This window comes from Streptomyces sp. NPDC050617, assembly GCF_040654795.1.
Taxonomy (GTDB): Bacteria; Actinomycetota; Actinomycetes; order Streptomycetales; family Streptomycetaceae; genus Streptomyces.
On sequence record NZ_JBFAIS010000046.1, the window covers coordinates 1 to 46,587 of the forward strand.

At 71.4% G+C, this 46,587-nt stretch carries 38 protein-coding genes; 17 read left to right on the top strand and 21 right to left on the bottom strand.

Going from position 1 to position 46,587, the window contains the following annotated elements; genetic code table 11:
• Positions 1–159 precede the first annotated feature (159 nt).
• A complete protein-coding gene (locus AB0I49_RS36215) occupies positions 160–924 on the bottom strand; it encodes a GNAT family N-acetyltransferase (RefSeq protein WP_363231511.1) in 765 nt (254 codons plus the stop codon).
• 282 nt (positions 925–1,206) lie between these two features.
• Here AB0I49_RS36215 and AB0I49_RS36220 point away from each other — a divergent pair, with 282 nt between their 5' ends.
• Positions 1,207–2,010, top strand: coding sequence for an alpha/beta fold hydrolase (locus AB0I49_RS36220; RefSeq protein WP_363231475.1), 804 nt, complete (start codon positions 1,207–1,209; stop codon positions 2,008–2,010).
• A gap of 138 nt (positions 2,011–2,148) precedes the next feature.
• A complete protein-coding gene (locus AB0I49_RS36225) occupies positions 2,149–2,865 on the top strand; it encodes a DinB family protein (RefSeq protein WP_363231476.1) in 717 nt (238 codons plus the stop codon).
• Positions 2,866–2,923: 58 nt separating this feature from the next.
• Here AB0I49_RS36225 and AB0I49_RS36230 read toward each other — a convergent pair whose 3' ends face one another.
• The 4 genes from AB0I49_RS36230 to AB0I49_RS36245 form a co-directional block, all read right to left on the bottom strand.
• Positions 2,924–3,064: a hypothetical protein gene (locus tag AB0I49_RS36230; protein WP_363231477.1), complete on the bottom strand. Its 141-nt coding sequence runs from the start codon at positions 3,062–3,064 to the stop codon at positions 2,924–2,926.
• 11 nt (positions 3,065–3,075) lie between these two features.
• Positions 3,076–3,219: a hypothetical protein gene (locus AB0I49_RS36235; RefSeq protein ID WP_363231478.1), complete on the bottom strand. Its 144-nt coding sequence runs from the start codon at positions 3,217–3,219 to the stop codon at positions 3,076–3,078.
• Between the two features lie 41 nt (positions 3,220–3,260).
• Positions 3,261–3,893 carry a GyrI-like domain-containing protein gene (locus AB0I49_RS36240; protein WP_363231479.1) on the bottom strand — a complete coding sequence of 211 codons (633 nt, stop codon included), beginning with the start codon at positions 3,891–3,893 and terminating at the stop codon, positions 3,261–3,263.
• Positions 3,894–6,271: 2,378 nt separating this feature from the next.
• A complete protein-coding gene (locus tag AB0I49_RS36245; protein WP_363231480.1) occupies positions 6,272–6,631 on the bottom strand; it encodes a hypothetical protein in 360 nt (119 codons plus the stop codon).
• A 305-nt stretch (positions 6,632–6,936) separates the two neighbouring features.
• Here AB0I49_RS36245 and AB0I49_RS36250 point away from each other — a divergent pair, with 305 nt between their 5' ends.
• The gene (locus AB0I49_RS36250) at positions 6,937–7,776 is read left to right on the top strand and encodes a DUF5753 domain-containing protein (RefSeq protein ID WP_363231481.1); all 840 of its coding nucleotides are present in this window, start codon (positions 6,937–6,939) and stop codon (positions 7,774–7,776) included.
• Complete coding sequence (locus tag AB0I49_RS36255; RefSeq protein WP_363231482.1) at positions 7,760–7,981, top strand: DUF397 domain-containing protein; 222 nt, start codon at positions 7,760–7,762, stop codon at positions 7,979–7,981. The genes AB0I49_RS36250 and AB0I49_RS36255 overlap by 17 nt, the downstream gene beginning before the upstream one ends.
• A gap of 70 nt (positions 7,982–8,051) precedes the next feature.
• Here AB0I49_RS36255 and glgB read toward each other — a convergent pair whose 3' ends face one another.
• The 5 genes from glgB to AB0I49_RS36280 all read right to left on the bottom strand — a co-directional run bounded on the left by glgB (position 8,052) and on the right by AB0I49_RS36280 (position 18,360).
• Positions 8,052–10,244 (bottom strand): 1,4-alpha-glucan branching enzyme, encoded by a 2,193-nt coding sequence (gene glgB / locus AB0I49_RS36260; RefSeq protein WP_363231512.1) that lies wholly within the window; start codon positions 10,242–10,244, stop codon positions 8,052–8,054.
• Between the two features lie 874 nt (positions 10,245–11,118).
• Positions 11,119–12,627, bottom strand: coding sequence for a maltokinase (locus AB0I49_RS36265; protein ID WP_363231483.1), 1,509 nt, complete (start codon positions 12,625–12,627; stop codon positions 11,119–11,121).
• Positions 12,628–12,983: 356 nt separating this feature from the next.
• Positions 12,984–14,696: a maltose alpha-D-glucosyltransferase gene (treS, locus tag AB0I49_RS36270; RefSeq protein ID WP_363231484.1), complete on the bottom strand. Its 1,713-nt coding sequence runs from the start codon at positions 14,694–14,696 to the stop codon at positions 12,984–12,986.
• The gene (locus AB0I49_RS36275; RefSeq protein WP_363231485.1) at positions 14,693–16,687 is read right to left on the bottom strand and encodes an alpha-1,4-glucan--maltose-1-phosphate maltosyltransferase; all 1,995 of its coding nucleotides are present in this window, start codon (positions 16,685–16,687) and stop codon (positions 14,693–14,695) included. The genes treS and AB0I49_RS36275 overlap by 4 nt, the downstream gene beginning before the upstream one ends.
• A gap of 326 nt (positions 16,688–17,013) precedes the next feature.
• Positions 17,014–18,360 (bottom strand): S8 family peptidase, encoded by a 1,347-nt coding sequence (locus AB0I49_RS36280; RefSeq protein WP_363231486.1) that lies wholly within the window; start codon positions 18,358–18,360, stop codon positions 17,014–17,016.
• Between the two features lie 286 nt (positions 18,361–18,646).
• Here AB0I49_RS36280 and glgP point away from each other — a divergent pair, with 286 nt between their 5' ends.
• Complete coding sequence (gene glgP / locus AB0I49_RS36285; RefSeq protein WP_363231487.1) at positions 18,647–21,292, top strand: alpha-glucan family phosphorylase; 2,646 nt, start codon at positions 18,647–18,649, stop codon at positions 21,290–21,292.
• Between the two features lie 115 nt (positions 21,293–21,407).
• On the opposite strand, the gene AB0I49_RS36290 is transcribed toward glgP, so the two are convergent.
• Genes AB0I49_RS36290 through AB0I49_RS36305 form a run of 4 tightly spaced genes read right to left on the bottom strand, consistent with a single transcriptional unit; the run spans position 21,408 to position 24,085 of the window.
• A complete protein-coding gene (locus AB0I49_RS36290) occupies positions 21,408–22,043 on the bottom strand; it encodes a hypothetical protein (RefSeq protein ID WP_363231488.1) in 636 nt (211 codons plus the stop codon).
• 32 nt (positions 22,044–22,075) lie between these two features.
• Positions 22,076–23,392, bottom strand: a complete 1,317-nt coding sequence (locus tag AB0I49_RS36295; protein WP_363231489.1) for a hypothetical protein — start codon at positions 23,390–23,392, stop codon at positions 22,076–22,078.
• Between the two features lie 19 nt (positions 23,393–23,411).
• A complete protein-coding gene (locus tag AB0I49_RS36300; RefSeq protein WP_363231490.1) occupies positions 23,412–23,705 on the bottom strand; it encodes a DUF6317 family protein in 294 nt (97 codons plus the stop codon).
• Positions 23,702–24,085, bottom strand: coding sequence for an SAV_915 family protein (locus tag AB0I49_RS36305; RefSeq protein ID WP_363231491.1), 384 nt, complete (start codon positions 24,083–24,085; stop codon positions 23,702–23,704). The genes AB0I49_RS36300 and AB0I49_RS36305 overlap by 4 nt, the downstream gene beginning before the upstream one ends.
• A gap of 412 nt (positions 24,086–24,497) precedes the next feature.
• Here AB0I49_RS36305 and AB0I49_RS36310 point away from each other — a divergent pair, with 412 nt between their 5' ends.
• From AB0I49_RS36310 to AB0I49_RS36340, 7 genes are all read left to right on the top strand, one after another.
• The gene (locus AB0I49_RS36310; protein ID WP_363231492.1) at positions 24,498–25,157 is read left to right on the top strand and encodes a hypothetical protein; all 660 of its coding nucleotides are present in this window, start codon (positions 24,498–24,500) and stop codon (positions 25,155–25,157) included.
• A 240-nt stretch (positions 25,158–25,397) separates the two neighbouring features.
• Positions 25,398–25,793, top strand: coding sequence for an SAV_915 family protein (locus AB0I49_RS36315; RefSeq protein ID WP_363231493.1), 396 nt, complete (start codon positions 25,398–25,400; stop codon positions 25,791–25,793).
• Positions 25,790–26,104: a DUF6317 family protein gene (locus AB0I49_RS36320; RefSeq protein ID WP_363231494.1), complete on the top strand. Its 315-nt coding sequence runs from the start codon at positions 25,790–25,792 to the stop codon at positions 26,102–26,104. The genes AB0I49_RS36315 and AB0I49_RS36320 overlap by 4 nt, the downstream gene beginning before the upstream one ends.
• Positions 26,105–26,180: 76 nt before the next feature.
• On the top strand, positions 26,181–27,470 hold the full coding sequence (locus AB0I49_RS36325; protein WP_363231495.1) for a hypothetical protein: 1,290 nt from the start codon (positions 26,181–26,183) through the stop codon (positions 27,468–27,470).
• Positions 27,448–27,990: a hypothetical protein gene (locus AB0I49_RS36330; protein ID WP_363231496.1), complete on the top strand. Its 543-nt coding sequence runs from the start codon at positions 27,448–27,450 to the stop codon at positions 27,988–27,990. The genes AB0I49_RS36325 and AB0I49_RS36330 overlap by 23 nt, the downstream gene beginning before the upstream one ends.
• The gene (locus tag AB0I49_RS36335; RefSeq protein WP_363231497.1) at positions 27,987–28,487 is read left to right on the top strand and encodes a hypothetical protein; all 501 of its coding nucleotides are present in this window, start codon (positions 27,987–27,989) and stop codon (positions 28,485–28,487) included. The genes AB0I49_RS36330 and AB0I49_RS36335 overlap by 4 nt, the downstream gene beginning before the upstream one ends.
• Before the next feature lie 101 nt (positions 28,488–28,588).
• The gene (locus AB0I49_RS36340) at positions 28,589–29,005 is read left to right on the top strand and encodes a hypothetical protein (protein WP_363231498.1); all 417 of its coding nucleotides are present in this window, start codon (positions 28,589–28,591) and stop codon (positions 29,003–29,005) included.
• Positions 29,006–29,014: 9 nt separating this feature from the next.
• Here AB0I49_RS36340 and AB0I49_RS36345 read toward each other — a convergent pair whose 3' ends face one another.
• The 6 genes from AB0I49_RS36345 to AB0I49_RS36370 all read right to left on the bottom strand — a co-directional run bounded on the left by AB0I49_RS36345 (position 29,015) and on the right by AB0I49_RS36370 (position 38,940).
• Positions 29,015–29,959, bottom strand: coding sequence for a serine protease (locus tag AB0I49_RS36345; RefSeq protein WP_363231499.1), 945 nt, complete (start codon positions 29,957–29,959; stop codon positions 29,015–29,017).
• 106 nt (positions 29,960–30,065) lie between these two features.
• Positions 30,066–31,868, bottom strand: a complete 1,803-nt coding sequence (locus AB0I49_RS36350; RefSeq protein ID WP_363231500.1) for a helix-turn-helix domain-containing protein — start codon at positions 31,866–31,868, stop codon at positions 30,066–30,068.
• 271 nt (positions 31,869–32,139) lie between these two features.
• Positions 32,140–32,790, bottom strand: coding sequence for a response regulator transcription factor (locus AB0I49_RS36355; protein WP_363231501.1), 651 nt, complete (start codon positions 32,788–32,790; stop codon positions 32,140–32,142).
• 72 nt (positions 32,791–32,862) lie between these two features.
• Entirely contained in the window at positions 32,863–34,500 is a 1,638-nt protein-coding gene (locus AB0I49_RS36360; RefSeq protein ID WP_363231502.1) for a M4 family metallopeptidase, read from the bottom strand.
• A 223-nt stretch (positions 34,501–34,723) separates the two neighbouring features.
• Entirely contained in the window at positions 34,724–36,349 is a 1,626-nt protein-coding gene (locus AB0I49_RS36365) for a M4 family metallopeptidase (protein ID WP_363231503.1), read from the bottom strand.
• 305 nt (positions 36,350–36,654) lie between these two features.
• Entirely contained in the window at positions 36,655–38,940 is a 2,286-nt protein-coding gene (locus AB0I49_RS36370; RefSeq protein ID WP_363231504.1) for a M4 family metallopeptidase, read from the bottom strand.
• Positions 38,941–39,412: 472 nt separating this feature from the next.
• Here AB0I49_RS36370 and AB0I49_RS36375 point away from each other — a divergent pair, with 472 nt between their 5' ends.
• From AB0I49_RS36375 to AB0I49_RS36390, 4 genes are all read left to right on the top strand, one after another.
• Positions 39,413–39,943, top strand: a complete 531-nt coding sequence (locus AB0I49_RS36375) for a DinB family protein (RefSeq protein WP_363231505.1) — start codon at positions 39,413–39,415, stop codon at positions 39,941–39,943.
• Positions 39,944–40,066: 123 nt separating this feature from the next.
• Positions 40,067–40,555 carry a hypothetical protein gene (locus AB0I49_RS36380; RefSeq protein WP_363231506.1) on the top strand — a complete coding sequence of 163 codons (489 nt, stop codon included), beginning with the start codon at positions 40,067–40,069 and terminating at the stop codon, positions 40,553–40,555.
• Between the two features lie 77 nt (positions 40,556–40,632).
• Positions 40,633–43,788, top strand: a complete 3,156-nt coding sequence (locus AB0I49_RS36385) for a tetratricopeptide repeat protein (protein WP_363231507.1) — start codon at positions 40,633–40,635, stop codon at positions 43,786–43,788.
• A gap of 248 nt (positions 43,789–44,036) precedes the next feature.
• Positions 44,037–44,678: a class I SAM-dependent methyltransferase gene (locus AB0I49_RS36390; protein ID WP_363231508.1), complete on the top strand. Its 642-nt coding sequence runs from the start codon at positions 44,037–44,039 to the stop codon at positions 44,676–44,678.
• A gap of 33 nt (positions 44,679–44,711) precedes the next feature.
• Here the strand turns inward: AB0I49_RS36390 and AB0I49_RS36395 are convergent, their stop codons facing one another.
• Positions 44,712–45,281, bottom strand: coding sequence for a TetR family transcriptional regulator (locus AB0I49_RS36395; RefSeq protein WP_363231509.1), 570 nt, complete (start codon positions 45,279–45,281; stop codon positions 44,712–44,714).
• A gap of 124 nt (positions 45,282–45,405) precedes the next feature.
• On the opposite strand from AB0I49_RS36395, the gene AB0I49_RS36400 reads away from it, so the two are divergent.
• Positions 45,406–46,326: an SDR family oxidoreductase gene (locus AB0I49_RS36400; RefSeq protein ID WP_363231510.1), complete on the top strand. Its 921-nt coding sequence runs from the start codon at positions 45,406–45,408 to the stop codon at positions 46,324–46,326.
• The last annotated feature ends 261 nt before the right edge of the window (positions 46,327–46,587 follow it).

Genomic DNA, 46,587 nt, shown 5'->3' on the forward strand with positions numbered 1-46,587 from the left:
CCTGGCAGCCGGCATCTGGCACAACTGGACCACCAACGCCAAGACCAAACGATCCCTGATCGCCTACGACCACTGAGAACATCGGACTCACTCATTTAGGGGCTGTGCGGGGCCGATGCGGGGCGATGCGGGGCGGCACGGGGCGGTCGCTGTGCCGGGTCAGGGAATGATGGCGTACTCGGTGAAGTGGCCGCAGGCGGTGAAACCGAGGCGGCGGTAGACGGGTTCCCCATCGGCGGACGCCTGAAGCACCGCCGTCTCGTAACCCGCGTCGCGCGCGGTGTGCAGGGTGGCCAGGGTGATGGCGCCGCCATAACCGCGGCGGCGGTCGGCGGCGAGCGTGGCGATGTTGTAGATCCCGGCGACGCCCGCGTGCAGGAAGACCTCGGCCGAGCAGACGGGACGGCCGTCGACGTAGCCGACCAGATAGCGGGCGGGGCTGTCGGCGCTGAGCGCCGGCCCGGCGGCGTCGGCGAAGAACCGGCGCACCGTGGCGGCGGGCGGGTTCCAGTTCGCGGCCAGCACCGCGGCGTAGTCGGCGAGCTGCTCCGCGGTGGTCACCGGGCGGATCTCCAGGCCGTCGACGTGCGCCGAGGGGAGCGGATCACGCAGGTCCTTCCACATGCCTGTCTCGGTCTCGGACGCCTCCAGGCCCGCGGCCTCCAAATGCTCGGCGAGATCGCCCGGTGTGGAGGCGGGGCCCACCCACCAGGAGAAGGGGCGGCCGGTGGCGGCCAGGGTCCGGGCCGTCTCGGCGGCGCGGGCCGTGGCGGTGTCCGGGGCGAAGCGGGCCGCCGCGACGATGTTGAACGTGTCGTCGGCGAGACCGCTGTCGGCGATCAGCAGGTCGCCGGTCTCGGTGACGGACGCGTCTTTCAGGTTGCGGTGCAGGTGGCAGGCGTGCTCGGCGAGATTCTGCTCCATCGCGAGCGGAAGGTCGGATGCATTGATCGACGGGAGGTCCATGGGTTGCATGGTGGTCCATCCCAGCACGCCGGCCGGGGTACTCGCAGGTGCTTTTCCCGTGGACGTGAACGGGCCGTCCGGGAGCCCGGGAGCCCAGGAGCCGTTCGCTGGAGACGGATGATCATGCTGTCGGCGCGGGCTCCCCCCGTTCCGGGGGCAGGCGGCGCGGCGGAGTCAGCCACTCCGCGGGGCCTCGCGGCCGACGTCCCACGGAGGTCACGGCGTGAGTGAATAGGGGTCATGCTCATCGACTTCACGCACGACCACGACGGTGAACGGCTCAGCGGTGTGCATGGGGGCGGCGGCGATTCCGCCGTCACCGCCGGCACCGCCGTGATGCTGCATGGCGCGGGGGCCGGCAGTACGGAGCGGCTGCTGCCGCTGGTGGAGGAGTTCGTGGCCCAAGGCTGCCGAGGGATCGCCTTCAATTTCTCCGGGCACGGCGAAAGCACGGGAAAACTCGGCGAGTTGAGCCTGCGGAGACGGTTCGAGCAGGCCGTCGCGGTGATCGACGCGTACGCGGAGGCGGACGGGCCGCTGGTCCTGGTGGGGTTCAGCATGAGCGGCCAGACGGTGGCCGACCTCGTCCGGCACTACGGGAACCGGGTGGTGGCGCTGGGGCTGTGCGCGCCCGCCGTGTACGCGTCCGAAGCGTGGGACGTGCCCTTCGGGAACGGGAACGGCCGGTTCAGCACGATCATCCGGCAGCCCGACAGCTGGCGGGAAGCGCCCGCGCTGCACGTACTGCGGTCGTACGAGGGCCGGGCCGTGCTCGCCGTGCCCGGCACCGACGCGGTGATCCCGCCTGCGGTGACCGAGTCCGTACAGGAAGCGCTGTCCGCCCGCGCCCAGTACACCCGCTTCGAGCTCCCGGACGCGTCGCACCAGCTGGGGAGGTGGCTCCGCACCCACGCCGACGACCGGCGGGACTTCGTGACGGCGGTACTGACCGGCCTCGACGCCGACGACCGCGCCGGGGCGGTCCCGCGTACGACGGAGGCCACTCCTACGGCAGCGGTCTCGCGTACGACGGCGGGCCCGTAGGGCGTGAGGAAGCGCGGTTCGCTCCGGGTGAGCTGGAGCATCGTCTGCTTTGCGCTCTTCACGCTCGGTCAGGACCTGGAGAGACCAAATCAAGCCGGGGAGGCTGGCTTGTCGGTGCTCGGACCTAGTATGCGTAGCATGAAGCACGTCAACGAGGATCTGCATGGTGCGGAGTTCCGCGAGTGCGATCTGACCAGGGCACGCCTGATCGGCGTCGTCATGCAGGATGCCGTGATCGACGGGCTCATCACCAACCTCGTGGTGAACGGTGTCGAGGTCACCGAGTACGTCGAGGCAGAGCTCGACCGGCGTCATCCGGTGCGGGTGCTGATCCGCTCCGAGGACCCGGCCGATCTGCGCGAGGCAGCGCGTCAGCTGCATGCCGACTGGGCCGCCACGATCGAGCGAATCCGCCGTACGCCCGGCATCGAGCGCCGCAGCGTGAACGAGGAGTGGTCGGCGGTGCAGACGATGCGCCACCTGGTCTTCGTCCACGACTCGTGGTTCCGCCGCTGCTGCCTGGGCTCGACGGAGCTATTCACGCCGATGGGCATCGGGACGACCGTCGAGCCCTACCGTGGAGCGCACGGGCTTGACCTCTCGCTCGATCCGGCCCTCGACGAGATCGTGAGCGTGCGTGACGCACAGGCCGCCGAGCTCGAGGCCTGGCTCGACGAGGTCACCGCTGTGCAGCTCGCAGCGCGAGCGCCGGTGCCCGACGACGATGTCTGGCCGCCGTACGCCCGGGGCCGCTTGGTGCGGCAGTGCCTCGGCACGGTGCTCACCGAGACCTTCGAGCACCACGGCTTCTGCGTCCGCGACCTCAACCTCATCGAGGCACAGGACGCTGAGTAGGCCGGTGACGGGCGGGGCGAGGGTCTCGGTCACAGCAGTTCTCCTTCGGGTGGTGCGGTCAGGCGGCGAGCCGGTGGATGACCGGTGCCGTTTCCTGCTGGCCGACGTCGTCGGCGCGGAGGTCGTCCTCGATCTGCTGGAGGGTCAGGGAGGCGATGCCGACCGCAGCGCGAACACGGTCCAGGCGGGTGCGGGCCATCGCGGCCGCCGTCACAGCGCGGTGCCGGCGGCGGCCAGCGCGAGCAGGGCGAGGGCGGCGAGGCTGAGGTCGACCGCCCGGCGGAGGTGGCGGTACTTGCGGGCCGCGAGCACGGACAGGACCCGGATGCGAGCGACGCGGGTCTCGGCCTGCATGCAGGCGCGGATCTAGCCCGTCTGCGTGTCCGTCGCCGCTACTACCGGCCGAGGCCGAGGCGCTCGACCGGCTGGCGTAGGACAGTCTTCAGCCGCTCCGGGGCGGTCCTGCGCGGATCGCTGAGGTAGACCTCGTGATGTACGCCCGTCGCCCGCAGCCCGTTGGCGGCGAGGTACGCGTGGTGGAGCTCGTACAGCACGGGTGCCTCGTTGTCGTAGGAGCCGACGTGCAGCACCTGGGCGCTGAGCCCTTCGTGGAGGGCGACGCGCCGGAGCCGGGAGATCGTGGGGAGTCTCTTCTTCGCCAGAGCGGTCTGCCTGGCGTCCTCGACCATCTCCTCCGTGATCCAGGCGGGCATGCTGATGAGCATGGTCCAGCTCCAGGTGTCCTTGGCCCTGCTGGTGAACGCCTCGGGGCTGTCCGCCCACCACAGCCCTTCCAGCGGAGCGACGACGAAGTCGCCGCCGGGCGCCGAGCGCTTGGCAGCGAACTTGAGGGTGTACGCGACCGCGTACAGCGCCTCCACCGCCCGCGCGTAGGCGGGCGCGGTGTTGGGGTCCCCGGTGCCGTCGACGCCGATGAACTGCTGCTCGGGCACGTCCACGACGGCCCACGCCGTGTTCTTGGGCGCGTAGAGCTCTCGCAGCTCCCGTTTGACGTCATACGGTGCCATGGGTTTCCTCTCGTCCTTCCGCCATGGTCCCGGATGCCTGGGGTTCTGGGGTTATCGGCCTGTAGGGCTGTAGGGGGCGGAGTCCGCGCGGTTCGGGGCTGGTGTCGCAGGCGGGTACTGGTGCTGCCGCGTGGGGCGGCATTGGGGGTGGGTTGGGTGCGGGTTTCGTCTCGGACCCTGCGGGTCCAGGGCGCTGGCAGCGGCGGGGGAGGGGGTGGCCTGGGGTCGGTTTGCTGGGTGCGGGTGGGTTTGTAGTTGGGGTGAGGGAGGCTCGCTGCGCATAGCGCTGGCCGCTGCCGCGAGGTGGTTGTGGTGGGGGCGTCGGGTGCGGGGGCGGGGGTGGCGCGGGCCTGTGATTCACGGGATCAGCGGTGGTGGGGTGGGGGTTGGTTGGCTATCTGGCGGCCGGTGTGGGGTTGGGGTCACGGATGGCTGCCGCGTGGGGCGGCATTGGGGGTGGGTTGGGTGCGGGTTTCGTCTCGGACCCTGCGGGTCCAGAGCGCCAGCAGCGGCAGGGGAGGGGGTGGCCTGGGGTCGGTTTGCTGGGTGCGGGTGGGTTCGTGGCTGGGGTCAGGGAGGCTCGCTGCGCTTTGCGCTGGCCGCTGCCGCGAGGTGGTTGTGGTGGGGGCTTCGGGGCGGGGGCGGGAGTGGCCTCGGGCCTGTGATTCACGGGATCAGCGCTGGTGGGGCGGGTGTTGGTTGGCTACCTGGCGGTCGGTGTGGGTTGGTGTCGCAGGCGGCTGCCGCGTGGGGCGGCATTGTGCTCGGTCGGGTGCGGCTCTCGTCTCGGACCCTGCGGGTCCAGAGCGCCAGCAGCGGCAGAGGAGGGGGCGGGCCGGGCTCGGTTCACTGCCTGCGGGTGGGTTCGCGGCTGGGGTTAGAGAGGCTCGCTGCGCATAGCGCTGGCCGCTGCCGCGAAGTGGTTGTGGTGGGGCTTCGGGTGCGGGTGGTTGCGGGCTTGCGGCCCGAGGATTCAAGGACGGCGGGGAGGGCCCCTGGGGCCGGTTCGTTGCATGTCGAGTGGTTGGCGGCCGGGGTGAGGACGGTCCCGCTGCCGTGATGTGGCGTTGGCGGGCCGTTACTTACAGGTAGGGTGGAGTTACCGCCCGACAAAAGCGCCATACCGGACCAGGAATCGGGCGGTAAGTGCACTCTGTTGAACGCCGAGCCTGGCATGTCGGGCATACCAGGCGCGGTGGCCGTCGGCGTGGCGTTCCCCCAGCCGTTGGCCCCTCTCTTGCGGGCGACAACTGCACCCCAACGGAACCCGCCACCCAGGCGTAGCGCAGCGCGCCCCACTCCTGGGCTCAGCCCCCAACTCCGCCTCACTTCAGCCGCTGTGGGCCGCAGGCCCGAGACGCGCCCGCACCCGAAGCACCCGCAGTAACCACTTCGCGGCAGCTGCCAGCGGCGGAGCGCAGCGGAGCCCGTTCTGACCCCAGCCGCGAGCCCGCCCGTCAGGCAGAGAGCCGACCCCAGGCCACCCCCTCCCCTGCCGCTGCCAGCGCCTTGGACCCGCAGGGTCCGAGACGAAATCCGCGCCCAACCACGCACAATGCCGCCCCACGCGGCAGCCGCGCCCGTGCCCTAACCCCACACCGGGCAGCACGTAGCGAACCAGCCCCGCTCCACCGCCGCTGATCCCGTGGATCACAGGCCCGAGCCACCTCGCCCCCGCGCTCGACGACCCCACCGCAACCGCTTCGCGGCAGCGGCCAGCGCTATGCGCAGCGAGCCTCCCTGACCCCAGCCGCGAACCCACCCGCAGGTAGCGAACCGAGCCCAGGCCGCCCCCTCCCCTGCCGCTGCTGGCGCTCTGGACCCGCAGGGTCCGAGACGAGAGCCGCAGCCGACCGGGCGCAATGCCGCCCCACGCGGCAGCCGCCTGCGACACCAACCCACACCGGCCGCCAGGTAGCCAACCAACCTCCACCCCGTCACCGCTGATCCCGTGAATCACAGGCCCGCGCCCTCCCGCGCCCCCGCACTCACCAACTCACCACGACCACTTCGCGGCAGCGGCCAGCGCTATGCGCAGCGAGCCTCTCTAACCTCAGCCCCGAACACGGCGGCAGGCAGTGAACCGTGACCGGCCGCCCCCCTTCCCTGCCGCTGCTGGCGCTTTGGGCCCGTAGGGTCCGAGACGAAAGCCGCACTCGGCCGGGCGCAATGCCGCCCCACGCAACAACAGCCGTTGCGGAGCGCAGCGGAGCCTTCTTGTGGGGATGGCCTCCGTGTGACCGAGGCAGGGACGGGCTGTTCTGTCCCCCCCCCGGATGACGGCACCTCATGGTCCTGGTGCCGGAGTTCCTGATCGCCGGCCTGTCAGGGCGGGGCCCCGCCGAGCCTCCGCCCCGACGGTGGCGGGAACTGCGCGGTCACATGGGCTCGGGATCGGCCCCGTTCCTGCGCGTTCCGTCGCCGTTGCGGTCGTCGTTCTCCGCGTCGTCCGGTTCTTCGGGTACGGGCAACCGCGCGCCCCGGCTGTCCGCGACGCGTAGCGCGTCATGTAGGGACTCGGACAACCTCGTGCCGAGAAAGCGAAGTTCGATGGCGGAAGTGCGCTCGTTCCTGAGCATGTCCCTTGCAAAAGACAGGAGTTGGACTCCGGTGGAGAGCTGTTCGGCCTCCAATCTGTCGGCGAGACGCGATACGCGCCCGGTGCCGCTGCTCGACTTGAGGTAGCAGGGATTTCCCCGCTCGTCCGACCACGGGAGCAGCCGCAGGGTGTCGTTCATCGCGCGACCGCCAGGGCGCTGCGCGCGCTGTTCGGGTACGGGGGTGGGGGCGTAGGCGAGGTGAAGGGATGGGCGATACCGTGGTGCATGTCGTCAACTCCGTGTGATTGATGGCCATGCCCCCGGACCGTTGCAGCGGTCGCGGGGGTCTCTCGCGTATGACATGTCGAATACTGCGAGATTCCGCCCCGGGTATCGAAGCGGTGTGGTAACACCTTTACTGAAAGCGCGCGTTGGGCGCACGCTCGGCACGTCACCAAATGGGCTGCGTGGACACCGAGTTAATGCGAAGAAAGGTTCGACTCATGGAGTTGAACGACGAAAATGGCAAGCTCAGTCCGCGAGTCCGACTGGGGCGGCGGCTACGGCGACTGCGGGAGCGCAAAGGGCTGTCGCTGAGGCAACTGTCCGACGAGGTGGGCGGGTACTCTCACAGCTACCTCGGCCGTGTCGAGCTGGGGGAACAGCTCCCCTCGGAAGCTCTAGTGAACGCGCTGGACAACTACTTCGACACGGACGGAGTACTGGCCGACCTGTTGGAATTGGCGCATGACGCCCTGGTTCCCGACTACAGTCGGAAGGTGCTGGATCGGGAACCGGAAGCCGAACGAATTCAGGTCTTCACCAGCAACCTCGTGCCCGCGCTTTTGCAGACCCGCGAATATATGCGGGAAGTGTTCTGCAAGTTCTACCTGAGGGATCTCGACGATCAGATCGAAGAACGTGTGGAAGCTCGTATGCTGCGGCAGCGAATCCTCAAAAGGGATGAGCCGCCGTACTACTGGGGGATCATGGATGAGGCCGCACTCAAGCGGCCAATTGGTGGTGCAAGGTGCATGGCCGAGCAACTCAAGCATTTGACGCAGATCGCCGCCCAGCGTCACATCACGGTACAGGTGCTGCCATTCGCCGCAGGCGCGTACCCTCTGTCGGGCGGGAGCCTCACCTTGCACACGCTGCCGAATGGCGGAACCTGCACCGCGATTGAGAGTTTCGACTCCGGTGAATCGGCAGAGGCACCGAAGAGGGTACTGGAGCTGGTGCGAAGGTTTGACTTTGTGCGCTCAGTGGCCCTCACTGATGAGAAGTCCCTCGACCTGATCCGCCGTTACCTGAAGGAGTACGAAGGTGCAGAAGATTCCTGATGCATCGGCCTTGGCTGCTTGGCGCAAGTCAAGCTACAGCGAGAGCAATGCAGGCGGTTGCGTCGAGGTGTCGGACGGTTACCCCGCCGGCGTCCCCGTCCGGGACTCCAAGGACCCCCACGGCCCGGCGATCATTTTCGAAGCGGCCGCCTGGTCGACCTTCGTAGCCGCCGTCAAGGGCGAGGGTGGTGACTTCTCCGTCTGAGCGTGGCCGGGCCCCGTACCGACTCCACATCGGTACGGGGCCCAGTCGCGTCAGGAAGCGCAGCGCATCGTCACACCGGACGCAGCCACACCGTGGCCAGCGGTGGCAGGACTGGCAGGATGCTTGTGCGGTGGCCGTGGGAGGCCACGGACTCCGCCTTCATGGGGTCCGGGTTCGTCACGCCGCTGCCGCCGTACCGGGCGGCATCGGTGTTGAGGACCTCGTGCCAGACGGTGAACCCGTTCGGTACGCCGAGCCGGTACTCGTACCGGACCACCGGGGAGAAGTTGGAGACGGCCAGCAGCGGGTCGCCGGAGGCGTCATGGCGGAGGAAGGCGAAGACGTTGTCCTCGCTGGCCTCGCCGTCGATCCAGGCGAAGCCCTCCGGGTCCGTGTCGCGCTGCCATAGGGCGGCCGTGGCCGCGTAGGTGCGGTTGAGGTCGCGGACGAGGTCGCGTACGCCCCGGTGGTCCGGTTCGGCGGAGTACGAGGGGTCGAGCAGCCACCAGTCGGGACCGTGGCCCTCGGACCACTCCGCGCCCTGTGCGAACTCCTGCCCCATGAAAAGCAGTTGCTTGCCGGGGTGGGCCCACATGAAGCCCAAATACGCGCGGTGGTTTGCTCGTTGCTGCCACCAGTCGCCCGGCATCTTGGAGACCAGGGAGCGCTTCCCGTGGACGACCTCGTCGTGGGAGATCGGCAGGACGTAGTTCTCGCTGTACGCGTAGACCATCGAGAACGTCATCTCGTGGTGGTGGTACTTGCGGTGCACCGGCTCCTTGGTCATGTACTCCAGCGAGTCGTGCATCCACCCCATGTTCCACTTCAGGCCGAAGCCCAGGCCGCCGAAGCCGCTGGGGCCCACATGGTGGGTGGCGCGGGTGACGCCGTCCCAGGCGGTGGATTCCTCGGCGATGGTGACGACGCCGGGGCAGCGGCGGTAGACGGTCGCGTTCATCTCCTGGAGGAACGCGACGGCGTCCAGGTTCTCCCGCCCCCCATCGGCGTTGGGGGACCACTCGCCGGGCTCGCGCGAGTAGTCGAGGTAGAGCATCGAGGCGACGGCGTCCACGCGCAGCCCGTCGATGTGGAACTCCTCGCACCAGTACACCGCGTTGGCGACCAGGAAGTTGCGGACCTCCTTGCGGCCGTAGTCGAACTCCAGGGTTCCCCAGTCGGGGTGCGCGGCCCGCGCCGGGTCCTCGTGCTCGTACAGCGTGCGGCCGTCGAACTCGGCAAGTGCCCAGGAGTCCTTGGGGAAGTGCGCCGGCACCCAGTCCACGAGGACGCCGATGCCGGCCCGGTGCAGGGCGTCCACCAGGAACTTGAAGTCGTCGGGGGTGCCGAGGCGAGCCGTCGGCGCGTAGAACCCCGTGACCTGGTAGCCCCACGAACCGCCGAAGGGGTGTTCCGCCACCGGCATCAGCTCTACGTGCGTGAAGCCCAAGTCCGCTACGTACGCCGGGAGTTGTTCGGCGAGCTGGCGGTACGTCAGGCCCGGTCGCCAGGACGGGAGGTGGAGCTCGTACACGGAGAACGGGTTCGCGTGCACAGGGTGGTTCGCGCGGTGGATCAGCCACGCCTCGTCGCGCCATGTGTGGTGCGAGGTGTGCACGATGGACGCGTTGGCGGGCGGGACCTCCGTCCGGCGGGCCATCGGGTCCGCGCGCAGCGTGCGCGAACCGTCCGGGCGCGTGATCTCGAACTTGTACAGCGCGCCCTCGCCGACGCCCGGCAGGAACAGTTCCCAGACGCCGGTGCCGCCGAGCGAGCGCATGGGGGTGGCGGTGCCGTCCCAGTAGGTGAAGTCGCCGACGACGCGTGCGCCGAGGGCGTTCGGGGCCCACACGGTGAACCGCGTGCCGATGACGCCCTGCCACGTCATGGGCTGCGCGCCGAGCGCCCGCCACAGCTCCTCGTGGCGGCCCTCGCCCAGCAGATGCAGATCGAGCTCCCCGAGCGCGGGCAGGAAGTGGTACGGGTCGTGGACCTCGATCTCGTTGTCCTCGTACGTGACCAGGAGGCGGTAGTCGGGGATGTCGCGCAGCGGCAGCAGCCCCGCGAACAGCCCGTCGCCCTCGGGGATCAGGTCTGCCCGCAGGCCCCTCGCGGTGACGGCCACCTTGCGCGCGTACGGGCGCAGGACCCGGAAGGCGACGCCGCCGCGCACGGGGTGTGCGCCGAGCAGCGCGTGCGGATCGTGGTGCGAGCCGTCCAGCAGCCGCCGGCGCTCGTCGGGATCGAGCGGGGGAGCGGTACGCACGCCACGGCCGTTGCCGGGGGAGGGGGATGCGGGGGATGCGGGGGATGCGGGGGATGCGGGGGGCTCGGCCACCGCCGCAGCCGGGGCGGCATCGGGTTTCGGTCCGTGCTTCTCATCAGCCTCCTCCGCGCGCGGGGCGCGCGGCGTCGGCGGCGCGGCGTACGAGGAACGGCGCGGCCGCTCCGGCGGGGCGCTCGGCTTCGGGCCCGGTACGTCCCCCGGCTGGGCGCTCTGTACCGGTGCCGGTGCGTCCTTCGCCGGTGCGCTCGGGCCCCGTACCGGTACGCCCTCGGGCCCGCCGCTCTCGACTTCCGGCAGCGGTACGTCCTCGACCGGCGCGCGCGTACGGCCGGGGAGCGGCGGCAGGCCGCCCGGCTCGGGGGCGGGCGGGGTCTCCACACCCGGAGCACCCGGAGCACCGGGAGCACCCGGAGCCCCCGGAGCGTCAGGAGCCCCCGGAGCAGCCGGAGCGGTCCGCCCCCGGCGCGTGGCGGCCGGGAGGAACGTGGCAGGCACCGCCGGAGGCGCTGGCGGGCCGGGGCGGTCGTCCGCGTGGGGCGGGCGGTTGGTCGGCGGACGTGCGGTCACGGTCTGGTCCTCCTCAAGGCCCCGGCACCGCGGCCGGGGGACGGATCGGTGCTGCGTCGTCGTGCGTCCCGTACGAGTTCCCGACTCCCCCGGCCCAAGCCCGAAACCGTCCCCGAGCCCGAAGCCGTCCCGAAACCCGAAGCCGTCCCCGAGCCCGAAGCCGCCCCCGAGCCCGAAGCCGTCCCCGAGCCCGAAACCGCCCACCGGCTCGTACGACCGGGCCCCCGCCCCAGTGGCCCCGTCCAGCCCACCCGCCCCACCCGCAGCGCCCAGCCCACCCAGTCCCTCACCGCCCATCCCCACCAGGCAGGTCGCCCCCGTGCGCCCCCGCCGCCAGGCGGCGGATCGCGGACATGGGGACCGGGAGCCAGTCGGGGCGGTGGCGGGCCTCGTACAGGACTTCGTAGACGGCCTTGTCGGTGACGTAGGCGCGCAGGAGGGCGGGGTCTTCGCGGGGGTCGGCGCCGGTGACGGCGGCGTAGCCGTCGCAGTACGCGGTACGGGCGCGGTCCGACCAGGCGCTGGTGGCGGCGTGGCCGACGGCCGCCGCGTAGTCGAAGGAGCGGAGCATGCCCGCGAGGTCGCGGGCGACGGGCTGCGGGCGGCGGCGCTCCGTGAGGGGGCGGGCGGGCTCGCCCTCGAAGTCGATGAGGGACCAGCGGCTGTCGGCGGCGGTGCGCAGCGTCTGGCCGAGGTGCAGGTCGCCGTGGATGCGCTGGGCGGTCCAGGTGCGGCCGGCGCGGCCGAGGGCGGCCAGGGACTCGTACGCGGTGTGCAGCGCGGGGCCGTACGGGCGCAGCGCGGGCACGGCGGCGGCGGTCGCCTCCAGCCGCTCGGTCATCGAGACGGCGAGGTGTTCGAGCTGGGGGCGGCGCAGTGTGACGGTGGGGAGCGCGTCGGCGAGCGCGAGGTGCACCTCGGCGGTGGCGTGGCCGAGGGCGCGGGCGGAGGCGGAGAAGTCGGCGCGCAGCGCGAGGGAGTTGAGGGCGAGCTGCCAGCCGTCGGCGGAGGAGGCGAGGAAGTGCTGGAGGACGCCGAGCGTCATCGACTCCCCGCCCGGCTCCGGCGGCAGCGCCTCGTACCAGGCGACCGGCGCCGGCACCCGCGGGCATTTGGCGCGGGCCAGGGCGAGGGGCAGTTCGAGGTCCGGGTTGGCGCCGGGGCAGACGCGCCGGAAGAGCTTGAAGATGTACGTTTCGCCGTACACCACCGAGGTGTTGGACTGCTCGGCCGTCACCAGGCGCGGCGGCAGGTCCGGGTCGATGACGACGTCCGGCGCGTGCGTGAAGCGCAGCGGCCCGAGCCGCCCCGGCGCGCGCAGCCGCTCCAGCAGCACGGTCGAGAGGCGCGGGTCGGCGAGCGCCTCGTACACGGTCAGGCCGCGCAGCGGCCCCTCCGCCGGGCGGCCGATGAGCGCGGGCGCGAGATGCGGCGGGAGCGTCTGGCGGACGCCGAGGAGCAGCTGGTAGCAGTCGGCGGCGTCGGCGGGCTCCGGCTGCCGCTGTGGACCGGACTGCTGGGCCCGTACGAGCAGGTGGAGCAGGCCGGGCGAGGTGCCGCGCGGCGGGCTGGGCAGCAGCTCGGTCACGGCGACGGGGGTGAAGCCCGCGATGGGGCGGCCCTTGCCCGCGAACCAGCGCTGGCGGGGCAGCCACTCGGCGAGCATCGGCACGAGCGAGGCGAGCACCCCGGCGTCCCCCGCGGCGGTGTGGCCCTGTCGTCCGACAGCCGCGGCGGCAGCCGCCGCGGCGCTCCCGCTGTTCGCTTTGGCACGGGCCGAGAAACCTTCCGGCATGGCGTCGCGTCCTTTCCCCGGGCACACGACAGTTAGGGCGAAGTGTCCCGGATTGCGGCAGAGACTGTGCGGCGGTGCGGGACGTGTCGGACGAGGATCGTCCATACGGTCAGCCCGTACGGCCGGGTCGAACAGTCGAGAGTGCGTCCGGTCCGTACGGCCGGCGGGGCGGACGCGATCCGGGAAGCCCGGCCCGTGCGGCAAGCGGTAATAGGGAGACTGCCCAGGGGCGGGTGGTGAAAACGCCCGTGCGCGCTGGGGTGCGCGCGCGGGCGCGGGTCCGCTCGGCAGCCGTCGGGCGGCTTGGTGTACGGCCTGTGGGCGGCACGGTGGACGGTCGGTGGACAGGGGGCGGCTCAGCGGAGGCCGGGCGGTTCGCCGTGGCGCAGCCGGAACCAGTAGAAGCCGTGGCCCGCGAGGGTCAGCAGATACGGCAGCTCGCCGATGGCCGGGAAGCGGACGCCGCCGATCAGCTCGACCGGATGGCGGCCGTTGAAGGCTTGCAGATCCAGCTCGGTGGGTTGCGCGAACCGGGAGAAGTTGTTCACGCACAGGACGAGGTCGTCCCCGTGCTCGCGGAGGAAGGCGAGCACGGCGGGGTTGGAGGAGGGCAGCTCGGTGTACGAGCCGAGCCCGAAGGCCCGGTTCTGCTTGCGGATCTCGATCATCCGGCGGGTCCAGTGCAGCAGCGACGCGGGGCTGGACATCGACGCCTCCACGTTGGTGACCTGGTAGCCGTAGACCGGATCCATGATCGTCGGGAGGAAGAGCCGGCCGGGGTCGCAGGAGGAGAACCCGGCGTTCCGGTCCGGGGTCCACTGCATCGGCGTGCGCACCGCGTCCCGGTCGCCGAGCCAGATGTTGTCGCCCATGCCGATCTCGTCGCCGTAGTAGAGGATCGGCGAGCCGGGCAGCGAGAGCAGCAGGGCCGTGAACAGCTCGATCTGATTGCGGTCGTTGTCGAGGAGCGGGGCGAGCCGCCGCCTGATGCCGATATTGGCGCGCATTCGCGGGTCCTTGGCATACTCCGCGTACATATAGTCGCGCTCTTCGTCCGTGACCATTTCCAGCGTCAGCTCGTCGTGATTGCGCAGGAAGATGCCCCACTGGCAGCGGGCCGGAATCGCCGGGGTCTTGGCGAGGATCTCGGAGACCGGATAGCGGGACTCGCGCCGCACGGCCATGAAGATGCGCGGCATGACGGGGAAGTGGAACGCCATATGGCACTCGTCGCCTCCCTGGTGGAAGTCGCCGAAGTAGTCGACGACGTCCTCGGGCCACTGATTGGCCTCGGCCAGGAGCACGGTGTCCGGGTAATGGGCGTCGATCTCGGCCCGTACCCGCTTGAGGAAGTCATGCGAACGGGGGAGGTTCTCGCAGTTGGTGCCCTCCTCCGCGTACAGATACGGGACCGCGTCCAGCCGGAATCCGTCGATGCCCAGGTCCAGCCAGAAGCGCAGGGCGGCCAGTACCTCCTCCTGGACGTCGGGGTTCTCGTAGTTGAGGTCGGGCTGGTGCGAGAAGAAGCGGTGCCAGTAGTACTGCTTGCGCACCGGGTCGAAGGTCCAGTTGGAGGACTCCGTGTCGACGAAGATGATCCGCGCGTCCTGATACTGCTTGTCGTCGTCTGCCCAGACGTAGTAGTCGCCGTACGGCCCCTCGGGATCGGTGCGCGACTGCTGGAACCACTCGTGCTGATCGCTGGTGTGGTTCATGACGAAATCGATGATCACGCGCATGCCGCGCTGGTGGGCGGCGTCCACGAATTCGACGAAGTCGGCGAGGTCGCCGAATTCCGGCAGCACCGCCGTATAGCAGGAGACGTCATAGCCGCCGTCGCGCAGCGGCGACTGGAAGAAGGGCGGCAGCCACAGGCAGTCGACGCCCAGCCATTGCAGGTAGTCGAGCTTCGCGGTGATGCCCTTGAGGTCGCCGACGCCGTCGCCGTTGCTGTCCTGGAAGGAGCGGACGAGCACCTCGTAGAAGACGGCGCGCTTGAACCAGTCGGGGTCCCGGTCCTTCGCCGGCGTGTCCTCGAACGTGTCCGGCACGGGTTCGTTGACGATCATTTTGTGGGTGACCCTCCGATCGGTGAGGACGGTCGCAGCGAGAACACGTGCGCGGGCGCCGGGTCGCGACCCGGCTCCAGGCGCACATAGTTGTCCCTGCCCCAGTGGTAGGTCTCACCGGTGAGCTCGTCGCGCACCGGGACGGACTCATGCCAGTCGAGGCCGAGTTCCGGCATGTCCAACGAGACCGTCGCCTCCTGGGTGTGGTGGGGGTCGAGGTTGACGACCGTAAGGACGCATGAGGCGCCGGACCGCTTGGAATAGGCGATGACGGCGTCGTTGTCGGCGCGGTGGAAACGGAGGTTGCGCAGGTGCCGCAGGGCCGGATGGCGGCGGCGGAGCCGGTTGAGCGTGGTGATCAGCGGTGCGATGGAGCGTCCGGCGCGCTCGGCCGCCGCCCAGTCCCGAGGCCGCAGCTGATACTTCTCGGAGTCCAGATACTCCTCGCTGCCGGCCCGTACGGCAGTGTTTTCGCACAGCTCGAATCCCGCGTAGACACCCCAAGCGGGGGAGAGGGTCGCGGCGAGCACGGCCCGCGCCTCGAACGCGGGACGGCCGCCCTGCTGGAGATACGCGTGCAGGATGTCCGGGGTGTTGACGAAGAGGTTCGGCCGCATGTAGGCGGCGCTCTCCCCGGCCAGTTCCGTCAGATAGTCGGTGATCTCCTGCTTGCCATTGCGCCAGGTGAAGTAGGTGTACGACTGCTGGAACCCAAAAGCGGCGAGCGTGCGCATCACGGCCGGCCGGGTGAACGCCTCGGCGAGGAAGATGACATCCGGATCGGTGCGGTTGATGTCCCCGATGACCTTCTCCCAGAAGGCGACCGGCTTGGTGTGCGGATTGTCGACGCGGAAGATCCGCACCCCGCGCGCCATCCAGAACCGCAAAAGCCGGCGGGTCTCGCGGACGATGCCCGTCCAGTCCTCGTCGAACGCGACGGGGTAGATGTCCTGGTACTTCTTCGGCGGATTCTCGGCATAGGCGATGGTGCCGTCGGCGCGGTGGCGGAACCACTCGGGGTGCTTCTCCACCCAGGGGTGGTCCGGGGAGCACTGCAGCGCGAAGTCGAGGGCGACCTCCAGGCGCAGTTCGCGGGCGCGCGCGACGAAGTGCTCGAAGTCCTCCAGGGTGCCGAGATCGGGGTGGACCGCGTCGTGCCCGCCGTCGGCGGAGCCGATCGCCCAGGGGCTGCCCACGTCGTACGGGCCTGCGCTCAGCGCATTGTTGGGGCCCTTGCGGTAGGCGGTTCCGATGGGGTGGATGGGCGGCAGGTAGACGACGTCGAAGCCCATCGCGGCCACGGCGGGCAGTCGCCGGGCTGCCGAGAGAAACGTTCCGCTGCGCGGGGGCTCGCCCTCCCGCACCACCGCGCCCTCCGAACGCGGGAACAGCTCGTACCAGGACCCGAACAGCGCCCGCTCCCGCTCGACGAGCAGCGGCAACGGCCTTGAGGCGGTGAGCAGTTCGCGCAGCGGATAGCGGGTCAGCGGCGCGCGGGCCGCGGGGGCGAGGGCCGCGGCGAGCCGGTCGGCAGCCGACCGCGACACGTCGCGCAGCGCGTCGACCGCCGCCAGCACCGCCTCCCGCCCCTCCCGCTTGGGCACCCCGGCGGCGGCCCGCTCGTACAGCTGGGCCCCCTCCTCCAGGACCAGCGCGCAGTCGATCCCGGCGGGGACCTTGATGCCCGCGGCGTGCCGCCAGGTGGCCAGCGGATCGCTCCACGCCTCCACCGTGTACGTCCAGCGGCCCTCCGCCCGCGGGGTGACCTCGGCGCCCCAGCGGTCCGTACCCGGAGCCAGCTCGCGCATCGGCGTCCACGGGCCGCACCGGCCGGCCGGGTCGCGCAGCACCACATTGGCGCCGACCGCGTCATGGCCCTCCCGGAAGACCGTGGCGCTGATCTGGAATTCCTCCCCGACCACCGCCTTCGCCGGGCGGCGTCCGGAGTCGATCAGCGGGCTGATGTCCAGGACGGGGATACGACCGATCATGGGCTCACCTGGAGGTCGGGCTGGTTCGGGGTCTGTTCTTTCTATCGGCTCCACGGGCGCGGGGCGGGCTGTGGGCATGACGGCTCCTGTCCGCGTTCACTCGGTGGGCGGAAGAGGGATGGGCCATGGGGGGCGGCTTGCGGGTGCGCGCAGGTACGTACCGAGTGAGCCTTCCCGCGCATCCCAGTCGGGCATTCTCGGAATGCGGCGACTGCGGGAGCGCGATTTCCCCTGTATCCCGCGGCGAGGGCGCGAGAAGGCCCCGCCTTCAGGGGCGGGGCCTTCTCGGTCGTGCCGCGGATTCAACGGGTTCAACGAATTCACGGTCAGGATCCGACGCGCAGGAGTTTGTCGGATGTCAGCGGTCCGGCTCCGCCGACTCTGCCCGGCGTGGACGCCCGTACCAGTGCGTCGCCCACCTCCGCCGGGCGCGCCGACGGATGATCGGCCAGATAGAGCGCGGCGGCGCCCGCGGCGTGCGGCGCGGCCATCGAGGTGCCCGACAGCGTGGCGCTCGCCGTGTCGCTCGTGTGCCCCGCCGAGACGATGGCGGCGCCGGGCGCGAACAGGTCCACCGCGGGGCCCCAGTTGGAGAACCGCGCCCTGCGGTCGCCGGCGTCCGTGGCGCCGACGGTGATCGCCTCCTCGACCCGCGCGGGCGAGGAGAGGTCGGCGGGCGCGCCGTTGTTGCCCGCGGCGATGGTGTAGGTCACCCCGGACGCGATGGAGTTCCTTACGGCCGCGTCGAGTTGAGGGTTGGCGAAGCCGCCGATGCTGAGGTTGGCGACGGCCGGCTTCCTCGCGTGCGCCGTCACCCAGTCGATGCCCGCTATGGCCTGGGCGGTGGTGCCCGTCCCCCGCGCGTCCAGCACCCGCACGCCGACCACCTCGGCCCGCTTCGCCACGCCGTACCGCGTGCCCGCGACGGTGGCGGCCACGTGGGTGCCGTGGCCGTTGGCGTCCTCGGCGACGGCGTCGTTCCCGACGAAGTCCCAGCCGCTGACGGCCCGGCCGCCGAAGTCCCGGTGGGTGGTGCGGATACCGGTGTCGAGGACGTAGACGGTGGTGCCCCGCCCCGCGCTCGCGGGCGCGGTGTACGAACCGTCGAGGGGGCGGTCCGCCTGGTCGATGCGGTCGAGACCCCAGGAGGGCGGGGCCGGTTGGCGGGCTTGGTCCGGGGCACGGGAGGACTGGTTCGGCTGGTCGGTTTGGTCCGGGCCCCGGGCAGGCGTGTTCGGCTGGTGGGCGCGGTTCGTGGGTCGGGAGCGGTTCGAGGTACGGGAGCCGAGGTCCGGTTCGTCGTGCTTCAGCGTCACCTCGGTGTCCTGTGTGACGGAGGCGACCACCGGGTCGGCCGCGAGCCGCCGCGCGCGGTCCGCGTCGGCCCGTATCGCGTAGCCGTTCAGCGCCGTGCCATAGGTGTGCCGGATCCGCGCCCCGTACGACCGTACGAGCTTCCGCCCCGCCCCGGACGATGCCGCGACGCCGCCCGCGCCGGTCTTCAGCGTGACGATGTAGCTGCTGTTCACGGCGGCGGGCGAGCCGGCGGCGAGGACGCGGCCCGACGGCGGTGCGGCGTACGCCGGGAGCGCGACCGCGGTGAGGACGGCCGCCGTGGCGCAGGCGGTCAGCGCCTCGCCCAGTCGGCGGCGGCTGGTGCGCGACAAGGCCATGCCCTGAGCCTCCTTCTCCACTGCTGCGCTACTCGGCACGTGTCTCACACCTTCCCGTGGGCCACGGACCGGTACAAGGCCGCTCATGGGGGTGGAATCGGCCAAATCGCCCGGGTGGGCGGTGGGCGGCGGGGCCGGGGATCCGTCCGTCGTGCGTGGTCGCGGGGCATAGACCGGCGTGGCCTGCCGGTGTCCGTTGCCACCTGCTGCCGGCTGTCGTGGGGTTGTCCGGGACCCGCGGCCGGTTGTCGGGACCCGTGGCCCCTCCCGCCGCTAACGTCGAAGCGTGAAGGCCATTCGTCGATTCAGCGTGCGCCCCGTCCTTCCCGAGCCCCTACGACCGCTCAGCGAACTGGCGCGCAATCTGCGCTGGTCCTGGCATTCCGAGACCCGTGACCTCTTCCACGCCGTCGCCCCCGAGGGCCACCGCGCCGCCGACTGCGACCCGCTGCGGCTGCTGGGCGCCGTGTCCGCGGGGCGGCTGGCGCAGCTGGCCGGGGACCGGCGGTTCCTGCGCCGGCTCACGGCCGCCGCCGACGATCTGCACGACTACCTGGGCGGCCGGCGCTGGTACCAGGAGCAGAGCGACGACCTGCCGGCCGCCGTCGCCTATTTCTCGCCCGAGTTCGGCGTGACCGGGGCCCTGCCGCAGTACAGCGGCGGCCTCGGCATCCTCGCCGGGGACCACCTCAAATCCGCCAGCGACCTCGGCGTCCCGCTCATCGGCGTCGGGCTCCTCTACCGCCACGGCTACTTCCGCCAGTCCCTCTCCCGCGAGGGCTGGCAGCAGGAGCACTACCCGCTGCTCGACCCCCACGAGCTGCCGCTCGCCCTGCTCCGCGAGGCCGATGGCTGCCCCGTCCACGTCGCACTCGCCCTGCCCGGCGGGCGCTCGCTGCGCGCGTACGTCTGGCAGGCCCAGGTCGGCCGGGTGCCGCTGCTGCTCCTCGACTCGGACGTGGAGGAGAACGACCCGCGCGAACGCGACGTCACCGACCGGCTGTACGGCGGCGGCAGCGAGCACCGGCTGCTCCAGGAGATGCTGCTGGGCGTCGGCGGGGTGCGGGCGGTACGCGCGTACTGCCGGCTCACCGGCCACCCGGGTCCCGAGGTGTTCCACACCAACGAGGGGCACGCGGGCTTCCTCGGACTGGAGCGTATCCACGAACTCGCCGCCGACGGGCTGGAGTTCGCGCCCGCGCTGGAGTCCGTACGGGCGGGTACGGTCTTCACGACGCACACGCCCGTACCGGCCGGCATCGACCGCTTCGACCGGGAACTGGTGGCCCGGCACTTCGGCACGGGCGCCGAACTCCCGGACATCGACATCGAACGCGTCCTCGCGCTCGGCCTGGAGACCTACCCCGGCGGCGACCCGAACTGCTTCAACATGGCCGTCATGGGGCTGCGCCTCGCCCAGCGCGCCAACGGCGTCTCCACGCTGCACGGCGAGGTGAGCCGGCGGATGTTCGCGGGGCTGTGGCCGGGCTTCGACGCGGCGGAGGTGCCGATCACGTCCGTGACCAACGGGGTGCACGCCCCCACCTGGGTCGCGCCGGAGGTCTTCCGGCTCGGCGCCCGGCAGATCGGCGCGGGGCGCACCGAGGACGCGCTGGCGGTGGGCGGCTCCGAGCGCTGGGACGCCGTCGCCGAGATCCCCGACGGCGAGATCTGGGAGCTGCGCCGCTCGCTGCGCGAACAGCTCGTGACGGAGGCGCGGGAACGCCTCGCCGCGTCCTGGCGGGAACGCGGCGCGGGCGCGGCCGAACTCGGCTGGATCGACGGGGTGCTGGACCCGGACGTGCTCACCATCGGCTTCGCGCGCCGCGTCCCCTCGTACAAGCGGCTGACCCTGATGCTCCGCGACCGCGACCGGCTGATGGAACTGCTGCTCCACCCGGAGCGGCCCATCCAGATCGTCGTCGCGGGCAAGGCCCACCCGGCGGACGACGGCGGCAAGCGGCTCGTACAGGAACTGGTGCGCTTCGCCGACGACCCGCGCGTACGGCACCGCATCGTCTTCCTGCCGGACTACGGCATGACGATGGCTCAGAAGCTGTACCCCGGCTGCGACATCTGGCTCAACAACCCCCTCCGCCCGCTGGAGGCGTGCGGCACCAGCGGAATGAAGGCGGCGCTCAACGGCTGCCTCAACCTGTCCGTCCTGGACGGCTGGTGGGACGAGTGGTACGAGCCCGACTTCGGCTGGTCCATCCCCACGGCGGACGGCGCGGCCGTGGACCACGACCGCCGGGACGACCTGGAGGCGGCGGCCCTGTACGACCTGCTGGAGGAGCGGATCGCGCCGCGCTTCTACGAGCGGGGCGCGGGCGGCCTGCCGGAGCGGTGGATCGACATGGTCCGCCGGACGCTGGTCACCCTGGGCCCGAAGGTGCTCGCGGGACGCATGGTGCGGGAGTACGTACAGCAGCTCTACGCCCCCGCGGCCCGCGCCCACCGCTCCCTGGACCCGGCCGCCGCGCGCGAACTGGCGGACTGGAAGGCGCGGGTGCGCGACGCGTGGGCGGGCGTGGCCGTCGACCACGTGGAGACGTCGGCGACGACTCCTCCGGCGGCGGCCGGCGGCGTCAACGGCACGGCCGAACTCGGCTCGACGCTCGCCCTGCGGGTCCGCGTCGCCCTCGGCGGCCTCGACCCCGCGGACGTGGAGGTCCAGGCGGTGGCTGGCCGCGTCGACGAGTCCGACCGCATCACCGACCCCACCACCGTCCCCCTCAAACCCACCGCCGGCCCCGACCTCGACGCCGGCTGGCTCTACGAGGGCCCCTTGACCCTCAGCCGCACGGGCCCCTACGGCTACACGGTCCGCATCCTCCCCGCCCACCGGCTGCTGGCGAGCCCGGCGGAACTGGGCTTGGTGGCCGTGCCGACGGAGACGAGGGGGGAGGCGGCGGGGGTGCTGATGAGGTGAGGGGGACGGGTGGGAGTACGGGCGTGCGGGCGTACTGGCATAGGGGCGTACGGATGGGGCGGACGTACGGGCGCGGGCCTGCGGTTGTCGGGGCTCGGGTGCAGGAGGCGCGGGTTCAGGCGCGCGGGGGGCGTCCGTAGCGGCGGCGGTAGGCGGCGGTGCCCTGCCGCCGCTCGGCCCGGTTGTGCGGAACGAGAGCGGCGGCCTCCGCGGCCCGCGCCGCTTCCTCCGCCTCGTGGGCGCGCACCCGCCGCTCGTAGTCGATCCGGGCTCCGATCTCGGCCGGAGTGAACCGCACGAACGACGCGGCAGCCACCTCCCCGATCCCGAACGCCACCACCGCCGGCACCACCGGCGCGGCCACCACCAGCACCCACCGACTGTTCAGCGCCCCGCTCCCGCGCCCGCCCCGGCGCCGCGCCGCCCACGCCTCCTTCGGCGTCGGCGGCGCCCCGGCGGGCTTGCGCCGATACCGCACGAAGCCGAACACGAGCCCGCCGACGGCGAGAACGCCCTCCACGATGTCGAGCCCCCGGCGAAACGACGCCGAGAACTCGAAGGCCGAGACGAACCCCTCGTAGAAGGCCCCCGCGACAGCGGCCACAAAGGCCATGAGCACCAGGTGAAACCCGCCGAGAGCCACACGCCGCAGCCAATAGCCGACGCCCCGGTCGACCCACGTCGTGCCCCAGAGGGGGACGGACTCGGGTTCCACCGCACCGTGCGGGACGACTGGCATCGCTGTGCTCATCTCGGTTATCGGAAAGGGTCGCGGGACGGGTCTCAGAAAAGGCTCGATACGCCGTGCCACAATTTCTTGCCCTTGTCCCCTACCCAGTGGGCGCTGCCGCTCACCATGTCCTTTCCGGCATCCCACGCCTGGACTTCCGAATGGCCGATTCCGTAGAGCGTTCCGGCGAACACCCCATGGTCATGGATGTCCTCGCTCCAATGCTCGTGGAAGAGTTTGTCGGCGAACGTGCTCACGCCCACGACGACCGCGCCGCCGACCGCCGCCGTCGCCACGACGGCGTCCGCCGGCAGTGAGGCCGTGGCCAGGGCGGCCGCGCCCACCCCGGCGCCGAGCCCGACCAGCCCGCCGCCCACGTCGACCAGCGCCGAGTGCTTCCAGGACCAGCCCTTGTCGTGGTCCTGCTTGGCTTCGAGCCCGCCCACCGCCACGGTGGCGGCCACGTCGATGACCGGGATCTCCTTCAGGAAGTCCGGTGCGCCCTTGACGAGCCTGCTGCCTTCGAGCGCGTCCGCGAGCTTGTAGCTCAGCTGCCGGTCATAGGGCAGATGGGCGCTGCCGTTCTCGGCCCGCGCCAACGACCGCTCCAGGGAGTCCAGCCGATCGGAGGCCGCCCGCCATTCCCCGTGCAATTTGAATGCCTTGGGGAGGTTCTTCTCCGCTGTCTTGAACTTGGCTTCTTCGCCCTCAAGCGCTTTCAGCGCCGCGTCGTGCTCGCGCTGAGCTTCGGGAAGGTCCTTGGCGGCGTCCAGGTGGAGCTGCCGTTCGCCGTCGGTCTTCGCGGTCCAGAGGCCACGGAGATAGTCGGCTACGACGATCTTGTCGCCTTTCGCCATCGGCTCGTCGGGGTCGATCGACGCGTACAGCTTGTCGAGTCGCTTCGCCGCGTCGATCCTGGCGCGCTGCGCCTCGTGCATCAGCTTCTTGTAGAGCGTGGCGTAGTCGTCGAGATCGCCCATCGCCGTCTTTTCCTCGGCGGACGGCGGGTTGTTCGTCATGAGACTTCCGGGCACGCCCTTGGGGCCTACGGGCACGCCCTTGCGTGCGGCCACATCGGCCGCGTTCTGGAGCGCCGAGTTGGCGGTCGAAAGGGCCGTCGCCAGATCGGCGAGAGTCTCTCCCACCGCTTCCACCAGATCGGCGAATCCACCGGCGGTTATCGCGTCCACACTCCATCGGGCACGGAACGACTTGGCCGCGTCGCCTTTCCAGCCGGCGTCGTGGACCAGCCCCTCGACGCCCCTGCTCAACGGCTTGACGACACCGTTCAGCTCCTTCTTCGCGCCTTTGAGGGCGGTACCCATCGCCGTCAGACCGCTGATGTCCCCGCCGACCCATGATTCGCTCATGTCCTGAATACCATTCCGCTCACGGCATGAGGTCTTCGAAGACCCCGTGCACATCGATGTCATGCCGCTGGAACGAGTCGTGCGCGTACTTCAGCAGATCGCCGTGGTCCTCGATCCGGCCGGCCAGCTTGGCGTGGAGCCCGGCGATGGCGTACATCATCGAGTGAATGGCCGAGTCCAGCCCGGCGTCGCCCGACGCGGCGATGGCCGGGGCGACGTTCGTCTTGAGTTTCGCGTAGTTGCCGGCTTCCTTGTGGAAGGTGCCGGACATGCTCTTCAAATCGCCGAGAACTACCTTGAAATCCACGCTCATCGCACCGCCTCCGCGTACGCCCGGACCGCGTCCGGGGTCCAGGACCGCGCCTCCGGCGCGACCTCCGGATCGATATGGAGCCGCCCCAGCCCATTCGACATCATCAGCTCCGCGTACCAGCCGGCCCGCACCACGATCCACGGCTGGGCCTCGCCCAGCGCCCTTACGAGACGGTCCAGTTCGGTGAACGCGACAGGCATGAGATCCCCGCCGGGGAGCCGCAGGAGTTCGAATCCGATCCCCGGCCGGACCTCGGGGTCGCTCGGATACCGCGGATGCGCGGGTACGAAGAGCCGCCCGTCGGGTGCGACCGGCGGTTTCCGGCGTTCAGGAGCCGGGCCGTCATCGCGGCTGAATTCAGAGATGCGCGAAAACACCATGGATATCCCCCGTGCGATCGCCCCGTTTCGCAGTTCCGCCGGGGCGCATTAATTCGGCCGACCCTAGCATCGACCTTCTTCGGATACATTCATGCCCAGCCCCATGGAGTGCAAAATGAACGCCAACTCCGCCAGTCGGCGGCGCGGACGGAGGGGAACTCGGCCCGCGCGGGCTGTGAAGGCCCGGAGGTAATCCCTTAAAGTGCACAAGTGGCAAATGATCCTGATGTGCCGGGATTTGACTGCCCCACTCCGCGCCCGCTTCGGCTGCCTCGGCGCCGCCCGGCTCCGAGATGGGGCGGGAAAGCCGGTATGAGAGGGTCGGTGCTCATCGAATGGCTCCGGCGCCGATTAGGATTCGGCGGTATTCCCGGAGCATCGGATGAATCATCGGACGACGGAGGAATACGAAGTGACCACGCCACCGCGGGAGCCGGGCCCGCCACTGCCGCGGAAGCGCTGGAGCAGGGGGAAGACGATCGCCTTCGCGGTGGTCGTCGTCATCGCGGTTCTGGTCGCGGTGTTCTCGATCACCGGCAAGAGCAAGGACAACGGGCAGGCGCACAAACTGTCGACGCCGCAGACCCTCGAAAAGGGCGCGTACAGCATGACGCGCAGCCACAAGGGCGGCGACGTCGCCGGCCTCCAAGGCGGCAAAGGCCCTGGGATGCATGACATGACGGGCGTCAGCGGCTCCTACGCCAAGATGCCGCGCTCCACCCAGCACAGCATCCTGAACTTCGACGGCGCCTACGGGACCGTCAGCGATCCGCACCGCGCCCTGTCGGGCCTGCTCACGTATATGCAGGACAGCGGCGAGGGGGACGTCGCCGTACCGGCGAAGGAGACCACCCCCACCGGCGCATCGTCCCCCGTGACCTGCGAAGTCACCAAGACGACCGGCGACAACGGCAAGTCGGCCTACCTCCCGATGTGCGCCTGGGCGGACTCCGGCACCGTCGGAGTCGTCGCCGAGAACGATTTCGGTCGCCCTGCCACGTCGGCTGACGCCGTCGATCTGGACACCTTCGCCCGCAAGGTGGACGCGATCCGCGAAGAGATCCGCAGCTGACGCCTGCGCCGCGGCAACTGCTTGGGCGGAGGTGCGGACGCGGTGACAGGGGGCCGTCAGGGACTGGTCAATGCCGGGTCAATGGGCGGCCAGCAGCCGCTCAAGAACCGGCGCGAATTCGGCATGCGCGTATGCCTATGGGCGGAATTCGACGGATGCGGGGCAGCCTGGCGGTACTACCTTGAGGCGCGATTCAGCGTGCGAAACCGCACGCGAGAGGCCGCAAGGGGAGAGAGTCGCATGGGGGAGCAGGTGGCGTCCCGCATCCTCGACTATGTGGGGGACGACGCGGATGACGCGGCCGTGGCGGGGCGGTCGAGAGTGCCGGCGTATTCGACGCCGGTGTTTGTGCCGGCCCATCCGCGATATCCGGACGAGGGTCCGCCGAAGATCGCGTTCGAGTTGTTGCGGCATCCCGCCGGCCCCGCTGTTCCGGTGGCCTTCACCAGTCTGCAGAAGCTGGTCGATGCGCTGGGTCCGGCCCAGCCGTGGATGGCGTCCTCCATCGGCCCGTTCGTCGAGGCCATGCGCGAGGCGAACCTGCCGAAGGTGCATCTTGACCCGGTGATCGCGACCGGTCATCGCAATTGGCAGCTCGAAGGCGTCGAGACATACGCGCGGGAGCTGAGCTCATGACGGACCTCAAAGCTGTACTGGGCGACATCGGCGCCATGAGCGAGACGTTCCATCGGGAGGGCGGGAATTTCCGGAAGCTTTCGCACGCCGTGTCGCCTCCCGTCGTGTCGGCCGGAGACGGAGCGCTGGATTCCTCGATCAAGGCGATGGCGGAACTCATCACCCAGCTGCACAAGAGCCTGGCCGACCGGATAGAGGACCACGGCGCCAAGGTGAAGTACGCGCATGATTCGTTCCAGCGGAACGATATCGATGTGCACGACCTGTTCGAAGACTTGATGGGCAAGCACAAGGAAGATACGCCGGGCTGACGTCCCGCAGGCAATCGGGGCGAAGGATCGACGGTTGTGCAGGACCGGGGCGGCAGGGACGGGGGATGGGGAGACAGTGGCAGAGAGCTGGGTCGGCGGGGACATCGGCGGTCTCGCGCATATGGGAGCGGCGTACACCGGTGCCAAAAAGGAGCTGGAGGGGCCGCTCAAGCCCATTGGCCGGTGTGTGGACGCCCTGGTCAAGGATGCCGGATGGCAGGGCGACGCGGCCGACCAGTTCAACGCCGCATGGAGCGTCGACGCGATGACGGCTGGGGCTTTCGCCACTTTGGTGAGCGAGACCGGAGACACTCTGACGACGCTCTCCGGCCACCTCAAGGCCGCTGAGCACGCTTTGCAGAACGCGGAGGACGTGGCCGTGCGGGCCGGTGTTCCCATGAAGGCCAAGGGCGTTCCGGACGATCTGCCGGCGGATGCGGAAAGTAAGGCGAAGTCCGCGCTGAGCACCTACGTGACAGTCCGCAAGGAGGTTCTGCACACGGCTCAACAGGCTCGTCTCGACGCCGCTGAACGTCTCAACAAGCTGTTCGATGACGTCACCGTGGCACCCGGCGACATGATCACCGTCGCGGACTATCTGCGAGGTCTGTACGCGGTCGACAGCGAAGCCAGACGCGGCAAGGGGAAGGACGCCGCGACCAAGCTCGACGCCGCGAAGCAGGCGGAGATCGAGGCCAAGAAGGAATGGCGCAGAGAACGCAAGGCGTTCGAGGCCGAGGGCAAGAAGCTTCCCAAGGACTTCCCGGCGAAGGGCGCATATCGCGATGCGATCGCCCAAGTGGAGGACCTTAAGACGCGGATCGCCGCTGCTGAGCATGGCAGCAGCCGGGTGCCGTACGACCGCGAATTGAACGTGAAGGTAGCGGACGCGGCCAAGGTGCTGAGGGCGGGAGAAGGAATCGAGAAACTCCCGGAGTTCTTGCGGGAGATGCCGGTCGTGGATGTCGCCGCCGCCGGGGCCTGCGGCATTCTGGAGGCCAAGGGCGACCACGACGAGGGATGGTCGTGGAAGCACTCGCTGATCGTGGACGGCACGGCGAACTTCGGTGGGCTGGCCGCCGGGACAGCGGTGACGGCGCTCGGGGTCGTGGGGGCGGGGGCGGCCGGGTTCACCGCGCCGGTATGGGCGGTGGCGGGAGTAGGCGGCGCCGCCGTCGTTCTCAGCACGGAATTCATCGACAACGCCATCCATGAGCACTGGAGTGAGGACATCCACGATTTCGGTGTGGTGGGCGGCGTTCTGCACGGCACGGGCCACGTCGCCAGTGAGACGGTGGACGACGCCGGCAAGCTCGTGACCGGGGCGGCGAAGGGGGTCTGGCATGGCATCAAGAGCATCTTCTGAATCCGCCGAGCCCGCAAAGCTCCCCCTTCTCGGCACCAGTTGGTACCGCCGCGGTGCGGGGTACTGGGCACGCAGGATCGCGCTGGCAGGCTTCCTGTTGATGGGACTGCTGCTCCTGGGCTTCTTCGTGACGGGTGTCTACCTGCGCATCGTGGCCGGACTCTCGCCGACCGTGCGCTTGGTGTGCCACATCGCGCAGATACTCGCCTGCTGCGCCTTCCTGGCCTGGGGCTGGAAGGCGGCGCGTAGGCAAATTCAGGAGAAGCGGCTGAATCCGCCCACGCCGACGGGGGCTTGGCAGCGACAGCGGGAGGATTCGCGGCGAGGGATGTCGCTGGCCATCGTGGGACGGGTCGTCGCTCTCTTCGCCATGCCGGTGCTTCCGGCGGTGATCGCGTATCTGATCGGTGCGGTCTGTGCGGGTGTGTTCGCGCGCGAACTGCCCATGGAGATCGGCGCGCGCCGATCTCTGGAGCGGGAGCGGGAGCGATCCGGAGCGGACAGCGCGGGCCGCCGATGACCGCCGCGTCCACGTCCCTGCCGCCTGCCCTCCCCGGCCTCGGCACCACCTGGTACGAGCGCGGCGCGCCCTACTGGTCGCGGCGCGTGGTCACCGGCGTGCTGTGGCTGGCCGTCACCGTGTTCGTGTGCTTTCTCGCCGTCAGCCTCTACCAAGGCTTCCGCGACCAGCTTCCCTCCGGTGTCCGCACGGTCTGGGACGGCGTCCAGGCCGTGGCGGGCTGTGCGGCGCTCGTGTGGGGATGGCTCGTGCAGCGGCGGGGGCACCGCGCGAAACTGGCCGATCCGCCCACGCCGGAGCAGGCATGGGACCGCAAGTCGGACGAGAAGCGCCGCACCACGGGGCCGGCCGCGCTCGGGCGCATCGTCGCGGTCCTGGCCGCCCCGGTGGCACCGGCCGTCGCGGCGTTCGCGCTGGGGTGGGTCTGTGCCGTGATGACGGTGCGGGAGTATCCGAGCGAGGTCGGTGCGCGAAGGGCCCTGGGGCAGGAGGCGTGAGGCCGGCGCGAGCGGGGTTACGAGCATCCGCTGAGGAGCCGAAACCGGTTGCTCTGCCGGGCATCGGCAGGACCTGGTACAAGCGGGGTGTCGGGTACTGGATGCATCGGACGAGACTGGCCGTCGGCCAGTTGCTGTTGACGGTGCTTGTGGGCTTCTTCGCCGGAGCCGCCTACAGCGGATTCGCCGATGTACTTCCACCCACGGCGCGCGTGGTGGCCGGAGTGCTGGAAGTGGTCGGCTCTTGCGTGGCGTTGGTGTGGGGCTGGCGGTCGACCCGTAAGCAGATACGGGAGAAACTGCTCAATGCCCCTACGCCGGAGCAGTCGTGGCGGAATATGCGGGCGAGCCGGAGCCGGGCCGCGGGGCAGGCGGCCGGAGGCCGGTGGATCGTCCTCCTGGCACCGCTGTTGGTGCCGCTGGTCGCGTACCTGCTGGGAATGGTGTGCGCGAGCGCGTTCATCCGGGAACTGCCTTCCGAGGTCGGTGCGCGAAGGGCCCTGGGGCAGGAGGCGTGAGGCCGGGGCTCAGGTTGTTGTTGCTCGGTGGTATAGGCGGGCCACGGTGTTGTTGAAGTAGGGGGTGTACGACGTGGTGTCGTCGCCGCCCTCGTCGTAGCCGCCCAGTACGCCCGTCACCGTGCCCCGGCCCGTGGTCGGGTCGATGTCCGTGAGCATCGGGCCCCCGCTGGTGCCGCTGGGGAAGCCGGGGCAGGTGAGGCTCAGTTGGGTGGGGCTGAAGGGTTTGGTGGAGTTCTGGCAGCTGATGGGGTGCTCTTCGCCGTACGGGTAGCCGATCAGGCGCGTCGGGGCGCTCCGGGGCGGGGCGAAGCGAATCTGTTCGGCGGCCGTCGTCGACTCGATGCTCGCCTTGCCCGCGCCCGGCCTGCGGACCTGGATGAACGCCACGTCGTGGTCCGGGTCGCGGTCGGCGGTCCAGGTCGGGTCGACGTCGATGCGGGTGGGCACCCACACCCCGTACGGCATCCGCCCGTCGTGGTAACCGGGCACGAAGGCCAGATCCGTGCGGAAACCGCCCTGGTGGACGCAGTGTGCCGCCGTGACCAGCAGATTGCCGCGCGGCGAGTGCACCACGGCCGCCGTGCACTGGTGGTCCGGACCCCCTGGCGCCCCCGCGTAGAACAGCGGGCCCACCGTCGACTGCGGCGCCGTCGGCGTCGCGGTCAAGGGGTTGGACCTGGGCAAAGGAGAGTGGGCCGTTGTCGGCCGGGGGCTCGCGGCCTCCCGGCTCTTCGGTTTCTTCAGGTCCTCCTGCCTCCCTTTTCTTGCTCCTCTCAATTCCTCGCTCACCTCATCCGCCACCCCGTCCCCCCGCCCCTCATCCGCCACCCACCAGCCCCCGGCCGCATCACCCCGCGCCAGCAGTTCCGTACGCGCACGCTCCTGCTGCTTCAGCGCCACGCCCGTCGCGGTCACGGTCACCGCCGCCAGTACGCAGAAGGCGGCGCCCATCGCAGCCAGTCGGCGTCGGCGGCCGGGTCCAGGTCTCTCGCTCGCATCCAGGGGCATGGGTGCCATTCAAGCCGGTCGCGGCCCCCGGCCCGTACCCGCTCCTCGTTCACCCCGCCGCCGTCAGCAACCCCCCGCACTCCCGTGCCACCCCCGCCATCCCCAGGCCCTCCGCCGACCGGCGGGCCGTGTTGAGCAGGCCGACGGCCGCGCGGCGGGCGCCGGGGGTGCCGGTGCGCAGGTGGGCGCGGGCCTCGTCCAGGCGGAGTCTGACCATGTGCGGGGGAGAGGAGCGGGCCAGGCGGGTCGCGTGCCAGAAGTGGTGGAGGGCCTGGGCGGGGTCGTTCCCGGCCAGGGACAGCAGGCCGCTCGCGCGGGCCGCCGGGCCCAGGAGCACCGTCGGCCGGCCCGCCAGGACCAGTTCCGACGCGTGACCCGCCAGCCTCTCCCGTAATTCCGCCGCCGGACGCAGCAGTTGGAGGCCGTACGCGTCCGTCCGCTCCAGGATCGCGTACGCCTCCGCCAGCAGCGCCGCCGTCGGCACCGACCAGCCGTGCGGCGGCAGGACCGTGAACCCCCGCGTGTCCTGCGCGAACGCCGCCAGATGGTCCAGCGCCCGGTCGTAACGCGCCGTCTCGCACAGCGCCAGGATCAGGCCCGCGCGCCACACCGGGAAGCAGCCGTGGCGCTCCACCCCGTCCGCCACCCCGGAGTCGAACAGCTCCGCCGTCCGGCCCTGTTCGCGCAGCAGCCAGTACGCCTGTCCCAGCCGGGTCCGGCGGAGCGTGTCGACGGGCACCGTCAGGTCGGCCTCCAGCCGTTCGACGATGGCGCGGGACTCGCCGAAGATCCAGTCGGCAGCCTCCTCGAACCGGCCGCGCCACAGGTCCAGCAGCGTGTCCAGCGTCGACTGCTGCCACGTCGTCAGCGCGCTGCGGCGGCGCGCCGCGTGCGCGCGGTGCCGCTCCACCGTCGCGAACGCGCTGTTCACACGCCCGACCCGCAGCTGGTCGACGGCCAGCGCCACCAGCGCCTCGCCGTGGAAGTGCGCCGACCGCGCTCGCGACGCCGCGTCCTGAAGCTCCTCCGACACGGCCAGCAGGTCGCCCGCCGGGGCGAAGTCGTACAGCCCCCAGCGGCACTCCGTCAGCACCTCGCAGCGCGCCTCCTCGCTGAGGCTGAGCCGGCGGCCGGGCGGCAGGCCGCGCAGTTCCCGCAGGGTGCGGCCGGCCCGCTGCGCGCCGCGCTCCGGGCCGGCCCACGGCGCCGCGGCGTCCTCGCCCACCGCCGTCGACAGCTTCCTGGCCAGATGCGCGCCGAGCTGGAGCCGCAGCCCGTCGGCGGCCGGGCTCTCGTCGCCCTCCAGCGCGGCCAGGCAGCCGCGAAGCAGATGCGGCAGCTCCCGGTCCGCCTGGCCCGGGTCCGACCAGCGGCGGGCATGGCGCACGATCGCGAACGCCCGAGCCCGCGCGTCGCCCGCCGCCGTCCGGTACGCCGCCAGATACCAGCCGCCCGCCTCCCGCATCTCCCCGGCCGCGTAACGGGCGTCGCCGCTGCGGATCAGCCGGTCGAACTCCGCCCCGTACTCCGGCGACCGGCCCGCCTCCGCCAGGCTCGCCTCCGCCAGGCCCGGCTGCCGCTGCGCCGGTGGACGGGGCGGACACGTGACGCCGGGCGGCTCGGGCGGCTCGGGCGGTTCCGGCTGCGGCGCCAACGCCGTCAGCTCGCCCTCCGCGTCCAGCGCCACATCGCAGCGGAGCGCCAGTTCGCGTACGGCCGGCAGGTGGCCGTTCTCGACGCGGCTGAGACAGCCCTTGCTGTAGTGCGTCAGCGCGGCCAGGCCGCCGAGCGAGAGGTTCGCGGCCTCCCGCCGGCTGCGCAGCGCGTCCCCGAACCGTTCGTCCGACGTCATCTTCCCGCCCCCTGACGCCCGTACCGGCCCCCGTTGCCAAATATGCCGTGGCAACGGCCGGTTCCGCCCGCTTTCCCCCGGACCGGAGGAAGCCGGCTGAGGAAGCCGGCTGAGGAAGCCGGCTGATACGAGCACGGGGCCGACACCGAGGAGGCTCCGGGAAGAACCCGAGAAGCCCTCGACAAGTCCTGGAGAAATCCCCGACAAGTCCCCGACAGGTCCCCGGGAAGAATCCGCGAAGGGCTCCACCCGGTGGCCCGGCCCGGCCGTGCTACTCCACCAGCCCCGCCTCGTACGCCAGGATCGCCGCCTGCACCCGGTTCTTCAGCGAGAGCCGCGACAGGATGGCGCTCACATACGCCTTCACCGTGCCCTCCACCAGATACAGTTTCGCCGCGATCTCCGCGTTGGAGAGGCCGCCGCCGAGCAGGGCCAGCACCTCGCGTTCGCGGGCGGTCAGCTCCTCCACGCGGCCGCGGGCCGTCGCGGCCTTGGACAGCTGGCCGCCGCTGAGCCGGGCGATGACGCGCTGCGCGATCCGCGGGGAGAGGAACGCGGCGCCGCCGGCCACGGCCTGCACCCCCGCGATCAGCTCGCGGGGGTCGCCGGACTTGAGCAGGAAGCCGCTGACCCCGCTGCTCAGCGCCTGGGTGATGTACTCGTCCTCGGAGAACGTGGTGAGCATGACCACGGCCGAGTCCGGCGCGGTGCGCCGGAGTTCGGCCGCGGCCTGGAGCCCGTCGAGGCGGGGCATCCGGATGTCGAGGAGCGTGACGTCCGGGCGGTGCTTGAGCGTCAGGTCCACGGCCTCGCGGCCGTCCGCCGCCTCCGCGACGACTTCGATGTCGGGGGACGCGGACAGCACCGCCCGTACGCCCGCTCGGATCATCGCTTCGTCATCCGCCAGCAGAACCCGGATCACGGCAGTCCCCCGTACCTCGAAATCGATCGTTCGAGTCGCTACTTTACGTCGGCGGTCACGCCGGGCCGGCCGTCATTTCACGTTCACGGCAGCCCAGGTGTCGCCGACCGCCTTGAACTCCGCGCTGTTGTGCCCGTACAGCGCCCACGCCGCCTTGAGCGTCGCGGTCCGCGCGCCCCTGTAGTCGGTGGTGGAGGTCATATAGGTGGTGAGCGCCTTGTACCAGATCTTGACGGCCTTGTCGCGGCCTATGCCGGTGATCTTCTGGCCGTCGACGGTCGGGCTGTCGTAGTCCACGCCGTCGATGGTCCTGGGGCCGCTGCCCTCCGCCAGCAGGAAGAAGAAGTGGTTGGCGACGCCGGAGGAGTAGTGCACGTCGAGGTCGCCCAGGTCCGCGCCCCAGTAGTCGGGCGAGAGGCGGTCCTTGCTGGGCTTGTCCATGTAGCGCAGCGGGGTGCCGTCGCCGTTGATGTCGATCTGCTTGCCGATGAGGTAGTCGCCGGGCTCCGCGGGGTTCTTGGCGTAGAACTCGACGGCGGTGCCGAGGATGTCGGAGGTCGCCTCGTTGAGGCCGCCGGACTCGCCGCTGTACTCCAGGTTGGCGGTGGCCGCCGTGACGCCGTGGCTCATCTCGTGGCCCGCGACGTCCAGGGAGGTCAGCGGCTTCTTGTTGCCCTCGCCGTCGCCGTAGGTCATGCAGAAGCAGTCGTCGTCCCAGAAGGCGTTGACGTAGTTGCTGGCGAAGTGGACGCGGGAGTAGGCAGCCTTGCCGTCGTTCCTGATGCCGTTGCGGCCCAGCACGTTCTTGTAGAAGTCCCAGGTGGCGGCGGCGCCGTACTGCGCGTCGACGGCGGCCGTCTGCTGGATCGTCGGCTTTCCGTTCCCCCAGACGTCGTCGGCGTCGAGGAACGGCTTGCCCTGGCCGTCGTAGGCGCCCTGGAGGTTGTACGTCTGGTGGCCGCCGCGGGCGTTGTCCTTCATGAGGTAGGACGTGCCGCTCCTGACCGAGCCGACCGGGACCTTGCCGCTGTACTGCCCGGTTCCGGTGCCGGTCTCGACGGCCTGGTACTGGTACAGCTTCTTGCCGGTGGCCGCGTCCGTGATGACGTGCAGCTTGCTGGGCGTGCCGTCGTCCTGGAAGCCGCCGAGCACGGTCTCGTACGCGAGGACCGGCGTGCCCTTGGCGGCCCAGACGACCTTGCGCGGCGCGGTCTTGACGGCCGGGGCCGCGCCCGCCTTCAGGCCCTTCGCCGTGCGGGCGGCGGCCAGCGCCGATGTGCGCGCCGCGGCCGGGTCCTGCTTCGCGGCGGTGGTCGGAACGGTGATGGCGGCCTCGGTGGCCTTGGTGACGTCCTCGATCCGGCCGCTCCTGGCCTGGTGCACGACCAGGTCGCCGCCGAGCACCGGCAGCCCGGCGTACGTGCGCTCGTACCGGGTGTGGACGGTGCCGTCGGGGTCCTTGACGACGTCCCGGACGATGAGCTTCTCTTTGGCGCCGAGGCCGAGATGCCCGGCGGCGGCCGCGACGGCGGAGGCGTTGGCGCCGGGGGCCCCGGAAGGTCCGGCGTCGCCGGCTCCCGCGGCCTCGGCGGAGCCGGTGGTGAACGCGGCGGCGAGCAGGGCCGCCGCGACGGCCGCCGCTCCGGAGGCGACGGCGGTGCGGCGGTATCTGTGACGGTCGGTACGGGAAGTACGAGAAGACGTGCGCACGCGAAACTCCTCTTTCCGTGGTGCCGGCCGCCGGAGATCGCGACCGACTGATCACAGTTTTATCGAACTCTCGTGCGCATCGGGGAGTTATCCACAGGTTTGTGCGCGGCGTACGGCAAAGAATTCGCCAACCCGGGGCATGGACAGGGGCGGTGTACGGGACCGCCAGGCCCGTACACCGCCCCGAGACAGCCTCGGCCGTCAGGCCACCCAGTCACTCAGCTCACTTCACGTTGACGCCGGCCCAGGCCGCGTCCACGCCCTTGTACTCCTTGCTGTCCTTGCCGTACAGGTCGGCCGCGGCCTTCAGCGACGCCTCACGGGCGCCCTTGTAGTCCGTGTTGGACGTCATGTACGTGGTCAGCGCCTTGAACCAGACCTTCTCGGCCTTGTCGCGGCCGATGCCCTCGACCTTCTTGCCGTCCTTGGTCGGGCTGTCGTACTTGACGCCGTTGATCTCCTTCTTGCCGCTGCCCTCGGACGCCAGGTAGAACCAGTGGTTGGCGACGCCGGACGAGTAGTGCACGTCCATGTTGCCGACGTCGGCGGACCAGTAGTCGGCGGACTGGCCGTCCTTGCTGGGCTTGTCCATGTAGCGCAGCGGGGTGCCGTCGCCGTTGATGTCGATCTTCTCGCCCATGAGGTAGTCGCCCGGGTCCTCGGCGTTCTTGGCGTTGAACTCGACCGCCGTGCCGAAGATGTCGGAGGTGCCCTCGTTGAGGCCGCCGGACTCGCCGCTGTACTCCAGGTTGGCGGTGGCCGAGGTGACCCCGTGGCTCATCTCGTGCGCCGCCACGTCGATCTCGGTGAGCGGCTTCTTGTCGCCCTCGCCGTCGCCGTAGGTCATGCAGAAGCAGCTGTCGTCCCAGAAGGCGTTGACGTAGCCGTTGCCGTAGTGGACGCGGGACGTGGCGCCCTTGCCGTCGCCCTTGATGCCGTCGCGGCCGTGCACGTTCTTGTAGTAGTCCCAGGTGACCTGGGCGCCGTACGCGGCGTCCACGGCGGCGGTCTCCGGGTTGTCCGGCTTGCCGTTGCCCCACTCGTCCTTGTCCTTGGTGAAGAGCTTGCCCTCACCGGACTGGCCGTGGTCCAGGTTGAGCGTCTGGTGGCCGCCGCGGCCCTTGTCCGTCAGGGAGAAGCCGCTGCCCTCCTTGGAGGTGCCCAGCTCCACCTTGCCGCTGTACTCGCTGGTGCCGGCGCCGTTCTCGATCCCCTGGTACTCGAAGATCTTCTTGCCCGTATCGGCGTCCGTGATGACGTGCATCTGGTTGGGCGTGCCGTCCTTCTGGAAGCCGCCGACCACGGTCTCGTACGCGAGGACCGGGGCGCCCTTGGCCGCCCAGATGACCTTGCGCGGGGCCTTGTCGGAGGCCGCCTTGGAGCCGGACACGGCCTTGGCGGCCTTCAGCGCGCTCTGCTGGGCGGACTTCGGAGCCACCTTCGGCGTGAGCGACGCGACCTTGACGGCGGCCTTCGTCGACTTGGTGACGTCCTTGACCTTGCCGTCCTTGGCCTGGTGCACGACCAGGTCGCCGCCGAGCACGGGCAGGCCCGCGTACGTACGGTCGTACCGGGTGTGCACGGTGCCGTCGACGTCCTTGATGACGTCCTTGACGACCAGCTTCTCCTGCGAGCCGAGGCCCAGCGTCTTCGCGGCCTTCGCCGTCGTGGCGTTGGCGCTGTGCATCAGCTCGACCCGCTGCGAGGGGGAGAGCTTGACGGACTGGGCGCCCAGCTCTCTCGCCTGGGGGGCCGCGCCCGCGGAGCCGGTCGTCAGACCGGTGGTGACCAGTGCGGCGGCGGTGGCGATGGCAGCGGCGGCGGATATACGGGTAGCGCGAGTCCTCACGCGAACTCCTTCTTGCTGTGGGGGTTCGGGCCGGACGGCGGGGAAGGGCTGTCCGTTCCGAAACAAGAGGTGTGGGTGTGACGTGCGCTGTGAGACTCCCATCCAGGGCGCGTACATGTCACTGGTCGAACATCAGGTTGGCTGGAAATCGTTCGTTCGCCGTTGATTCACATCCGGATAACGAACGGGACACGGCAGGGCCTGCGGAAATGGGTAAGACGCCGCCCGGGGGAGTCGAACTCACCCCGGACGGCGTCTCGTTGAAGGGCCTGCCGGTCAGCCGCGCGCAGCGGGCCGGTAGGGGATCAGAAGGTCAGCTTCCAGCTGTCGATGAACCCGCTGTCGCCTGCGAGCTGGTCCTGCACCCGCAGGTTCCAGACACCGCTGGCCGATTCCGCGGAGGCGTTCACGGTGTACGTGGTGTTCACGTTCTCCGCCGAGTCCCACGGGTCGACGTTCTTCAGCCGGTAGGTCTTGCCGCTCGGCGCGACCAGGTCGATGGCCAGGTCGCCGCGGTAGGTGTGCTTGATGTCCACGGCCACCTTGAGCGCCGCCGGGGCGTTGCCGCTGCGGGTCACGGTCACCGGCGAGGTGACCGCCGCGCCCGAGTCCGGGATCTGGACGTCGGTGGTGTTCTCGAACTCGTTGCCCTCACTGGTGGTCACGGTCCACTTGAAGGAGGCCGAGCCCGTCTTGTTGGCCGAGTCCGTCACCGTCACCGTCACACTGCTGGCGCCGACGGCCGTCGGGGTGCCGGAGATCAGGCCGGTCGCCGCGTCGATCGTGAGGCCGGCGGGCAGTCCGGTCGCCGCGTACTTCAGCGCGCCCGGGTTGGTGCTCGTCGCCTTGATCTGGAGGCTGACGGCCTGGTTCAGCTTGCTCGTCTGGTCGCCGGGGCCGGTGACCGAGACGCCGCCGGAGGGGACCCGGCTGCCGACCGCGATGGCGGCCCAGGCGTTCGCCGCGTTGTTGTACGTCTCGCTGCCGACGCCGAACAGCTCGCCGGCCGCCCACAGCGTCGCCTCACGCGCGCCCGCGTAGTTGGTGTTGGAGCGCATCCGCTGGGTCAGCGCCTTGAACCAGATCTTCGCCGCGTTCTCCCGGCCGATGCCGGTGACCGGCAGCCCGTCGGAGGTCGGGCTGTCGTAGTGCACGCCGTTGATGTCCTTCGGGCCGCTGCCCTCGGACGCCAGGTAGAACCAGTGGTTGGCCGGGCCCGACGAGTAGTGCACGTCGATGCCGCCGATGCCCGCGTACCAGCTGTCCTTGGACGCCCGGTCCTTGCTCGGCTTGTCCATGTAGCGCAACGGGGTGCCGTTCCCGTTGATGTTGATCTTCTCGCCGATCAGGTAGTCGCCGATGTCGCTCGGGTTGTTGGCCCAGAACTCGACGGCCGTCGCCATGATGTCCGAGGTGGCCTCGTTCAGGCCGCCGGACTCACCGCTGTAGGTGAGGTTGGCGGTGGCCGAGGTGACGCCGTGCGTCATCTCGTGCGCGGCCACGTCGATCGAGGTCAGCGGCTTGGTGTTGCCCTGGCCGTCGCCGTAGGTCATGCAGAAGCAGCTGTCGTCCCAGAACGCGTTGACGTAGGCGTTGCCGTAGTGGGTGCGGCTGTACGCGCCGACGCCGTCGCCCCGGATGCCGCTCCGCCCGTGCACGTTCTTGTAGTAGTCCCAGGTGAGCTGCGCGCCGTAGTGCGCGTCGACGCCGGCCGTCGCCGGGTCGCTCGTCGTCCCGTTGCCCCAGGTGTCGTCGGAGTCGGTGAACAGCGTGCCGGTGCCGGACGTGCCGCGGTTGAGGTTGTAGGTCTTGTGGCTGCCGCGCGTCGTGTCGTTCATCTGGTACGAACTGCCCGACCCGGACGTGCCGATGGTGACCTTGCCGCTGTACTGGCTGTTGCCCGTGCCGTTCTTGACGCCCTGGAACTCGAAGAGCTTCTCGCCGGTCTTCGCATCCGTGATGACGTGCAGCTGGTTGGGCGTGCCGTCGTCCTGGAAGCCGCCGACCACGGTCTCGTACGCGAGGACGGGGGAGCCCTTCGCGGCCCAGATCACCTTGCGCGGCGCCTTGTCCGCGGCGGTCTTCTTCGACCCCTGCGACTTCGCGGAGGCGACCGCGGACTTCTCGGCCGCCGACGGGGCGACGGCGGCCTTCGTCGTGGCCACCCGCACCCGCGCCTTCGTGGCCTTGGCCACCGACCGGAGCTTGCCGCTCTTCGTCTCGTCGACGACCAGGTCGCCGCCGAGCACGGGCAGCCCGTCGTACGTCCGCTCGTACCGGGTGTGCACCGTGCCGTTCGCGTCCTTCGTGGCGTCCCGGACGACGAGCTTCTCCTTGGCCCCGAGGCCCAGGCTCTTCGCGGTCTCCGCCTTGGTGGCGTTCGCTTCCTTGAGCAGTGCGGCGCGTTGCGACGGTGAGAGCTTGACCGGCTGCGCACCGGGATCGGCCTTGGCGATCACCTTGCCGCCGGCCGCGGACGCGTCGTCCGGGCGGGCCGTGGCCGAACCGGCCTGTACTCCGACGGCGATCATGGCTCCCGCGGCGACGAGAGCGCCGGTCGCCATGGCGCGCCGATGGGGGGTGCGTCTCACGCTGACTCCTTCTGCGGTGGCCGCGACGGGAGGCGCGACCGGTGGAGACCGGGCGGCGGGGTGGTCGCCCGGGGCAGCTCGAGGCAGAACAGATGGAGCGTCCGCCGCATCTCGGGCTCGCCCGGACCGGTTGGGTCGGGCGGCCGCGGTGCGCCGGGCGTGGGGGGCGGCGACGCAGGCCGGCTGGGGATATGGGGGAGCCATGCGTCAACCGAGGGAAGAGTGCCACCGGGAGCCGCCATGTGTCAGGGGCGTGACAACAATTGGCCGGAAACCGTCCGTTGCGCAGAGATCCCCGTTCGTATAGCGGGCGCACGGCCCGCGCCGCCCGGGCGGCCCAGGCGCACGGGCCGACCTGCCGCAACGGGCGTGCGCCGGCGGGCGCGGCGACCGGCGCGGCGACCGGCGCGGGGGCGCGAGCTGGACCGTACGCCGCCTGCGACGTATGTACGACGGTCCGTACGCTCTCCGTATGACGACGCCACCGCTGCCCGCCGCAGAACCACCGCGCCACCTCGGCGACCCGCGCGAACTCGCCGACGCGTACCTCGACTACTACCGCGCCGCGCTGCTCCGCAAGCTCGACGGCCTCGACGAGGCCGCGCTGCGCACCAGCCGGCTGCCGTCCGGCTGGACGCCGCTGGAGCTGGTCAGACACCTGACCTGGGTCGAACTGCGCTGGTTCCGCTGGGGCTTCCTGGGCGAGGCCATGGCGGCGGAGCGGGCCTGGGGCGACCGGGGGCCCGGCGGCCGCTGGCACGTGCCCGAAGAGGAGACGGCCGAGACCGTACGGGCCGCCTTCACCGCGCAGTGCGCGCGCTCGCGCGAGATCGCGTCCAGCGTGCCGAGCGGCCAACGCGCCCGCACCGGCGGCCGGTTCGCGACCGAGGCGGACGCGCCGACGCTCGGCTGGATCCTCTTCCACGTCCTCCAGGAGTACGCCCGCCACGTCGGCCAGCTCGACGTGGTCCGTGAGCTGGCGGACGGCGCGACGGGGGAGTGACGCCGGTACCCTTCGGGGCAATGAGCGGACTCCTAGGCCCCCAGCTATCGCAACGGCATTGGGCCTAGGGACCGGGCGGGGCGTCTACTCGCCTGTACGGCAACGAGGTCGAAGGGGAACCGGATGCTGACGGAGGCGTTGGCCGCGCTGGCCGGAGCGGGCGGCACGGCGGTGGTCCAGGCGGCCGGTACGGACGCGTGGACCGCGTTCCGGGACCGGCTCGCGGCGTTTTTCGGCCGGAGCGGCGAGCGGAGCGCCCGGACCGCGCTGGAGCGGCTGGACCGCACCGCCGGGGAGCTGACCGACGGCGCCCCCGACGACGAACTGCGAGAACGGCTCCAAGGTCGCTGGCAGGAGCGGATCGCCGACCTCCTCGAAGACCTCGACGACACCGAACGGGACGCCGCCGCAGAGGAGTTGCGGGCCGCCGTCTCGCTTGTCGACCGCCGCATCGGCGACGCGCGCGGCGCCCAGGTCGCCGGCGACCGCGGCCTCGCCGCGGGCTCCGTCACCGCACACGCCGAACAGGGCTCCATCGCGGGCGGCGTCGTCAACATCGACGGGGGCGTGACCCTGGGAAACGCCTCAAGGCCGGATTCGCCTCAGAACTGAGGGAATCCGGCCCGGCGCCCGCGAACGGGGGACTCGCGCCGGGGCCCGCCGGGGCCGTCGCCGGAAGCGCGGGGCCGGTGGGGGCGGCGACCGCGGGCCCGGCGGGGGCCGTCGTCGCCGGCCAGGGCCCGGCGGGGGCCGTCGCCGCGAGCGACGGCTCGATCGCCGCGCTGAACATCGGCCAGGTCGTGGTGGGCGGCGCGGCCAGGCCGCCGGTCCGCTGGCCGCAGCAGGTCGGCGTCATCCCCGGCCGCGCCGACTGCTTCCAGCACCGGCTGGCCGTCGACGACCTCGACGCGGCGGTCGCCGACGGCGGCACGGCCGTGCTCTGCCAGGTCATCTCCGGCACCGGCGGCGTCGGCAAGACCCAGCTCGCCGCCCACTACGCCCGCCGTCAGTGGGACGGCGGCGGCGTGGACCTGCTGGTATGGGTCACCGCGAGCGGCCGGGACGCCGTCGTCTCCGCCTACGCGCACGCCGCCGCCCAGGTCGCCGCCCAGGCGGCCGAGGTCGCCGACCCGGAACAGGCCGCCCGTACGTTCCTGAGCTGGCTGGAGACCACGGCCGTGCGCTGGCTCGTGGTGCTCGACGACCTCGCCGACCCCGGCCTGCTGCGCGGCCTGTGGCCGCCGCGCGCCGGGACCGGCCGGGTCATCGTCACCACCCGCCGCCGCGACGCCGCGCTCACCGGCAGCGGCCGGCGGCTCATCAGCGTCGGCCTGTTCAGCCCGAAGGAGGCCGCCGCCTATCTGACGGCGACCCTCGCCGCCCACGGCCGGGCGGACGACGAGGAGCAGATCCGCGCGCTCGCCGCCGACTTGGGCTTTCTGCCGCTGGCGCTCGCCCAGGCCGCCGCGTACCTGATCGACCGCGGCCTGGACTGCGCCGCGTACCGCCAGCGGTTCGCGGACCGCCGCCGCGCCCTCGCCGAGGTGCTGCCCGAGGACGGCGCCCTCCCCGACGAGCAGCGCACGTCGGTGGCCGCGACCTGGTCGCTGTCCATCGAGCTGGCCGACGGGCTCGCGCCGCGCGGCCTGGCCCGGCCGCTGCTCCAACTGGCCTGCCTCCTCGACGCCAACGGCATCCCCGCCACCGTCCTCACCAGCCCCGCGGCCCTCGCCTACCTCACCGAACACCGGGGGAGCGGCGGCGGCCGGGACGTGGACGAGGAGGCCGCGAGCGACGCCCTGCACTGCCTCCACCGCCTCAACCTCGCCGACCTCGCGGACCCGGCGGTGCCCGGCCCCGGAGCCCCGGCCGCGCCCGTACGCACCACCGCCGACGCCGCCCACCGCTCCCTGCGCGTCCACGGCCTGATCCAGCGCGCCACCCGCGACGAGCTGACCGCCGACGCCCTCGACGGGGCCGTACGGGCGGCGGCCGGGGCCGTGCTGGAGGCGTGGCCGGCGGCCGAGACCGCCGCCGACCACCGGGCGCTGCGGGCCAACGCCGACGCGCTGCACACCCACGCCGGGGACCGGCTGTGGGCGGCCGGCGCCCACCCCGTGCTCGTACGGGCCGCGCAGAGCCTCTGGGAGTCCGGAGCCGTCGTCGCCTCGATCGGGGACACCCGCCGGCTGTACGAGGCGGCGGCCCGGCACCTCGGCGCCACGCACCCCGACACGCTCGCCGTCCGCGGCGAACTGGCCCTGCGTCAGGGGCGTGCGGGGGACTGGGCGAAGGCCGCCGCCGAGACCGAGCAGCTGCTCGCCGAGCGGCAGCGCACCCTGGGGCCCGCGCACCCGGAGACGCTCTACACCCAGCGCGACCTCGCGGGCTGGCTCGCCAACGGCCGCGACTGGCTCGGCGCCATCGCCGTCACCGAGGCGATGCTCGCCACCCAGCAGGAGGCCCTGGGTCACGGCCACCCGGACATCCTCGCCACCCGCCGCAACCTCGCCCAACTGCGCCGCGACAGCGGCGACCGGGAGGGCGGGGCCGCCGACAACGCGGACATGCTCGCCGAGCAGAAGCGGCTGCTGGGCCTCGCGGACCCCTCGATCCTGCCGACCTGCCACCGCATCGCCGAGTGGCGGCTGACCGCGGGGGACCGGGCCGGGGCGGTCGCGGTCTGGGAGGAGCTGCTGAGCGAGCGCGAGCGGGAACTCGGCCGCGAGCACCCCGGCACCCTCGCCGCCCGGCTCCACCTCGCCCAGTGGCGGGCCCAGGCGGGCGACCCGGCCGGCGCCGCCGCCGAGACCCGGGAGCTGCTGGAGGAGCAGGAGCGCGTCCTGGGCCGCGACCACCCGGACACCCTCGCCACCCGCCGCCACCTCGCCGACCGGCTCGTGCACGTACGGGACCGGCGGGGCGCGGTCGCCGAGACCGAGGTGCTGCTCGGCGACCTGGAACGGCTGCTGGGCCGGGACCACCCCGACACCCTCGCGGCCCGCCGGGCGCTCGCCGACCGGCGCGGGCAGGCCGGGGACTGGGCGGGCGCCATCGCCGACACGGAGGAGCTGCTGGCGGAGCTGGCGCGGCTGTGGGGGCCGGACCACCCCGAGACGCTGCTGATGCGCCGTACGCTCGCGGCCCGGCGCGGGCAGGCGGGCGACTGGGCCGGGGCGATGGCGGAGACCGAGGCGCTGCTCGTGGAGCAGGAGCGGGTGCTGGGCCGCGGCCACCCCGCCACGCTCGCCACCCGCAGCGCCATAGCCGAACGCCGCGGCCACGCCGGGGACTGGGCGGGCGCCATCGCCGTCACCGAGGAGCTGCTGGCCGACCAGCGGCGGCTGCTGGGCTCCGCGCACCGCGACACCTGGGCGACCCTCCGCCGGCTCGCCGACCGCCGGGGCCAGGCCGGGGACATCGCGGGCGCGATCGGCACGCTGCACGAGGTGCTCGCCGAACAGCGCGCCGAACTGGGCCAGGACCACCCCGAGACGTGGACGACCCGGCTCCATCTGGCGCACTGGGTGGGCATGTCCCGCGACTGGGACGGGGCCATGGAGATGCTGGAGGAGGTGCTGGCCGAGAAGCGCCGGGTGCTGGGGCCGGACCACCCGGACCTGCTGGCCACCCGGCGGCGGCTCGCGACCTGGTGGGAGAGCTCGGGGGACTGGGCGGGGGCGAACGAGACGCTGGCGCATCTGCTCGCCGAGCACGAACGCGTCCTGGGACCGGACCACCCCGACACCCGCGCGGTGCGCCGCCGCCTGGCCCGCTGGCGGATGCCGTCGTACCAGAAGCCGCGGGGGGCGAAGGGCGGCAGGAGGGGAGCGAGGCCGCGGTGAGGTGAGAGCGGGGCCGCGGCGGGAGGGGGCCGTGGCGGGAGGGGGCCGCGGTGAGGGCGGGGCTGCCGTGAGGTCGGAGTCGCGGTGATGACGGGGCCGGTGGGGTGTGGCGGGGCCGGTGGGGCGTGGCGTGGTTGTCCGGCGTTCGGTGTCCGCCCTAGCCTCGTTCCGTTCGCTCTATTCGTTCTATTCGTTCCATCGGCGCCGGAGACAGGCGGCGACGGCACCGGCGTCGAGAGGCGGCACCCGTGGCAGAGCGGTTGAACGTGCACCACCCGATCCTCCAGCGCATGTACCACCTCGACGGCGACGTCGAGGAGCGCACGCACATCTACGACGACTGGGCCGGGGCGTACGACGAGGACACCGTCGAGCACCTGGGGTACGTCGGCCCGCCCCTCGTCGCCGCCCTCGTCGCCGAACTGGTCCCCGCCGCCACCCCGGTCCTCGACGCCGGCTGCGGTACGGGCCTGGTGGGCGCGGAACTGGCGGCGCGCGGCTTCACGGCCGTCGACGGCGTCGACCTCTCCGAGGGCATGCTGAAGGTGGCCCGTAGCAAGGGCGTCTACCGCCGCCTGGAGTGCGCGGACATCACCCGTCCGCTGCCCTTCGACCCCGGCGGCTACGGTGCGGTGAGCTGCGCGGGCACCTTCACGGCGGGGCACGTGGGACCCGAGGGGATCGACCCGCTCGTCGCGGCCGCGAGCCGGGGCGGGTACGTCGTCATGACGGTGCTGACGCAGGTCTGGGAGGGCATGGGGTTCGCCGGCCACGTGGCCGCACTGACCCGCCAGGGCGCCGTCACCGTCGTCGAGGACCGGCCCGACCAGACGTACCACACCGGCGAACCGCTCACGTGCCGCCTGGTGGTGCTGCGCGCGGAGCGGTGAGGACGGCGCTGCCGCGCGGCGCCGGGCGTACGGTCACGGGTCCGCCGTCACCGCTTTGAGCCCGGCGAAGGACTCCCGGAAGAAGTCCGTCAGCGAGCGTTCCCCGGTGTCGCCGACCCAGCGCCCGAACCCGACCTTGAAGACGGCGATGCCGACCTCCGCGGTGAGGCTCGCGGCCGGTTCCTCGATGCCGCGGCGGCGCAGCGCGGCGACGAGCGCGGCGGACAGCGACGCCAGCTTGACCAGCTCGCGCTCGCGCAGCTCCGTGTTGGCCATGATGACGGCGTGGCGCTTGCGGACCCGCTCACGGTGGGGGTCGAAGTACCGGGCGGCGACGGTCTCCAGCGCCGAGGCCATCGCGTCGGCCGGCGCGACCGTGTCCGGTATGTCGGTGAAGGCGTCGACGAATGCCTGTTCCAGCGCGTGCGCCTGACCGAAGAGCACCTCGCGCTTGTCGGCGTAGTGCCGGAAGAAGGTGCGCTCGGTGAGGCCGGCGCGCTCGGCGATCTGTGCGGCGGTGGTGTGCTCGAACCCGCGCTCGCCGAAGAGGTCCAGCGCCGCTTGTTCGAGGCGTCCGCGCGCGTTGGGCTCCCATCGACTCATGCGGCGATTCTACGTGACGACAGTCGCTGACATCAGGGTGCTACTGTTGATGACAGTTACTGACATCGACTCGTCCGCCGCGCGACGCACAGGCGTGGCGGTCGGCTTACGCGGAGGTACTCCCATGCGTGTATTCGTCACCGGCGCGTCCGGCTGGATCGGTTCGGCCGTCGTCCCCGAACTCATCGGCGCGGGCCACCAGGTCCTCGGGCTCGCCCGCTCCGACGACTCGGCCGCCGCGCTCGCCGAGGCGGGCGCCGAGGTGTGCCGCGGGACGCTCGACGACCTCGACGTCCTGCGCGGCGCGGCCGCCGACTCCGACGGAGTGATCCACCTCGCCTACAAGCACGACCTCATGATCAGCGGCGACTCCGGCGCGGCCGTCGAGGCGGACCGGCGTGCCATCGACGCGTTCGGCGAGGCGCTGGCCGGTTCCGGCCGCCCGTTCGTCATCGCCAATGGCACCCTCGGGGTGACGCCGGGACGGCTCCTCACGGAAGAGGACGGCCATGTGTCCGCCGAGGGCGGCGGCCCGGCCTCGCGATTGACCAACGCGGAGGCGGTGCTCGCCCTCGCGGAGCGCGGCGTCCGCTCGTCCGTCGTGCGGCTCGCCCCGACCGTGCACGGCGACGGGGACTACGGCTTCCTCTCCGTCCTCGTCGGCATCGCCCGCGACAAGGGCGTCGCCGGCTACATCGGCGACGGCGCCGCCCGCTGGTCCGCCGTGCACCGGTCCGACGCCGCGCGCCTCTTCCGGCTCGCGGTGGAGGGCGCCCCGGCGGGCTCGACGCTGCACGCGGCCGGGGACGAGGGGGTGCCGATGCGCGATATCGCCGAGGCGATCGGCCGCGGCCTCTCCCTGCCCACGGCCTCGATCTCCCCGGCCGACGCCCCCGGGCACTTCACCTGGCTGGCGCCCATGCTCGATCTGGACAGCCCCGCCTCCAGCGCCCGTACGCGCGAACTACTGGACTGGCAGCCGACCGGCCCCGCCCTCCTCGACGACCTCGACAAGGGGCACTACTTCGCCGACCGGACGGCCTGACCGCCGAGACCGGGTTCTCCTCACCCCGTCGGCGCGTACGCGGTGATCGCCGGAATCCTCAGGTCCTGCCGCGTCCAGCCCGTCGCCTGGCTCACCGGGCCTGCGGCGGCGGCGCTCGCCGGCAGGGGCGAGACGCGCGCACAAGGCACTGGGCCGGTCAGGCCGGTACCCCGGGGTGCCCTCGCCGACGAGCTGGAGCACGACCGTAGCCGTCCACGTCTTGGTGTTGCTGGCCAGCCGGCTGTGCTCGTCGCCGACGAC

Excerpts from the sequence above, each read along its gene's own strand:
- AB0I49_RS36215 (WP_363231511.1), bottom strand. The coding sequence starts at position 924 with ATGGAGCAGAATCTCGCCGAGCACGCCTGCCACCTGCACCGCAACCTG.
- AB0I49_RS36220 (WP_363231475.1), top strand. The coding sequence starts at position 1,207 with ATGCTCATCGACTTCACGCACGACCACGACGGTGAACGGCTCAGCGGT.
- AB0I49_RS36225 (WP_363231476.1), top strand. The coding sequence starts at position 2,149 with ATGAAGCACGTCAACGAGGATCTGCATGGTGCGGAGTTCCGCGAGTGC.
- AB0I49_RS36230 (WP_363231477.1), bottom strand. The coding sequence starts at position 3,064 with ATGGCCCGCACCCGCCTGGACCGTGTTCGCGCTGCGGTCGGCATCGCC.
- AB0I49_RS36235 (WP_363231478.1), bottom strand. The coding sequence starts at position 3,219 with ATGCAGGCCGAGACCCGCGTCGCTCGCATCCGGGTCCTGTCCGTGCTC.
- AB0I49_RS36240 (WP_363231479.1), bottom strand. The coding sequence starts at position 3,893 with ATGGCACCGTATGACGTCAAACGGGAGCTGCGAGAGCTCTACGCGCCC.
- AB0I49_RS36245 (WP_363231480.1), bottom strand. The coding sequence starts at position 6,631 with ATGAACGACACCCTGCGGCTGCTCCCGTGGTCGGACGAGCGGGGAAAT.
- AB0I49_RS36250 (WP_363231481.1), top strand. The coding sequence starts at position 6,937 with ATGGAGTTGAACGACGAAAATGGCAAGCTCAGTCCGCGAGTCCGACTG.
- AB0I49_RS36265 (WP_363231483.1), bottom strand. The coding sequence starts at position 12,627 with ATGCCGGAAGGTTTCTCGGCCCGTGCCAAAGCGAACAGCGGGAGCGCC.
- treS (WP_363231484.1), bottom strand. The coding sequence starts at position 14,696 with ATGATCGTCAACGAACCCGTGCCGGACACGTTCGAGGACACGCCGGCG.
- AB0I49_RS36275 (WP_363231485.1), bottom strand. The coding sequence starts at position 16,687 with ATGATCGGTCGTATCCCCGTCCTGGACATCAGCCCGCTGATCGACTCC.
- AB0I49_RS36280 (WP_363231486.1), bottom strand. The coding sequence starts at position 18,360 with ATGGCCTTGTCGCGCACCAGCCGCCGCCGACTGGGCGAGGCGCTGACC.
- AB0I49_RS36290 (WP_363231488.1), bottom strand. The coding sequence starts at position 22,043 with ATGAGCACAGCGATGCCAGTCGTCCCGCACGGTGCGGTGGAACCCGAG.
- AB0I49_RS36295 (WP_363231489.1), bottom strand. The coding sequence starts at position 23,392 with ATGAGCGAATCATGGGTCGGCGGGGACATCAGCGGTCTGACGGCGATG.
- AB0I49_RS36300 (WP_363231490.1), bottom strand. The coding sequence starts at position 23,705 with ATGAGCGTGGATTTCAAGGTAGTTCTCGGCGATTTGAAGAGCATGTCC.
- AB0I49_RS36305 (WP_363231491.1), bottom strand. The coding sequence starts at position 24,085 with ATGGTGTTTTCGCGCATCTCTGAATTCAGCCGCGATGACGGCCCGGCT.
- AB0I49_RS36315 (WP_363231493.1), top strand. The coding sequence starts at position 25,398 with ATGGGGGAGCAGGTGGCGTCCCGCATCCTCGACTATGTGGGGGACGAC.
- AB0I49_RS36320 (WP_363231494.1), top strand. The coding sequence starts at position 25,790 with ATGACGGACCTCAAAGCTGTACTGGGCGACATCGGCGCCATGAGCGAG.
- AB0I49_RS36330 (WP_363231496.1), top strand. The coding sequence starts at position 27,448 with ATGGCATCAAGAGCATCTTCTGAATCCGCCGAGCCCGCAAAGCTCCCC.
- AB0I49_RS36335 (WP_363231497.1), top strand. The coding sequence starts at position 27,987 with ATGACCGCCGCGTCCACGTCCCTGCCGCCTGCCCTCCCCGGCCTCGGC.
- AB0I49_RS36340 (WP_363231498.1), top strand. The coding sequence starts at position 28,589 with ATGCATCGGACGAGACTGGCCGTCGGCCAGTTGCTGTTGACGGTGCTT.
- AB0I49_RS36345 (WP_363231499.1), bottom strand. The coding sequence starts at position 29,959 with ATGGGCGCCGCCTTCTGCGTACTGGCGGCGGTGACCGTGACCGCGACG.
- AB0I49_RS36350 (WP_363231500.1), bottom strand. The coding sequence starts at position 31,868 with ATGACGTCGGACGAACGGTTCGGGGACGCGCTGCGCAGCCGGCGGGAG.
- AB0I49_RS36375 (WP_363231505.1), top strand. The coding sequence starts at position 39,413 with ATGACGACGCCACCGCTGCCCGCCGCAGAACCACCGCGCCACCTCGGC.
- AB0I49_RS36380 (WP_363231506.1), top strand. The coding sequence starts at position 40,067 with ATGCTGACGGAGGCGTTGGCCGCGCTGGCCGGAGCGGGCGGCACGGCG.
- AB0I49_RS36395 (WP_363231509.1), bottom strand. The coding sequence starts at position 45,281 with ATGAGTCGATGGGAGCCCAACGCGCGCGGACGCCTCGAACAAGCGGCG.
- AB0I49_RS36400 (WP_363231510.1), top strand. The coding sequence starts at position 45,406 with ATGCGTGTATTCGTCACCGGCGCGTCCGGCTGGATCGGTTCGGCCGTC.